The sequence below is a fragment of the Acidovorax sp. GW821-FHT10E03 genome (genome assembly GCF_059415205.1).
This window is the reverse complement of the sequence record NZ_JBWKMU010000021.1, coordinates 1-47,032: the sequence shown is the minus strand read 5'-3', so window position 1 is coordinate 47,032 and position 47,032 is coordinate 1. Positions and strand designations below refer to the sequence as shown.

At 66.3% G+C, this 47,032-nt stretch carries 47 protein-coding genes; 35 read left to right on the top strand and 12 right to left on the bottom strand.

What is annotated here, in order from left to right:
• From AC07OD_RS27810 to AC07OD_RS27750, 13 genes are all read left to right on the top strand, one after another.
• Positions 1-77, top strand: a 77-nt coding sequence (locus AC07OD_RS27810; protein WP_198556962.1) for an EF-Tu C-terminal domain-related protein, incomplete at its 5' end; no start/stop codon positions are given.
• A gap of 26 nt (positions 78-103) precedes the next feature.
• Positions 104-415, top strand: a complete 312-nt coding sequence (gene rpsJ / locus AC07OD_RS27805) for a 30S ribosomal protein S10 (RefSeq protein WP_005796953.1) — start codon at positions 104-106, stop codon at positions 413-415.
• 225 nt (positions 416-640) lie between these two features.
• Positions 641-1,315 carry a 50S ribosomal protein L3 gene (gene rplC / locus AC07OD_RS27800; RefSeq protein ID WP_218298005.1) on the top strand — a complete coding sequence of 225 codons (675 nt, stop codon included), beginning with the start codon at positions 641-643 and terminating at the stop codon, positions 1,313-1,315.
• Positions 1,315-1,935: a 50S ribosomal protein L4 gene (rplD, locus tag AC07OD_RS27795; RefSeq protein WP_008906425.1), complete on the top strand. Its 621-nt coding sequence runs from the start codon at positions 1,315-1,317 to the stop codon at positions 1,933-1,935. The genes rplC and rplD overlap by 1 nt, the downstream gene beginning before the upstream one ends.
• A complete protein-coding gene (gene rplW / locus AC07OD_RS27790; protein ID WP_007847815.1) occupies positions 1,932-2,246 on the top strand; it encodes a 50S ribosomal protein L23 in 315 nt (104 codons plus the stop codon). Before rplD ends, rplW begins: the two co-directional genes overlap by 4 nt.
• Positions 2,247-2,248: 2 nt before the next feature.
• The gene (gene rplB / locus AC07OD_RS27785) at positions 2,249-3,073 is read left to right on the top strand and encodes a 50S ribosomal protein L2 (protein ID WP_010467175.1); all 825 of its coding nucleotides are present in this window, start codon (positions 2,249-2,251) and stop codon (positions 3,071-3,073) included.
• A gap of 10 nt (positions 3,074-3,083) precedes the next feature.
• Entirely contained in the window at positions 3,084-3,359 is a 276-nt protein-coding gene (rpsS, locus tag AC07OD_RS27780; RefSeq protein ID WP_010467177.1) for a 30S ribosomal protein S19, read from the top strand.
• A gap of 9 nt (positions 3,360-3,368) precedes the next feature.
• Positions 3,369-3,701, top strand: coding sequence for a 50S ribosomal protein L22 (gene rplV / locus AC07OD_RS27775; RefSeq protein WP_007847806.1), 333 nt, complete (start codon positions 3,369-3,371; stop codon positions 3,699-3,701).
• Between the two features lie 15 nt (positions 3,702-3,716).
• Positions 3,717-4,598, top strand: coding sequence for a 30S ribosomal protein S3 (gene rpsC / locus AC07OD_RS27770; RefSeq protein WP_142149114.1), 882 nt, complete (start codon positions 3,717-3,719; stop codon positions 4,596-4,598).
• 2 nt (positions 4,599-4,600) lie between these two features.
• A complete protein-coding gene (gene rplP, locus AC07OD_RS27765) occupies positions 4,601-5,017 on the top strand; it encodes a 50S ribosomal protein L16 (protein ID WP_218298006.1) in 417 nt (138 codons plus the stop codon).
• 16 nt (positions 5,018-5,033) lie between these two features.
• Complete coding sequence (gene rpmC, locus AC07OD_RS27760) at positions 5,034-5,228, top strand: 50S ribosomal protein L29 (RefSeq protein WP_008906429.1); 195 nt, start codon at positions 5,034-5,036, stop codon at positions 5,226-5,228.
• A gap of 9 nt (positions 5,229-5,237) precedes the next feature.
• Complete coding sequence (rpsQ, locus tag AC07OD_RS27755) at positions 5,238-5,507, top strand: 30S ribosomal protein S17 (RefSeq protein ID WP_218298007.1); 270 nt, start codon at positions 5,238-5,240, stop codon at positions 5,505-5,507.
• A 134-nt stretch (positions 5,508-5,641) separates the two neighbouring features.
• Positions 5,642-6,148 (top strand): peroxiredoxin, encoded by a 507-nt coding sequence (locus AC07OD_RS27750; RefSeq protein ID WP_218341849.1) that lies wholly within the window; start codon positions 5,642-5,644, stop codon positions 6,146-6,148.
• Positions 6,149-6,215: 67 nt separating this feature from the next.
• Here AC07OD_RS27750 and AC07OD_RS27745 read toward each other — a convergent pair whose 3' ends face one another.
• A complete protein-coding gene (locus AC07OD_RS27745; RefSeq protein ID WP_218298009.1) occupies positions 6,216-6,707 on the bottom strand; it encodes a GNAT family N-acetyltransferase in 492 nt (163 codons plus the stop codon).
• Positions 6,708-6,756: 49 nt separating this feature from the next.
• Positions 6,757-7,440, bottom strand: a complete 684-nt coding sequence (locus AC07OD_RS27740; protein ID WP_218341848.1) for a cytochrome b/b6 domain-containing protein — start codon at positions 7,438-7,440, stop codon at positions 6,757-6,759.
• A 167-nt stretch (positions 7,441-7,607) separates the two neighbouring features.
• Here AC07OD_RS27740 and AC07OD_RS27735 point away from each other — a divergent pair, with 167 nt between their 5' ends.
• Entirely contained in the window at positions 7,608-8,063 is a 456-nt protein-coding gene (locus AC07OD_RS27735) for a c-type cytochrome (RefSeq protein WP_494598535.1), read from the top strand.
• Between the two features lie 230 nt (positions 8,064-8,293).
• Here AC07OD_RS27735 and AC07OD_RS27730 read toward each other — a convergent pair whose 3' ends face one another.
• Positions 8,294-8,797: a TlpA disulfide reductase family protein gene (locus AC07OD_RS27730; RefSeq protein ID WP_218298012.1), complete on the bottom strand. Its 504-nt coding sequence runs from the start codon at positions 8,795-8,797 to the stop codon at positions 8,294-8,296.
• Between the two features lie 160 nt (positions 8,798-8,957).
• Between AC07OD_RS27730 and AC07OD_RS27725 the strand changes: the two genes are divergently transcribed.
• From AC07OD_RS27725 to AC07OD_RS27700, 6 genes are all read left to right on the top strand, one after another.
• A complete protein-coding gene (locus AC07OD_RS27725; RefSeq protein ID WP_494598534.1) occupies positions 8,958-9,512 on the top strand; it encodes a hypothetical protein in 555 nt (184 codons plus the stop codon).
• On the top strand, positions 9,509-10,780 hold the full coding sequence (locus AC07OD_RS27720) for an MFS transporter (RefSeq protein ID WP_494598533.1): 1,272 nt from the start codon (positions 9,509-9,511) through the stop codon (positions 10,778-10,780). The genes AC07OD_RS27725 and AC07OD_RS27720 overlap by 4 nt, the downstream gene beginning before the upstream one ends.
• Entirely contained in the window at positions 10,777-11,229 is a 453-nt protein-coding gene (locus tag AC07OD_RS27715) for a PTS sugar transporter subunit IIA (RefSeq protein WP_218298015.1), read from the top strand. Before AC07OD_RS27720 ends, AC07OD_RS27715 begins: the two co-directional genes overlap by 4 nt.
• The gene (locus AC07OD_RS27710; RefSeq protein WP_218298016.1) at positions 11,198-11,467 is read left to right on the top strand and encodes an HPr family phosphocarrier protein; all 270 of its coding nucleotides are present in this window, start codon (positions 11,198-11,200) and stop codon (positions 11,465-11,467) included. Before AC07OD_RS27715 ends, AC07OD_RS27710 begins: the two co-directional genes overlap by 32 nt.
• Positions 11,464-13,221 carry a phosphoenolpyruvate--protein phosphotransferase gene (gene ptsP / locus AC07OD_RS27705; protein WP_218298017.1) on the top strand — a complete coding sequence of 586 codons (1,758 nt, stop codon included), beginning with the start codon at positions 11,464-11,466 and terminating at the stop codon, positions 13,219-13,221. The genes AC07OD_RS27710 and ptsP overlap by 4 nt, the downstream gene beginning before the upstream one ends.
• Before the next feature lie 186 nt (positions 13,222-13,407).
• Positions 13,408-14,652, top strand: coding sequence for an MFS transporter (locus AC07OD_RS27700; protein WP_369641151.1), 1,245 nt, complete (start codon positions 13,408-13,410; stop codon positions 14,650-14,652).
• Between the two features lie 66 nt (positions 14,653-14,718).
• On the opposite strand, the gene AC07OD_RS27695 is transcribed toward AC07OD_RS27700, so the two are convergent.
• The 3 genes from AC07OD_RS27695 to AC07OD_RS27685 form a co-directional block, all read right to left on the bottom strand.
• A complete protein-coding gene (locus tag AC07OD_RS27695) occupies positions 14,719-15,324 on the bottom strand; it encodes a class I SAM-dependent methyltransferase (RefSeq protein WP_494598532.1) in 606 nt (201 codons plus the stop codon).
• Positions 15,325-15,399: 75 nt separating this feature from the next.
• The gene (locus AC07OD_RS27690) at positions 15,400-16,233 is read right to left on the bottom strand and encodes a DMT family transporter (protein ID WP_218298020.1); all 834 of its coding nucleotides are present in this window, start codon (positions 16,231-16,233) and stop codon (positions 15,400-15,402) included.
• Between the two features lie 146 nt (positions 16,234-16,379).
• Positions 16,380-17,126: an AraC family transcriptional regulator gene (locus tag AC07OD_RS27685; protein WP_218341843.1), complete on the bottom strand. Its 747-nt coding sequence runs from the start codon at positions 17,124-17,126 to the stop codon at positions 16,380-16,382.
• A gap of 136 nt (positions 17,127-17,262) precedes the next feature.
• On the opposite strand from AC07OD_RS27685, the gene AC07OD_RS27680 reads away from it, so the two are divergent.
• The 5 genes from AC07OD_RS27680 (at position 17,263) to AC07OD_RS27660 (ending at position 31,720) form a co-directional block, all read left to right on the top strand.
• Complete coding sequence (locus tag AC07OD_RS27680) at positions 17,263-19,425, top strand: type I secretion system permease/ATPase (RefSeq protein WP_492808077.1); 2,163 nt, start codon at positions 17,263-17,265, stop codon at positions 19,423-19,425.
• Position 19,426: 1 nt separating this feature from the next.
• Positions 19,427-20,842: an HlyD family type I secretion periplasmic adaptor subunit gene (locus AC07OD_RS27675; protein ID WP_492254419.1), complete on the top strand. Its 1,416-nt coding sequence runs from the start codon at positions 19,427-19,429 to the stop codon at positions 20,840-20,842.
• A gap of 5 nt (positions 20,843-20,847) precedes the next feature.
• Positions 20,848-21,513, top strand: a complete 666-nt coding sequence (locus AC07OD_RS27670; protein WP_218298024.1) for a response regulator transcription factor — start codon at positions 20,848-20,850, stop codon at positions 21,511-21,513.
• On the top strand, positions 21,506-21,736 hold the full coding sequence (locus tag AC07OD_RS27665) for a hypothetical protein (RefSeq protein ID WP_255591960.1): 231 nt from the start codon (positions 21,506-21,508) through the stop codon (positions 21,734-21,736). Before AC07OD_RS27670 ends, AC07OD_RS27665 begins: the two co-directional genes overlap by 8 nt.
• A gap of 141 nt (positions 21,737-21,877) precedes the next feature.
• Positions 21,878-31,720, top strand: a complete 9,843-nt coding sequence (locus AC07OD_RS27660) for a retention module-containing protein (protein WP_494598531.1) — start codon at positions 21,878-21,880, stop codon at positions 31,718-31,720.
• Positions 31,721-31,990: 270 nt separating this feature from the next.
• Here the strand turns inward: AC07OD_RS27660 and AC07OD_RS27655 are convergent, their stop codons facing one another.
• Both AC07OD_RS27655 and AC07OD_RS27650 read right to left on the bottom strand, forming a co-directional pair.
• Complete coding sequence (locus AC07OD_RS27655) at positions 31,991-33,904, bottom strand: EAL domain-containing protein (protein WP_218298026.1); 1,914 nt, start codon at positions 33,902-33,904, stop codon at positions 31,991-31,993.
• A gap of 30 nt (positions 33,905-33,934) precedes the next feature.
• On the bottom strand, positions 33,935-34,633 hold the full coding sequence (locus tag AC07OD_RS27650; RefSeq protein ID WP_218298027.1) for a transglutaminase-like cysteine peptidase: 699 nt from the start codon (positions 34,631-34,633) through the stop codon (positions 33,935-33,937).
• Between the two features lie 138 nt (positions 34,634-34,771).
• On the opposite strand from AC07OD_RS27650, the gene AC07OD_RS27645 reads away from it, so the two are divergent.
• The gene (locus AC07OD_RS27645) at positions 34,772-36,253 is read left to right on the top strand and encodes a TolC family outer membrane protein (protein WP_492244700.1); all 1,482 of its coding nucleotides are present in this window, start codon (positions 34,772-34,774) and stop codon (positions 36,251-36,253) included.
• 47 nt (positions 36,254-36,300) lie between these two features.
• Here the strand turns inward: AC07OD_RS27645 and lipA are convergent, their stop codons facing one another.
• The 3 genes from lipA to AC07OD_RS27630 are packed head-to-tail and all read right to left on the bottom strand — an operon-like array spanning position 36,301 to position 38,368.
• The gene (lipA, locus tag AC07OD_RS27640) at positions 36,301-37,290 is read right to left on the bottom strand and encodes a lipoyl synthase (RefSeq protein WP_494598530.1); all 990 of its coding nucleotides are present in this window, start codon (positions 37,288-37,290) and stop codon (positions 36,301-36,303) included.
• Between the two features lie 14 nt (positions 37,291-37,304).
• Positions 37,305-38,003: a lipoyl(octanoyl) transferase LipB gene (lipB, locus tag AC07OD_RS27635; RefSeq protein ID WP_369641159.1), complete on the bottom strand. Its 699-nt coding sequence runs from the start codon at positions 38,001-38,003 to the stop codon at positions 37,305-37,307.
• A gap of 47 nt (positions 38,004-38,050) precedes the next feature.
• Entirely contained in the window at positions 38,051-38,368 is a 318-nt protein-coding gene (locus tag AC07OD_RS27630) for a YbeD family protein (RefSeq protein ID WP_218298031.1), read from the bottom strand.
• A gap of 275 nt (positions 38,369-38,643) precedes the next feature.
• On the opposite strand from AC07OD_RS27630, the gene AC07OD_RS27625 reads away from it, so the two are divergent.
• From AC07OD_RS27625 to AC07OD_RS27585, 9 genes are all read left to right on the top strand, one after another.
• Complete coding sequence (locus tag AC07OD_RS27625; RefSeq protein ID WP_218298032.1) at positions 38,644-39,117, top strand: ATP synthase subunit I; 474 nt, start codon at positions 38,644-38,646, stop codon at positions 39,115-39,117.
• Between the two features lie 19 nt (positions 39,118-39,136).
• Positions 39,137-40,015, top strand: coding sequence for a F0F1 ATP synthase subunit A (gene atpB, locus AC07OD_RS27620; protein WP_218298033.1), 879 nt, complete (start codon positions 39,137-39,139; stop codon positions 40,013-40,015).
• A 59-nt stretch (positions 40,016-40,074) separates the two neighbouring features.
• Positions 40,075-40,344 (top strand): F0F1 ATP synthase subunit C, encoded by a 270-nt coding sequence (atpE, locus tag AC07OD_RS27615; RefSeq protein ID WP_099657604.1) that lies wholly within the window; start codon positions 40,075-40,077, stop codon positions 40,342-40,344.
• Between the two features lie 34 nt (positions 40,345-40,378).
• Positions 40,379-40,849: a F0F1 ATP synthase subunit B gene (locus tag AC07OD_RS27610; RefSeq protein WP_007847746.1), complete on the top strand. Its 471-nt coding sequence runs from the start codon at positions 40,379-40,381 to the stop codon at positions 40,847-40,849.
• 10 nt (positions 40,850-40,859) lie between these two features.
• The gene (locus tag AC07OD_RS27605) at positions 40,860-41,402 is read left to right on the top strand and encodes a F0F1 ATP synthase subunit delta (protein WP_218341840.1); all 543 of its coding nucleotides are present in this window, start codon (positions 40,860-40,862) and stop codon (positions 41,400-41,402) included.
• A gap of 42 nt (positions 41,403-41,444) precedes the next feature.
• Positions 41,445-42,998, top strand: a complete 1,554-nt coding sequence (gene atpA / locus AC07OD_RS27600) for a F0F1 ATP synthase subunit alpha (protein WP_055396240.1) — start codon at positions 41,445-41,447, stop codon at positions 42,996-42,998.
• A gap of 18 nt (positions 42,999-43,016) precedes the next feature.
• On the top strand, positions 43,017-43,883 hold the full coding sequence (gene atpG / locus AC07OD_RS27595) for a F0F1 ATP synthase subunit gamma (protein ID WP_218298035.1): 867 nt from the start codon (positions 43,017-43,019) through the stop codon (positions 43,881-43,883).
• A gap of 33 nt (positions 43,884-43,916) precedes the next feature.
• A complete protein-coding gene (gene atpD / locus AC07OD_RS27590) occupies positions 43,917-45,323 on the top strand; it encodes a F0F1 ATP synthase subunit beta (RefSeq protein ID WP_055396243.1) in 1,407 nt (468 codons plus the stop codon).
• A 75-nt stretch (positions 45,324-45,398) separates the two neighbouring features.
• A complete protein-coding gene (locus AC07OD_RS27585) occupies positions 45,399-45,815 on the top strand; it encodes a F0F1 ATP synthase subunit epsilon (RefSeq protein WP_218298036.1) in 417 nt (138 codons plus the stop codon).
• Positions 45,816-45,946: 131 nt separating this feature from the next.
• Here AC07OD_RS27585 and AC07OD_RS27580 read toward each other — a convergent pair whose 3' ends face one another.
• The gene (locus tag AC07OD_RS27580; protein WP_494598529.1) at positions 45,947-46,810 is read right to left on the bottom strand and encodes a hypothetical protein; all 864 of its coding nucleotides are present in this window, start codon (positions 46,808-46,810) and stop codon (positions 45,947-45,949) included.
• Positions 46,811-47,032 lie beyond the last annotated feature (222 nt).

Below are 47,032 nucleotides of genomic sequence, written 5' to 3'. Positions count from 1 at the left end.
AAGAAGGCCTGCGCTTCGCCATCCGCGAAGGCGGCCGTACGGTCGGCGCTGGCGTCGTGGCCAAGATCATTGCTTAATTCATAAGCAGAACAAGGAACTTGCCATGTCCAAGCAAAAAATCCGCATCCGCCTGAAGGCGTTTGACTACAAGCTGATCGACCAGTCCGCTGCCGAGATCGTTGACACCGCCAAGCGCACCGGCGCCATCGTCAAGGGCCCTGTGCCCCTGCCGACGCGCATGAAGCGTTTCGACATCCTGCGCTCGCCGCACGTCAACAAGACCAGCCGCGACCAGCTCGAAATCCGCACGCACCAGCGCCTGATGGACATCGTGGACCCTACGGACAAGACCGTGGACGCCCTGATGAAGCTCGACCTGCCCGCGGGCGTGGACGTCGAAATCAAGCTGCAGTAATGGCTTTTGCGGGGTGGGTTCGCCCACCCCGCAAGGTCCGAAATAACGCGAACTTGCTTGCGAAAGCAGTTCGCGTTATACTTTAGGGCTTCGCTCGATTTGCGCCTTTGAAAAGGTGCCGGCCGTGCGGAGTTTTATTAACCTTCTTTCATGCACGCAGGCGAGAGCTTGCGGAAACGCCGTAGCCAATTGAAGTTGCGGCGGTGAGAGTTTTGGAGAAAACCAATGAGTCTGAGCAACTCCCTCGGGTTGCTGGGTCGCAAAGTGGGCATGATGCGTCTGTTCACCGATGATGGGGACGCAGTGCCTGTCACGGTGGTGGATGTGTCCAACAACCGCGTTACCCAGATCAAAACCCAAGAGAACGATGGCTACGTGGCCCTGCAGGTCACGTTCGGTTCGCGCAAAGCATCGCGCGTGACCAAGCCAGAAGCCGGCCACCTTGCCAAGGCAGGTGTGGAAGCCGGTGAAATCATCCAGGAATTCCGCGTGACCGCCGATACCGCAGCCCAGTACCAAGCTGGCGCCTCGGTGGCTGTGACGTCCGTGTTCTCCGTGGGTCAGAAGGTCGACGTGCAAGGCACCTCGATCGGTAAAGGCTACGCCGGTACCATCAAGCGCCACAACATGAGCTCGCAGCGCGCGTCGCACGGTAACAGCCGTTCGCACAACGTGCCTGGCTCGATCGGTATGGCACAAGACCCAGGTCGCGTGTTCCCCGGCAAGCGCATGACGGGCCACCTCGGCGATGTCACCAAGACCACGCAAAACCTCGATGTGATCCGCATCGACGAAGCGCGTCAACTGCTCTTGATCAAGGGCGCTATTCCGGGCTCCAAGGGTGGGTTCGTGACGGTGCGTCCAGCTGTCAAGGCCAAAGCCTCCAAAGGAGCGAACTAATGCAGCTCGAACTCCTGAATGACCAAGGCCAGGGCGCATCCAAGCTGGATGTTCCTGAAACCGTGTTCGGTCGTGAATACAACGAAGATCTGGTGCACCAGATCGTGGTGGCCTATCAGGCCAACGCCCGCCAAGGCACTCGCGCCCAGAAGGACCGCGAGCAAGTCCGTCACTCGACCAAGAAGCCTTTCAAGCAAAAGGGTACGGGTAACGCACGTGCAGGTATGACCTCGTCGCCACTGTGGCGCGGGGGCGGTCGGATTTTCCCGAACATGCCTGACGAAAACTTCACGCAGAAGATCAACAAGAAGATGTACCGCGCCGGTATGTCTGCCATCTTGTCGCAGCTGGCCCGCGAAGGCCGTCTGGCTGTGGTCGACTCCCTGAAGCTTGATTCGCCCAAGACCAAGGTCCTGGCTGACAAGTTCAAGGCGATGAACCTGCAATCGGTGATGGTGATCGCCGATGAAGTGGACGAAAACCTGTACCTGGCTTCGCGCAATCTGGTGAACGTGCTCGTCGTCGAGCCCCGTTACGCAGATCCCGTGTCGCTGGTCCGTTTCAAGAAAGTGCTCGTCACCAAGGGTGCAATCGACAAACTCAAGGAGATGTTCGCATGAGCACACTCAAGTTTGACGAAGGTCGTCTGATGCAAGTGCTGGTCGCTCCCATCGTGTCCGAAAAGGCCACCATGGTTGCCGAGAAGTCCAATGCTGTGACGTTCAAGGTGCTGCAGAACGCTACCAAGCCAGAAATCAAGGCCGCTGTGGAATTGATGTTCAAGGTCGAGGTCAAGGGCGTTTCTGTGGTGAACACCAAAGGCAAGACCAAGCGCTTCGGCAAGACCGTCGGCCGCCGCGACAACGTTCGCAAGGCATACGTCACGCTGCAGCCAGGTCAAGAGCTGAACCTCTCCGGGGAGGCCGCGTAATCATGGCTGTCATCAAGATGAAACCCACTTCGCCCGGCCAACGTGCCGTGGTGAAGGTCACGCGTGACCACCTGTACAAGGGTGAAGCGTACGCCCCCCTGCTGGAACCACAATTCCAGAAGGCCGGCCGTAACAACAACGGTCACATCACCACCCGCCACAAGGGCGGTGGCCACAAGCACCACTACCGCGTGGTGGACTTCAAGCGCAACAAGGACGGCATTCCGGCCAAGGTTGAGCGCATCGAGTACGACCCCAACCGTACGGCCCACATCGCTCTGGTGTGCTATGCCGATGGCGAGCGCCGCTACATCATCGCTCCCCGCAACCTGGAAGTGGGCGCAACCCTGCTGTCCGGTTCGGAAGCCCCGATCCGCGCTGGCAACACGCTGCCGATCCGCAACATCCCCGTGGGTTCGACCATCCACTGCATCGAGCTCAAGCCCGGTGCCGGTGCGCAGATCGCCCGCTCGGCAGGTGCTTCGGCAACGCTGCTGGCCCGCGAAGGCGTTTACGCCCAGGTGCGCATGCGCTCGGGTGAAGTTCGCAAGATCCACATCGAATGCCGCGCCACCATTGGCGAAGTGGCCAACGAAGAACACAGCCTGCGCCAACTGGGCAAGGCCGGTGTGAAGCGCTGGATGGGTATTCGTCCCACGGTTCGCGGCGTTGCCATGAACCCGGTGGATCACCCTCACGGTGGTGGCGAAGGCCGCACCGGCGAAGGCCGCCATGCAGTCGATCCTTGGGGCAATCTGACCAAGGGTTATCGCACCCGTAACAACAAGCGCACACAGATCATGATCGTGTCGCGTCGCAAGAAGTAAGGGGTAACAGATGACTCGCTCTCTTAAAAAGGGTCCATTTGTTGACCATCACTTGCTGGCCAAGGTCGAAAAGGCCGTTGCCACCAAGGACAAGAAACCAGTCAAGACCTGGTCGCGTCGCTCCATGGTTCTGCCCGAGTTCATCGGTCTGACCATTGCCGTGCACAACGGCAAGCAGCACGTACCTGTCTATGTCACCGACCAGATGGTGGGCCACAAGCTGGGCGAATTCGCCCTGACGCGCACCTTCAAGGGTCACCCCGCTGACAAAAAAGCGAAGAAGTAAGGAACGACCATGTCTGAAACACGTGCAGTCCTCCGGGGCGTCCGTCTGTCGGTCGACAAGGGCCGTCTGGTCGCCGATCTGATCCGCGGCAAGAAGGTGGACCAGGCTCTGAACATCCTGAACTTCACGCAGAAAAAAGCTGCGGGAATCGTCAAGAAGGTTCTGGAGTCGGCCATCGCCAACGCCGAACACAACGATGGCGCCGACATCGACGAACTGAAGGTCAAGACCATCTACGTCGAACAAGGCACCACGCTCAAGCGCTTCACCGCGCGCGCCAAAGGCCGCGGCAATCGCATCAGCAAGCCCACGTGCCATGTGTACGTGACGGTTGGCAACTAAAGGCTCGGGAAGACTATGGGACAGAAAATCCATCCTACCGGCTTCCGCCTTGCGGTCAGCCGCAACTGGTCCAGCCGTTGGTACGCCAGCAACCGCGATTTCGCGGGCATGCTGGCCGAAGACATCAAGGTGCGTGAGTACCTGAAGGCCAAGTTGAAGAACGCCGCCGTGTCGCGCATCCTGATCGAGCGTCCTGCCAAGAACGCCCGCATCACCATTTACTCGGCTCGTCCTGGTGTGGTGATCGGCAAGAAGGGTGAAGACATCGAGAACCTGAAGAAGGAACTCGCTGCTCGCCTGGGCGTGCCCGTCGCAGTGAACATCGAAGAAGTGCGCAAGCCTGAAATCGATGCCAAGCTGATCGCCGACAGCATCACGCAACAGCTCGAAAAGCGGATCATGTTCCGCCGCGCCATGAAGCGCGCCATGCAGAACGCCATGCGTCTGGGTGCCCAGGGCATCAAGATCATGTCGTCCGGCCGTCTGAACGGTATCGAAATCGCTCGCTGCGAGTGGTACCGCGAAGGCCGCGTGCCACTTCACACGCTGCGTGCGGACATCGACTACGGTACCTCTGAAGCCAAGACCACCTACGGTGTGATCGGCGTCAAGGTCTGGGTCTACAAGGGTGACACGCTGGGCCGCAATGACCTGCCCGCCGTGGAAACGCCTCGTCCAGACGAAGAGCGCCGCCCACGCGGTCCACGCCGTGATGGCCGCCCAGGTGGCGACCGTCCAGGCGCAGGCCGTGGCCCACGTCGTCCTGTCGGTGGCAACACCGCTCCGGCCGACGGCAGCGACAAGCCAGCGGAAGCTGGTGGCGCTGATAACACCGCCGTTAAGCGCGTACGCAAAGTCGCCGCGCCCGCTACAGCAGCGGACGGTAAAGGAGAATAACTATGCTGCAACCTGCTCGCCGCAAATACCGCAAGGAGCAAAAGGGCCGTAACACTGGTGTCGCAACGCGGGGTTCCTCCGTTGCGTTCGGTGATTTCGGTCTGAAGTGCACCGACCGTGGCCGTCTGACGGCCCGTCAGATCGAGGCTGCACGCCGTGCAATCTCCCGTCACGTCAAGCGTGGCGGCCGTATCTGGATCCGCGTGTTCCCGGACAAGCCAATCTCTACCAAGCCCGCAGAAGTGCGTATGGGTAACGGTAAGGGCAACCCCGAGTACTACGTGGCCGAAATCCAGCCCGGCAAGATCGTTTTCGAGATCGTCGGTGTGCCCGAAGAACTGGCCCGTGAAGCGTTCCGCCTGGCTGCCGCCAAGCTGCCGCTGCGCACCACGTTCGTCAGCCGCCTGATCGGCGCGTAATTCAGGAGAACAAGCAATGAAGACTACTGAACTGCGCCAAAAAGACGTCGCCGGCATCGAAGCCGAAATCAAGGCGCTGCAGAAGGCCCATTTCGGCCTGCGCATGCAAAAGGCCACGCAGCAACTGGGTAACACCAACACGCTGCGCACCACCCGCCGCGATATCGCCCGTGCCAAGACCATTCTTGCTGAAAAGCAAGCCGCCAAGTAAGGAGCCCACATGACGGAACCTAAAAAATCCCTCAAGCGCACCTTGGTTGGCAAGGTGGTCAGCGACAAGCGTCAAAAGACCGTGACCGTGCTGGTCGAGCGCCGTGTGAAGCACGAGCTCTACGGCAAGATCGTTGCGAAGTCGAGCAAGTACCACGCCCATGACGAAAAGGGCGAGTACAAGCTGGGCGACGTGATCGAAATCACCGAGAGCCGTCCGCTCTCCAAGACCAAGAACTGGGTTGCCACCCGCTTGGTGCAAAAGGCCGGCCTGCTCTAAGCCCTCCCGGCTTACAGGCAGCACAGCCCCTCAAAACGACCCACAATGTGGGTCGTTTTGTTTTGTGGGCCGCGTTTTTTTGCAGGCCTGCAGGCGAATGTGTTCAATACCCCCAGCAACCCAAGGAGAGATCAATGATCAAAGTCGGTGACACCCTGCCAGCCAGCACCCTGATGGAATACTCGGAAGTCGAGGGCGAAGGCTGCTCCATCGGTCCGAATCCCGTGCCGGTGGACAAGGCCACGGCAGGCAAGACGATTGCCCTGTTCGCGCTGCCTGGCGCCTTCACGCCCACCTGCTCGGCCAAGCACGTGCCTGGCTACGTGGAAAAGGCAGCCGAATTCAAGGCCGCCGGCGTGGATGAGATCTGGTGCGTGAGCGTGAACGATGCCTTCGTGATGGGTGCCTGGGCGCGCGACCAGAAGACCGACGGCAAGGTGCGCATGCTGGGCGACGGTGATGCCACCTTCGCCAAGGCGACCGGCCTGACGCTGGACCTGAACGGCAAGGGCCTGGGCCTGCGCAGCAACCGCTATTCGATGCTGGTGCGCGATGGCAAGGTGGTCACGCTCAACGTGGAGGCCCCTGGCAAGTTCGAGGTGAGCGACGCCGACACCCTGCTGGCCCAGGCCAGGGCGTGATGCCCTGATTTGCTATTCAATTGGTAGCTTCTGGCGCTTGTGAACCAGGCGCCAGAGCCCAAAAACCTCAGAAGATATCGACCTTGAGGTAGTGGGCCCCCGCAATGGGGTTGTGGTAGTAGGGCGGAATCTCCTCGAAGCCCAGGTCGGTGTACAGCGCGCGCGCCGACTCCATGTCGTCGAGGGTATCGAGCAGCACACAGGCATAGCCTGCCTGCCGCGCGAGGTCGAGCATGGCTTCGGCCAGCTCGCGGCCCAGGCCGAATCCACGGAACGCCTTGCGCACGTACAGGCGTTTCATCTCGCTCGCATTGGGGTAGTCGGCCGCATCCAGCGGCCGCAGGGCGCAGCAGCCCGCTATCGCACCCTCCACCTCGGCCAGCAGCAGGGCACCGCGCGGCGCGGCATAGTCGCCGGGCAGGTGGGCCAGCTCGCTCTCGAAGTCCTGAAAGCACAGATCGACGCCCAGGGTGTCGGCGTATTCGCGGAAGATGTCGCGGACCGCCTGAAGCTCGGCAGGCGAGGAGGGGATCCGCAGGGTGACGGCAGGCTTGTCCAAGGCACAAAGTGGTGTGAAACGACGGAAGCCGCAGTGTAGCCAGTTCGGTTCAGAACCCGGGCGCCGCCGCCAGTGTCGACACCCACCAGGCCAGCCCGAAGCTCAGTCCCAGCACCACCAGCGCGACCACCCGGGTGGCCAGATCGTCGCGCGATGCAGGCGCGGGCGCCGCCAGCAGCTTGTCGCCGTGCAGCATGGGCTTGACCAGGCGCTGCTTGCGCACCAGCACGTAGAACACGATGGCCAGCAGGTGCAAGGCCACCAGCGCCAGCACCAGGTACTGCCCGATTTCCTTGTGGTAGCCCGTGGCCTGGCCCACCACCGCATTGGGAACGAACCGGGTGAGCGGGCCGGCAAAGGCGATCTCGTCATCGCTGAGCAGGCCGGTTGCCACCTGCGCGGCCAGCACGGCCAGCAGCGCGAACACGGACAGCGCCCCCAGGGGGCTGTGGCCGATGCTGTCCTCGGCGTGCGCCGCGCCGCGCACATAGCGCAGCAGCCGGGCGGGGGAGTACAGGAAGCTCGCGAAACGCGACCAGCGCCCGCCGATCAGTCCCCAGACGGCGCGGAACACCAGCAGCGCCAGCACCACGTGGCCCAGCCGGAAATGCCACTCCATGGCGTTGCCGCCCACCTTGGCCGTGACCACCAGGGCCACGACGCAGGCGGCCAGGGTCCAGTGGAAGATGCGGGTGGGAAGGTCCCAGATGCGTACGGTGTGCTGCTGCGTCATGGTGGCGGTGGGCTGGGTGTTGAGGAGGAGGGGAATGGCCGCATTGTGAAGGAGGCGGGGTAAACCCGGAAGGAGGGCGCCGCTGCGAAACCCGTGGTAAACCGGCATACTCCCTGCGGGTCAAAAGGTTTTTGCATTTACCCCCCACGAAAAAAGGAAATACCCCCATGAAAGCACTTGCCGCGTTCGCCCTTGCCGCTGCCACGCTGACCGTGTCGGCACCGGCCTCCGCCCAGTTCGCCAAGGCCGAGGACGCCATCAAATACCGCCAGAGCGCACTCTTCGTGATGGGCCAGCACTTTGGCCGGCTCGGTGCCATGGTCAACGGGCGCATTCCATTCGACGCCAAGGCGGCGCAGGAGAACGCGGATGTGGTGGCCAACATGGCCAAGCTGCCCTGGGCGGGCTTCGGGGCGGGCACGGACAAGGGCGCTCCCACCAAGGCGCTGCCCGAGATCTGGACCGAGCAGGCCAAGTTCAAGGAACACTCCGAGAAGCTCGAGGCCGAATCCGTCAAGCTGGCCGCCGCGGCCAAGACCGGCAGCCTGGACAACCTGAAGACGGCCTTTGGCGCTGCCGCGGGCACCTGCAAGGCCTGCCACGACAACTACCGCGCCAAGTAAAGTGCGTCGCCCTGAGCGGCGTTGCCGCTTCTCCCTTCTCTCTGCGCGCTCCGGGAGAGGGGGGCGACGCCAGCGCGGCGGGGCAGCCCTTGTGCGGCGTCCGCTGGCCGGGGCCGCGTGCGCTCAATGCGTATGCTATTAAAATGGTAGCTGTTTGCGCTGAACCCATAAGCGACAAAGGCCGATTTCGCATGAAATCGGCCTTTTGCCTTTGAAGGTGCCGTAGCGGCTCAGGTCTCGGCCAGCAGCTTTTCGATGAGCTGGTGCAGCTCGGGGAAGTTGGGTGCGCCCACGTAGGTCTTCACGATCTCGCCGCGCTTGTTCACGATGAAGGTCGAGGGCGTGAGCCGCACATCGCCCCAGGCCTGGGCCACCTTGCCGGTGTTGTCGATGGCGACCTGGAAGGGCAGCTTGCGGGTTTCGGCAAAGTTCACCACGTAGCTGGGCGGGTCGTAGCTCATGGCCACGGCCAGGGTGTCGAAGCCCTTGGCGTGGTACTTGTTGTAGGTCGCCACGATCTCGGGCATCTCGGCCACGCAGGTGGTGCAGCTCGTGGCCCAGAAATTCACCAGCGTGACTTTGCCGCGCAGATCGGCGGTGGACTTGCTGGAGCCGTCCAGCAGCACGAAGTTCGACTCCGGCGCCACGGAGCGGCCCGTATCCAGGTACACATAGGCGCCCACGGCCGCGAACGCCGCCACCGCCACACCTGCTGCCCAATGCTTGATCGCCATGACTTCCTATCCATCCAGAACTGTGGGCCGGGCCCGCGCCGAAACCCGGCCGCAGCCGGTGCCCCGATTGTCGCAGCTTGGGTGGAGTCGTGTGCTGCGCAAAAGTTCGCGCAAAACGGCGCACGCGGCCCGCGCTGCGTGCTGTGCCGATAATCGGCCCATGAACCGAACACCAACCCGCGCGGCCGCCTTGCCGCCCATGCTCCTGCTGGCGTGGCTGGCAGGCTGCAGCCCCGCGCTCAACTGGCGCAGCGTGCCGCTGCCCGAGGCGGCCATCACCATCACGCTGCCCTGCAAGCCCGACCGGGCCGTGCGCCCGGTGGAGCTGGCGGGCTCGCCCGTCGAGCTGGCCATGGCGGGCTGCGATGCGGATGGCGCGACCTTTGCGGTGTCGCATGCCGCGCTGGCCGACCCCGCGCAGGTGGGCGCGGCGCTCACGCACTGGCGGGCGGCCGCGATCGCCAACCTGGGCAACGGCGCGGCCGCCCGCGCGGTCGACACGCCGTACGCGCCGCCGGGCGTGCTGCCCCTGCCCCAGTCGGTGCGCACCGTGGTTCAGGGCCAGCGCCCGGATGGCAGCGCCGTCACGGCCCAGGCCGTGTGGTTCGCGCGCGCCGTGGGCCCGCAGGTGCGGCTGTACCACGCGGTGGTCTACACCCCCAAGCCCCGCCCCGAGGTGGCCGACCAGTTCTTTGCCGGGCTCACGCTCCAATGACGGCCCCCGGCGTGCTGCCGCGGCGGGCCGCGGTGATTGTCTTCCTGGCGTTTGCCTTCGCGTATTTCCTGTCGGCCCTGGTGCGGGCGGTGACGGCCACCCTGGCGCCCACGCTGTCGCAGGAGTTCTCGCTGCACGCCAGCGACCTGGGGCTGCTGGCCGGGGGGTACTTCCTGGGGTTCGCGGCCACGCAGCTGCCGCTGGGCACCTGGCTGGACCGGCACGGGCCCAAGAAGGTCGCCCTCGGCTTCCTGGGCGTGGCCGTGGTGGGCAGCCTGGTGTTCTCGGTGGCGACGGGGTTCTCGGGCCTGCTGGCCGGCCGCGTGCTGTGCGGCGCCGGCGTCAGTGCCTGCCTGATGGCGCCCCTCACCGGCTACCGGCGCTGGTTCGAGCCCACCCTGCAGATGCGGGCGAACTCGTGGATGCTGATGACCGGCTCGCTGGGCATGGTGGCGTCCACGCTGCCGGTGCAGTGGGCGCTGCCGCTGGTGGGATGGCGGCCCCTGTTCTGGGTCCTGGCCGCGCTGATCGCGGTATCGATGGTGGTGATTGCCGTCTGGGTGCCGGCCTGGGGCGCCACCACCCCGCGGGCAGACGGACCGGTGCCTCCTGCCGGGGCCACCGAGGGCGCGGAACATGGCTACGCCATGGTGTGGCGCCATCCCTACTTCCAGCGCCTGGCGCCCCTGGGGTTCTTCGTGTACGGCGGCATGGTGGCGATGCAGACCCTGTGGGCCGGGCCCTGGATGCAGCGCGTGGCGGGCTACACGCCGCTGGAGGCCGCCACGGGCCTCTTCTGGATCAATGTCTCCATGCTGTGCACGTTCTGGACCTGGGGCATGCTCAACCCCTGGCTGCTGCGAAAAGGGCTGGGGGCCGACCGCCTGATGGCGGCGGGCCTCCCGCTGTGCCTGGTGGTGCTGCTGGGCACCATCGTGGCGGGGCCCCGGGCCGGGGGCGGGGCGTGGGCGCTGTTCTGCATGTCGTGCACGTTCGTATCGCTGTCGCAGCCCGCGGTGGCCATGGCGTTCCCGCAGGCGCTCGCGGGGCGGGCCTTGTCGGCCTACAACCTCGTGATTTTTGCGGGGGTGTTCGTGGTGCAGTGGGGCATCGGCCTGGCGGTGGACGCCTTCGCCGCCGCGGGCCTGTCCGCGGTGCAGTCCTTCCAGGCCGCGATGGCGGTGTACCTCGCGTGCAACGCGGGCGCCTACGCGTGGTTCCTGCTGCGGGGGCGGCGCCATAATGTGCTGCAAACCACCGCGCCATGAGCACCACCAGCATCCTCATCATCGCCCACGCCCCGCTGGCCCATGCGCTGCGCGAATGCGCGCTGCATGTGTTCCCCGACTGCGGGGGCAGCGTGTCCGCGCTCGACGTGCAGCCCAACCAGCCGCCCGAGGAGTCGCTGGCGCAGGCCCGCATCATGCTCGATCAACTGGGCGCGGATTCGACGCTGGTGCTCACCGACGTGTTCGGCGCCACGCCCTGCAACATTGCGCAGCGCCTCATCGGCAACGTGCGCTCGCGCCTGGTGACGGGCGCCAACCTGCCCATGCTGCTGCGGGCCGTGAGCTACCGCCACGAGCCCCTTGATTCGGTGGTCACCCGCGCCGTGGTGGGAGGCACCCAGGGCGTCATGCAGGTGGCCATCTCCGCACCGCAGAACCAGAATACCCGCAACCGACATGATCAAGACCCGTACGACCATCAACAATAAACTGGGCCTGCATGCCCGCGCGTCGGCCAAGCTCACCAAGCTGGCCGGCAGCTTTCCCTGCGATGTCTTCATGAGCCGTGGCGACCGGCGCATCAACGCCAAGAGCATCATGGGCGTGATGATGCTGGCCGCCGGCATGGGCACCGAGGTGGAGATCGAAACCAGCGGCGAGCGCGAACAGGAGGCCATGGACGGGCTCCTGGCACTGATTGCCGACAAGTTTGGCGAGGGTGAATGACCTTCTCCGTCCACGGTCTCGCAGTCGCCCGCGGCATCGCCATCGGCCGTGCGGTGCTGGTGGCGTCCAGCCGGGTGGACGTGGCGCACTATTTCGTCAAACCCGAGCAGATCGAGGGCGAGATCGAGCGGGTGCGCAACGGGCGCAATGCCGTGGTCGAGGAACTGCAGCGCCTGCAGGTGGAGATGCCCGCCGATGCGCCGCATGAACTGACCGCGCTGCTCGACGTGCACCTGATGCTGCTGCAGGACGAGGCCCTCACGGGCGGGGTCAAGCACTGGATCACCGAGCGCCTGTACAACGCCGAGTGGGCGCTCACCACGCAGCTCGAAGTCATCGCGCGCCAGTTCGACGAGATGGAGGACGAATACCTGCGCGAGCGCAAGGCCGACCTGGAACAGGTGGTCGAGCGCATCCTGCGCTACATGAAGGGCGTGGCCAGCCCCGTGGCGCCCCCCGCCAGCAGCCCGCGCCGCAAGACCCAGCAGGACCTGCTGCTCGACGACACGGTGGACGTGCCCCTGGTGCTGGTCGCGCACGACCTCTCGCCCGCCGACATGCTGCAGTTCAAGCAGAGCGTGTTCGCGGGCTTCGTGACCGACGTGGGCGGCAAGACCAGCCACACCGCCATCGTGGCGCGCAGCATGGACATTCCGGCCGTGGTGGGCGCGCGCGCGGCCAGCCAGCTGGTGCGCCAGGACGACTGGGTCATCATCGACGGCGATGCGGGCGTGGTCATCGTGGACCCGTCGCCCATCATCCTGGCCGAGTATGGCTTTCGCCAGCGCCAGGTGGAGCTGGAACGCGAGCGCCTGGCCCGGCTGCGCCACACCCCGGCCATCACGCTCGACGGCCACAAGATCGAGCTTCTGGCCAACATCGAGCAACCGGGCGACGCCGCCGCCGCCGTGCGCGCCGGCGCCGTGGGCGTGGGCCTGTTCCGCAGCGAGTTCCTGTTCATGGGCAAGAGCGGCAACCTGCCCGGCGAGGACGAGCAGTACCGCGCCTACTGCGAAGCCATCGACGGCATGCAGGGCCTGCCCGTCACCATCCGCACCATCGACGTGGGCGCCGACAAGCCGCTGGACCACAAGAGCCACAAGGACAGCTACCTGAACCCGGCCCTGGGCCTGCGCGCCATCCGCTGGAGCCTGGCCGACCCGGCCATGTTCCGCACCCAGCTGCGCGCCGTGCTGCGCGCGGCGGCGCATGGCAAGGTCAACCTGCTGTTCCCGATGCTGGCGCACACGCACGAGATCCAGCAGACCATCGCGCAGGTGGACCTGGCCCGCGCCGAGCTGGATGCGCGCGGCGTGCCCTACGGCCCGGTGCAGCTGGGCGCGATGATCGAGGTGCCCGCGGCGGCGCTCATGGTGCGCACCTTCCTGCGGTATTTCGATTTCCTCTCCATCGGCACCAACGACCTGATCCAGTACACGCTGGCCATCGACCGCGCGGACGAGGCGGTGGCGCACCTGTACGACCCGCTGCACCCCGCCGTGCTGCGCCTGGTGGGCGATGTGATCGCCGAGGGCGAACGCCAGGGCAAGAGCGTCTGCGTGTGTGGCGAAACGGCCGGCGACGTGACCATGACGCGCCTGCTGCTGGGCCTGGGCCTGCGCAGCTTTTCCATGCACCCCGCGCAGATCCTGGCCATCAAGCAGGAGGTGCTGCGCGCCGACACGCGCAAGCTCGCGCCGTGGGCGCGCCAGGTGCTGGAGGGGGATGAACCCGCGGCCGCGCTGGCGCCGTAGGGTGGTGCTGAAATGCTCCTCAATTGATAGCTTTCTGCGCTTGATGGACCGGCGCCAGGGGCCGGTTTTGCCAGATTTTTTTTGAAAAGTGAAGCGCGGCGTCCGCCAGCCTGCAAGGCCGGCGGATGCACTTCTCCCCGCCCGTTCTGATGGCCTGCGCTGCATCCAGAAAAACCCATGCCTCCCATGCAGCTTGCCCACGCAGACCCGTCCCTCATCGACTCGCCCCAGGCCCTGCGGCGGCTTCTTGCGACCCTGGGCCTCGTCGTGCTGGGGAACAGCAGCATGTACGTGGTGTCGGTGGTGCTTCCGGCGGTGCAGAGCGAGTTCGGAATCGGCCGCGCCAGCGCCTCGCTGCCCTATACCCTGATGATGGTCTGCCTGGGCCTGGGCGGGCTATGGACAGGGCGGCTGGCGGACCGCCACGGCCTGATGCCCGTGCTCTGGCTGGGTGCCCTGGCGGTGTTTGGCGGCTTCATGGGGGCGAGCCTGTCGGGCAGCATCTGGGCTTTCGGTCTGGCGCACGCGGTGATGGGGTTCATTGGCGGCTCCGCGACGTTCGCGCCCTTGCTGGCCGATACGGCGCTCTGGTGGAATCGCCGGCGGGGCATCGCGGTGGCGGTGTGCGCCAGCGGCAACTATGTGGCGGGCGCGGTCTGGCCGCCCATCGTGCAATACGGCGTCGACTCCATCGGCTGGCGGCCTACCTACATGGTGCTGGGCAGCATCTGCGGCGTGGGTATGCTCGCGCTGTCCCTGCGCATGCGCCAGCGCCCTCCCGCGATTCCGGCGTCTGCGGCAGCGGGCGCGAACCGGGCGGCGCCGGACCGTGCCCGCCCTTTCGGCCTGGCTCCGAACCACGCGATGGCGCTGCTGTGCCTGGCAGGCATCGCGTGCTGCGTCGCCATGGCCATGCCGCAGGTCCACATCGTGGCCTACTGCACGGACCTGGGCTTCGGCGCCGCCCAGGGCGCCCAGATGCTGTCGCTCATGCTGGCCTGCGGCATCGTGAGCCGCCTGGTCTTCGGGCTGATCTGCGACCGCATCGGCGGCATCCGCACCCTGTTGCTGGGGTCGGCGCTGCAGGGCATCGCCCTCGTGCTTTTCCTTCCCTACGACGGCCTGGTGCCGCTGTACGTCATCTCGGGGCTATTCGGGCTGTTCCAGGGCGGCATCGTGCCCACCTACGCCATCATCGTGCGCGAGTACTTCCCGCCCGGCCAGGCGAGCGTGAGGGTGGGGGGCGTCATCATGGCCACGCTCGTCGGCATGGCGCTGGGCGGCTGGCTTTCCGGCTGGATATTCGACGCCACGGGAAGCTACCACGCCGCCTTTCTCAACGGCATCGGCTGGAACCTGCTGAACCTCTCCATCACCGGCTGGCTCTACCTGCGCGTGCGCCGGGAGCGCGCGGACCCGCGCATGCCGTGAATTGCTCCTGAATAGATAGCTTTTCGCGCTTTCCGGACAAGCACGGGAGGCCCGCTGGATGCAGATTCACACGGGCCGCCGCAGGGCCAGCACGCTCCAGCGCACGTCCGGCCGCCCCTGGGCGTCGTCCCGCGTGCCGCTGTGCGCGGTGGCCAGCCCGTGCCGTGCGCCCAGCGCCGCCGTTTCCTGCATCGACACGTCGAACATGCGCCGCCCCCGGGGCACGGGGCCATGGCGCAGAGACATCACCACCAGCGCGCCCGGCGCGAGCAGGTCCGCCACGGCCCGCATGGCGGCGGTGCGTTCCGCGGCGTCCAGATGCATCCACACGGCGGTCAGCAGCACCAGGTCGAACTGGCGGCCCCGCAGGCCGGTGAGCGCGGGCAGGTGGTCGTCCACCCACTCGATGGGCAGCCCCGCGTGGATGCGCTGCCCCTCCTGCCGCAAGGCCGCCGTGGGCTCGGCGGCCACCACATGGTGGCCCGCGCGCACCAGCGCGGCTGCGTCCCGTCCCGAGCCCGCGCCGATGTCGAGCACCCGGCTGGGCGTGCGCGGGAACAGGTGCAGCGTGCTGCGGTGCACATCGGCGAACGCAATGCTTTCATACTGCGCCGCCAGCGCGGCGGCGTGCGTGCCATAGCCCGCCGTGCCGGGGATGGGGAGGGTGTCCATGCGAAGATCGGGTTTGCTATCGGATAGATAGCTATCAGCGCTTGATGGGCAAGCGTCTGGGCCATTTTGATTGAATCAGCGCGCTCGCATGCCCATCACGGCCGCGCCGATGATCATCACCGTGGCCAGCGCGATGCTCCAGGTGAACGGGCGGCCGCTCACCGCGATCAGCAGCGCGGTGGACGCCAGCGGCGTGATGTAGCTCAGGATGCCGATGTGCCGCGCGTCGCCCAGCTTGAGTGCCTTGTCCCACAGAAAGAACGAGGCGCCCAGCGGGCCCAGGCCCAGCACGGCCAGCAGCGCCCAGTCGCGCGGCTGCAGCGCCACGGCGGGCTCCAGCAGCGCGTGGCACAGCAGCGACAGCACGCCCGACACCAGCCCGAACAGGCCGATGGCGGTGGTGGGGAACGCCGCCACCCGCTTGGTCATGAGCGAATAGGTGGCCCAGATGAAGGCCGCCGCCAGCGCCGGCAGGTAGCCCCAGGCGAGGGTGCCGCTCAGCGCGCGCCCGCCCGCGATGGCGATGGCGGCCCCGCCAAAGCCCAGCAGTGCCGCCAGCACATGCGGCGTGCGCAGCGACACGCCGGGCAGCACCACGGGCGAGAGCACGACGATGAACAGCGGCCACAGGTAGTTGACCAGGTTGGCCTCGACCGGCGGCGCGTGGCGCAGCGCGATGAACAGCAGGAAGTGGTAGGCGAACAGGCCGTACACCCCCAGCGCCAGCGTGCGCGCCGGAATGCGCCACTGCGACGGATCGCGCAGCACGAAGGGCCAGGCCGGCACGCTGCCGATGATGAGCGCGATGCCCGTGAGCAGGAACGGCGGAATGTGGGTGAGCGACACGCCCAGCGAGGCGAGCGAGGCCCACAGGGCGATGGCGCCGAGGGCATAGAGATTGGCTTGCATGGGCTTGACTGTATGCGCGAGCGGCGGCCCGCATCGTCGCGCAACGGCGGCCGCTCGTCGCGCAGCGGCGGTGCGGCGGCGCCGCACCGGTCATCCCCTCACCGATCCATGCATCCATTCATTTGCTCACTCACCCATTCGCCGGTTCATTCACCGGGGCCCGGGCTCCCCGCCGCGCCCGCCTGGCGCCGCAGCGCCGCGGTCAGCGCCGAGGGTGAACGGTAGCCCGTGCGCTGCGCCACTTCGGCCACGGCCATCCCGCCGCCGCGCAGCAGCCGGGCCTGTGCCAGCCGCTGGCCGCGCAGCCAGGCCATGGGCCCCAGGCCCTGCTCGTCGCGGCAGCGGGCCGCGAACTGGCTGGGGCTCAGGTGCACGCGCGCGGCCAGGTCGGCGACCGAGAGCGCCCCGTCCCACTGCTGGGCGGCCCACTGCCGCAGCGCGGCCCAGTCGATCGGCCGCTGGCGCGAGGGTGCCAGGCCGGGGGGCCAGGCGCGGGGGCCGGAGCCTGCCAGCCACGCCTCCAGCAACAGCGCCGGGCCGTGGGCCTGCGCCAGGGGGCGGCCTTGCTGCAGTGCGCCCGCCAGGTAGTGCGCCAGCGGCAGGGCCTCGGCGGGGGGCGCGCTGGCGCCCTGGCCGTGCGGCCGCAGGCAGCGCGCCCATCCGGGCTGCGCACTGTCGAGCACCAGGCACAGGCTGCCGCGCGCCGACTCGAAGTCATGGCGGTCGCCCGGGGCGATCACGCACCCCCCGCCGGGGCTGACGCGCACGCCGCGCCCCTCGACTTCGAGGTCGAGGGCGCCGGACAGCCCCAGCAGGACCTGGAAGTGGTCATGGCTGTGGCTGCCGGGAGAGGCACCGTAGCGGCGCAGCGAAAGCTGTTCGGAGGAGGGCATGTGCACCGTGGATTTTGCTGCAACCGCACACGGACCACCAGCCGGGCGGGCGCGCGCCGGGGTGGCGATTTTTTCCTTCGCGCTTTGAATTTATGTTGCTAGAGTGAATTTCAACAAGTGGCAACAAGGAATTCATATGGTTTCAAGTGCGGGCTTGGCGCAGCCTGCAGAACTTTCAGGCAGCGGTTCCGACGAGCTGTTGGCGTGCCTGCTCATTGTTGCCAAGGCCCACGGCCTGCCTTCGACGCCCGAGGCGGTGATGGCCGGGTTGCCTGCTGAAAACCACCGGCTGACCCCCGGCCTCTTTGCCCGTGCGGCCCAGCGCGCGCACATGAGCAGCCGTCTCGTTCGGGAGCCGCTGACCCGCGTCAAGGACGCCTTGCTCCCGGCGGTCCTGCTGCTGCAGGGCGAGCGCGCGTGCGTGCTCCTGGGCTGGAGCGACGGCCACAGCGAAGCGCGTGTCGTGCTGCCCGAACTGGGGGACGCGCCCATCCAGGTGTCGCGCGCGGCGCTGGAGGCGGACTACCTGGGCACCACGGTGTATGTGCGCCCTTCCCAGCGTTTCGATGCGCGCGCCCCGCAGGTCAGGGCGGGCCGCCATGGGCACTGGTTCTGGACCGTGCTGGCCGAAAACCACGGGCTGTACCGCGACGTGCTCATGGCCGCCTTCCTGGCCAACCTGTTCGCCCTGGGCATGCCCATCTTCACGATGAATGTCTATGACCGGGTGGTGCCCAACAACGCCATCGACACCCTGTGGGTGCTGGCGCTGGGGCTGTCCATCATGCTCGTGGGCGACCTGGTGCTGCGCACGCTGCGCGGGCGCTTCGTGGACCTGGCCAGCAGCCGTGCCGACGTGAAGCTGTCGGCCTACATCATGGAAAAGGTGCTGGGCACGCGCATGGAGCAGCGGCCGGCCTCGGCGGGCTCGTTCGCGTCGAACCTGCGCTCGTTCGAGTCGGTGCGGGACTTCATCAGCTCGGCGTCCGTCGTGGCGTTCATCGACCTGCCGTTCGGCCTGATCTTCATCGTGGTGATCGGCTGGATCTCGTGGCCGATGCTGATCCCGCTGCTGTGCGGCGCGGCGGTGATGCTGCTCTACGCCCTGGCCGTGCAGGGGCGCATGCACGCGCTGTCCGAAACCACCTACCGCGCGGGCGCGCAGCGCAATGCCACGCTGGTGGAGGCGCTGGTGGGCTTCGAGACCGTGAAGGCGCTGGGCGCGGAGGCGCCCCTGCAGCGCAAGTGGGAGCGCAGCACGGCGCTGCTGGCCCGCGTGGGCGTGCAGCTGCGCCTTCTGTCGGCCACGGCCAGCAACACCTCGGCCTTCCTGCAGCAGCTCATCAACCTGGTGATCGTGATCGTGGGCGTGCACATGATCGGCGAGCGCCAGCTCACCATGGGGGGGCTGATCGCATGCACCATGCTCGCGTCGCGGGCCATGGCGCCGGTGGGGCAGGTGGCGGGCCTGCTCGTGCAGTACCACACGGCATCGACGGCCCTGACCTCGCTCAACGAGATGATGAAGCGCGAGGTGGACCGCCCCGAGGGCGCCAGCTTCATCAGCCGGGGGCGGCTGCAGGGCGCGATCGAGTTCAGGGATGTCGGCTTCACCTACCCGGGCCAGCAGACGGCCTCGCTGCGCAACGTGACGCTGTCCATCAAGCCCGGCGAGCGGGTGGCCATCCTCGGGCGCATCGGCTCGGGCAAGACCACGCTGCAAAAGCTGATGCTGGGGCTGTACCGGCCGACCTTGGGCGCGGTGCTCATCGACGGCATCGACCAGCGCCAGCTGGACCCCGCCGAGCTGCGCCGCCAGGTGGGATACGTGCAGCAGGACGTGGTGCTTTTCTATGGCTCGCTGCGCGAGAACATCACGCTGGGCGCCCCGCTGGCCGACGACGCGGCCGTGGTGCGGGCGGCCGAGATCGGCGGCATCCTGCCGCTCGTGAATGCGCACCCGCAGGGCTTCGACATGCTGGTGGGGGAGCGGGGCGAGTCGCTGTCGGGCGGGCAGCGGCAGGGCGTGTCCATCGCGCGCGCCGTCATCAACGATCCCGTGGTGCTGCTGCTGGACGAACCCACCTCGTCCATGGACCATTCCAGCGAGGAGGACATCAAGCGCAGGCTGGCCGATTTCTCGAAGGGGCGCACGCTGGTGCTCATCAGCCACAGGACCTCGCTGCTGGCCCTGGTGGATCGCATCATCGTGATGGACGCGGGCCGCATCGTGGCCGATGGCCCCAAGGAGCAGGTGGTGCAGGCCCTGCGCCAGGGCCGCATCGGAAAGGCGGTGTGAGATGGCCGAACTCAACGAGAAAGCCTTCGAGCAGATCGGCCGTGCCGTCAGGACGGGCGGGGCGGCCAGCGAATCCGTCTTCGGGCGCATGGTCCGGCGCCTGACGCCCACGGGCGCGGCCGACACGCTGGACTGGGCGGACGATGCCGACTGGGCGCGGCTGCAGCAGGAGCCCCTGCGCGCCCGGGTCCTTCTGCGCCTGGCGGTGCTCTTTCTGCTGCTGCTGGTGCTCTGGGCCGCGTATGCGGAGCTCGACGAAGTCACGCGGGGCGACGGCAAGGTGGTGCCCACGAGCCAGGTGCAGGTCATCCAGAGCGTGGATGGCGGCGTCGTGGAAGTGCTGCCGGTGCGGGAGGGGCAGATCGTCGAAGCGGGCCAGTTGCTGCTGCGCGTGGACTCCACCCGGTTCATGTCGAACATGCTGGAAAGCCGGGCGAGCCTGCTCGCGCTGCAGGCCAAGGCCCTGCGCCTGCAGGCACTGACGCAGGGCGGCACATTCATTCCTCCGCCGGACCTCCTGCGGGACGCGCCGGACATCGTTGCGCAGGAGATGCGCCTGTACCGCTCGCGGCGCGAGGAGATCAGCGCGCAGGTGTCCATCTCGCAGAACCAGCTCCTGCAGCGCCAGCAGGAGCTCAATGAGGTGCGTGCCCGCAAGGAGCAGGCCGAGCGTGGCCTGGAGTTGATGCTCAAGGAGCTGAACGCCACGCGGCCCATGGTGGCCACGGGCGCGGTGTCCGAGGTGGAGGTGCTGCGGCTGGACCGCGAGGTGGCGCGCCTGCGCGGCGACCGCGAGCAGGCGGATGCGCAGATATCCCGCGTGCAGGCCGCGATCCAGGAGGCCTCGCGGCGCATCGAGGAGGTGCAGCTCACGGCCCGCAACCAGATGAGCGCCGAGCTGTCGGAGACCATGAGCAAGCTCTCCAGCCTGTCCGAGGGCGGCCGGGCGCTGGCCGACAAGGTCAAGCACGCGGACATCCGCTCGCCGGTGCGGGGCACCGTCAAGCGCCTGCTGGTCAACACCGTGGGCGGCGTGGTGCAGCCTGGCAAGGAGGTGGTGGAGATCGTGCCGCTGGACGACGCGCTCATCCTGGAGGCGCAGGTCAGTCCGCGCGACATCGCGTTCCTGCACCCGGGCCAGGAGGCCATGGTCAAGTTCACGGCCTACGACTTTTCGATCTACGGCGGCCTGGCGGCCGAGGTGGTGAACATCAGCGCGGACTCGGTCGTCGATGACAAGGGCAATGCCAACTACCTGGTGCGCGTGCGCACGCGCAAGGCTAGCCTGGGGGCGAACCTGCCCATCATCCCCGGCATGGTGGCGCAGGTGGACATCCTCACGGGCAAGAAGACCGTGCTGGCCTACCTGCTCAAGCCGGTGCTGCGCGCCAAGGCGAACGCCTTGTCCGAGAGGTGAATGCGATGAACCACTACCTGGCCAGCGATGTGCCGCAGTCCCTGGACCGCTGGGGGGCCGCATTCCCGCAGGGCACGCGCATCGACAAGGCGCAGTGGCCCGCCATGGTGGCCGCGCTGCGCGGCGGCGGCGGGGGGCGCTCGGCCATCGTGTGGCTGAGCACCGAGTACCCCGAGTGGCCGGCGCTGCTGGGCGAACTGGTCCAGTCGGACAAGCGCGCGCGCGTGGTGGTGGCCACCGGCGTACCGGACGACCGCGAAGGCCTGAAGGCCATCAACGAAGGCGCTCGCGCCTATTGCCACCTGTTTGCCGTGCCCGAGATGCTGCAGGAAGTGGCGCTGGTGGTGCAGCACGGCGGCCTGTGGGTGGGCCGGGCACTGGTGTCGCGCCTGGCCGCCGCCACCGCGGGCCTGACGGCGCCGCACGCCGTGCCACAGGCGCACCAGGACCTGCAGCTGCGGCTGTCCTCGCGGGAGCTGGAGGTCGCGCGCGCGGTGGCCCAGGGGTTGTCCAACAAGGAGATCGCGGACCGGCTGTTCATCTCGGAGCGCACCGTCAAGGCGCACCTGGGGGCCACCTTCGAGAAGCTCGGCGTGCGCGACCGGGTGCAGCTCGTGCTGCGCATGAACCAGGGCCCGCAGGTTGCACAGGGGCCCGCATCCCATGCCTGACAAGAGCCTGCCGCCCCACGGCAATCCGCTGAGCTCCTCCGACGCCGGGCTGGCCCGGGTGACCGAGGACCTGATAGATCTGCTCATCGTGCGCGGCGTGATCCGCTTCACCGACCTGCCGCTGGCCGCGCAGAACAAGCTCCTGGAGCGCAAGGAGACCCGGGCCCGCCTGAGCAATAGCCTGGATCTATTGGGTGACGATTCGGGCAACGAAACTATTTGAGTTTCCGGGGCCGGCGGACCCAAAAGTGGACCTAAGTCCAATAGTGGATACGGGGCGGCGTCAGTAGCCTTCACTGACATCAGTCACATGCCGTTACTTCCTGCCGCTGCGCAGGGCGTAGGGGTTTACCGGAGCCAGCCCATGTCCCAAATCGCCACCGTGGTTGCCGTCACCGGCACCGCTTTCGCGGTCGATGCCGATGGCCATCGCCGTCCCCTCAAGGCCGGAGACGCCTTGCAAAAGGGTGAAATCGTCCAGACCACGGCAGGAGGCCGGGTGGAGCTGCTGCTGGACGACGGCCAGACGCTGGCCGTGGCGCCCGCGCAAAGCGTCAAGATCGATGACAGCGTCACGCAGACCGCTGAACGCCCCACCGCCCAGGAGGCCAGCGTCGGGCAGGGCACCATCGACACGGTCATCCAGGCGCTGCAGCGTGGGGGCGACCTCAACGAGCAGCTGGACGCCACGGCCGCCGGCCTGGGCGGCGGTGCCGGGGGCGAAGGCGAGGGCAGCAGCTTCGTGCAGCTGCTGCGCATCTTCGAGGGGGTGGACCCGCTGGCCTACCAATACAGCTTCACACCGCAATCGGCGCCCGACATCGACTTCAATCCATTGGCGGTGCTCACCGTCGACGCGGCCCCCACGCCGGCGCCGCCCCCGCCCGTGGCTCCGCCGCCCCCGCCGGTGCCAGCGCCTCCTCCCCCTGCGCCACCCACTCCCCCGGTGCCCGCACCTCCTCCTCCGCCGGCTCCCCCCCCACCCGGCCCTCCCCCTGCTTCGCCACCGCCACCTCCGCCTGCGCCGGAACCGGTGCGCCTGAACGTGAGCACGACGCTGGAAGAAGAATCCGCCCCGTCCGGGGGACCCAGTGGGATACTGGGCAACAACGAGGAGGACGATGGCCTCCTCAGCTTCCACAAAGGTACCCTGGATTTGGAGGGCGGGACGGTTTTCTCCATCGGGTTGCCTGGGTTCGCGAATGTGCCGGTTCCCCCAGAGGGGGTGACCATCTATTTCGACGCACTGGGTCAGCCGATTCCAGAAGGTGATTCCACGCCGCCCGCAGTGCGTCTGTTCATCGCGCCCAACGGGAATTACAGCCTGTCCGTCATCGGACCTTTGCAGCATGCGCCGGGTGACGGCGAGAACTTCCTCGGGCTGCCCGTGGTGACTTTCAGTGGTGTCACGGGGGAAGGTGGGGAGTTCACTGCGGAGCTCAACATGTCGGTCCAGGACGACATCCCCGTGATCACGACCAGCACCGAGGACGCGCCCACGCTGACGACGTCGGACCGCGGCGTCAACCAGGCCACCAACACGGGGTACGAGGGCACGGAGAACAACCCGGACGCCGTGGACTCGGACACGGACAGCAACACCTTCAACGGCACGGCCTTTGTGGTGTCCTTCGGGGCGGACGGCCCCAAGCTGCTGCCTGGCGGCAGCGAGGGAGAAGGCCCTGCCGTGCGCGACGGCTATGCCTTCGCATTCCAGATCGGCAATGGCGGGGCCACGGGGCTCTACGCCACCGGCACCAACACCGAGATCGTGCTCAGCACGACCGGGGACCCCTCCGTGGTGGTGGGACGCGACGGCAGCGGCAACGTGATCCTGACGCTGCAGATCGACCCGCAGACCGGTGCCGTGGTGATGACGCAGACCGGGGCCATCCGGCATGCCGCGCCCGATGGCGTGGATGGCGGCGGCGACGAGCTGCAGGCGCTGGGAACCGGGGTTCTCAGCGTGGTGCTGGAGGCCACCGACAACGACGACGATACCGTGGCGGCCGAGCTGGACCTGGGCGGGCGCCTGCTGTTTGGCGACGACGTGCCGGTCCACCGCTATGACGAGGCCCCCGGGCAGGGCGAGGGCCCCGGGGAACCCGTGGAGCGCGTCCTCTCGCTGCAGGCCGAAGAAGAGTCCGCCATGGAGGGCGGACACACGATAGGCAACGACGAGAACGACCTTCCGCTCACATCCGTCGACAGTGGAGGCCTGACCCAGATCAATGGCGCGATCAACTGGGGAGCCGATGGCTTTGGCAAGCTCACGGGCGTGCGCGTGGGCAGCGGTGAAGGCGCGACCAACGTTCCTGTTGGCCAGGCGGTCTGGTTCAATGCCAACGGCGAAGTAATTCCCTCGGGCCCCGGTGGAGCGCAGCCCGACGGGGCCGCCGCCAGCCTGGTGGTCGAGGCCACGGGCAGCTACACGCTCACGGTGCTTGCCACCATGAACCACGCCGCGGGCGGCACCGTGGTGCAGGGCGAGGACTGGCTCAACCTCGAAACCGTGCGCCTCGTCGGCGAAGATGGCGACGGCGATGCCATCACCGTCGCGCTGGAAACGCGGGTGCAGGACGACATCCCCGTGCACGTCAAGCTGCTGGGCATCCCGGTGCCATTGGTCGCGCTGCTGGAGGAGGAATCCGCGTCCAACGGCGACGGCGGCGTGATCGGCAATGACGAGTCGCTCGACTGGCTGGCCATCATCCCCGTGGGCTCGCTGAGCGCGTCGACGGGTGCCCAGTCCATGACGGGGGTGGTGCGCTGGGGCGCAGACCAGTTCGGCGGCGTGGCCGCCGTCCAGGTCGGCGCCCAGGAATATGCCGTGGGCAACACCATTGCCACCGTGTACCTGGACCGCGAGGGCCAGCCCATTGCAGATGGGGACACCACAACCCCCCGGTCGGTCGAACTGCGCATCGACGGCGCCACGGGCGGCTACCGCTTGACGGTCATCGGGCCGCTGGACCACGATCCGGGCCAGGGCGAGAACCTGATGCTGCGCACCTTCACCTTCGTGGGCATTGATGGCGACGGCGACCGGATCGGCGTGGATCTCTACGCCAAGATCCAGGATGATGTGCCCGAGCACGCCAGGGAGAATGGCAGTGTCGTCAAGCTCAGCCTGAAAGTCGAGGAAGAGTCGGTGCCCCACAGCGGCGGCACGCTGGGCAACAACGAAACGGCGGATGGACTGAGCCACGCCCACACCGACGCCACGGGCTTCCAGGGCGCCGTGAAGTGGGGCGCCGATGACTTCGGCGGCATCACGGGCGTCAAGGTGCAGACGGGCATCTTCACCGAGAACAGCTACAGCCCGGTGGCCGGCGTGGTGACCGTGTACTTCGACCAGAACGGCAAGGCCCTGCCCCCCGGGGCCACCAGCGGCGCGGCGGTGCTGACGGTGGAGGCGGACGGCGCCTACCGGTTCGAGGTGCTGGACAACCTCATCCACAAAGGCGCGGGCGAAGACTGGCTGAACCTGCCCAGGATCACCTTCGTGGGCGAGGATGGCGATGGCGACAGGATCGGCGTGGAGTTGAACGCCTCCATCCAGGACGACGTGCCCATCGTGACGGTGTCCGACGCCGTGCCGGTCGCCGAGCACAGCTTCACGGTGGAGTACAAGGGCGGCGAGGCCGGCTACAACAACAGCTTCGGCTATTACTTCAAGAACCCGGATGGTTCCATCGACACCTCCAGGGGCGGGTTCGTGCTGTGGGACAACGTCAAGACCGAAGGCGGCATGACCGTGTCGCTGCCCACGGGCGTGACGGCCGACCAGATCGGTTTCTTCATCATCCCCAACGGCGACAGCCAGAACGGCGCGCTGGGCGACGCCCAGGCGGTGTCGTTCCAGCTCGTGGGCGGGAAGTGGACGGCGTTCGCCGGCGGATCGCCGCTCGCGGGCGAGGGGGCACCCATCTACTTCTCCGACCAGGCGCTCAACAGCGACGGGCAGTCCCACCTGCAGCAAACCCCGTCGGGCACGGCGGCCGGCCAGGACAGCAGGGGCAACTTCAACTGGGAAGATCTCAAGATCACCTCCGGCAGCTCGGACAAGGACTACGACGACGTCAACCTGGACCTGAACTGGAACGTGCCGCTGCTGGTCAAGGATGCGCAAGCCGATCTGGGAACGAGTTCGGACAACGACGGCAAGGCGCTGGCGGGCAGCTTCCAGTTCCACTTCGGCGCGGATGGCGCTGCGGCCAGCGGCAGCAAGACCTTCGGCCTGAGCGTCGGCGCGCAGGGCCAGGCGTCGGCGCTGAAGGACACCGCGACCGGCTCTGCCGTTCTGGTGAAGATGGAGGGCGGCGCGGCCGTTGGCTACATCCTCATCGGCGGTGTGCAGACCAATGTGTTCAAGGTCTCGGTGGCGGGCGACGCGGCCAACAACGGCCAGGTGACGGTGGAGCAGTACCGCGCGGTGGTGCACCCCACCAACGATCCGCACGAGATCGTCAACATCGGCGGCGGCGTGATCCAGCTCACCGCGCAGGCCAAGGATGGCGATGGCGACAAGTCCAATACCGCCACCTACGACATCGGCCGGCAGATCAACTTCCAGGACACGGGCCCGGTGGCTGCGGACGATGCCGCCAATCTCACGGCCTCGGCGGGGACCATGGGCACCACGGAGCATGCCGTGGGCAATGTGCTGGGCAACGACATGTACGAGGCCAAGGCGGATGGCGCCCATGCCGAAGTGGTGTTCAACCGCGCCGGTGGCGACAGGTCGGGCAACACGACCGACCTGGACGGCCCGTCGTTCGATGCCAACGGCACCCTGGGCACGCTCAGGATCGCGGCCAATGGCGATGCCACCTATGCGCTGAATGACCTCAAGGCGATGGCGCTGGGCGAAGGCGCCTCGGTCACCGACAGCTTCAACTACCAGATGAAGGATGCGGATGGCGACACCGACGTGGCCAATGTGCGCGTGACGGTGCAGGGCGTGAACGACGCGCCCGAATTCGTGACCGGCAACGACCAGACGACCGAGATCTGGGTGGACAAGGATGGTGATGGCAACAAGGACGGCGACGAGGTCTCGCGCTATTCCGGGCCGAATGCCGACCAGATCGCGGTGAGCGTGCAGGAAGACGCGCTGGAGCCGGGCAACCGCGAGAGCCCGGACCAGACCACCACGGATGCGGCCAGCTTCGGTGTGGCCGACCCCGACATCGGCGACACCGTGGGCGTGCGCTTCGATACGACGGGCAGCCTGCTGCCAGCGCTGACCTCGGGCGGTGCGCCCATCGTCTGGACCCCCAACGCGTCGGGCACGGAACTCATCGGCAAGGTGGGCGGCACCGAGATCATCAAGGTGACCATCGGGGGCACCTATGAAAGCGGCTACACCAGCAGCGTGGTGCTGCTGGGCCCCGTGGACCATGCACCGCCCCCCGCGGGCACGGCCACCGATGGCGATGTGAAGGAACTGAACTTCACGGTCATCGCGAACGACCGCCCGCTCAACCCGTCCACCGGCCTCACGGACACCATGGCGCTCAAGGTGACGGTGGAGGACGACGCCCCCACCGCCAGGCTCGTGGATGGCGCCGCCATGGTGCTGAGCGCCACGCTCGAGGAAGAGTCCGCACTGCGTGGCGGCGCGAAGATCGGCAATGACGAACGGGATGCGAGCGACCTGGTCCATGGCGCGCAGCTGGAGGCATCGACCGGCGTGCAGGTGATGACCGGCGCCGTGAAGTGGGGCGCCGACGGTTTCGGCAAGGTCACCGGCCTGCAGTTCGGCGGCACCACCGTGAACGTGGATCTGGGCACGGGGGGCAAGGTGTACTTCAATGCCGACGGGCAGCCGCAAGGCAGTTCCACGGGGGCGGCCGCCGTGCTGGAGGTCCAGGCCAATGGCGAATACACGCTCACGGTGACGGGGGCGCTCATGCACTCGGCGCAAGGCGAGGACACGCTGAACCTGGGCCGCGTGCAGATCGTGGGCGAGGACCGTGACGGCGACGCCATCGGCGTGGAGCTGGCCGCCAGCGTGAAGGACGACATCCCCGTCATCACCACGGTGGAGCCCGCGCCCGTGCCGGGCATCACCGTGCAACTGGTGGGCAGCGACGCGGGCTACAACAACACCTGGGGCTACTACATCAAGGACGCCAGCGGCATGCCCACCACGGGCACGGTGGTGTGGGACAACGTGAAGAACCAGCCGGTGACCAGCGTCACCCTGCCGCCGGGCGTGCTGCCCGGCCAGGTCGGCTTCTTCATGATCCCCAATGGCGACAGCCTCAATGGTTCGCTGGGCAACAACACGGCGGTCACCTTCTCGCAAGACAGCGGCGGCCAGTGGGTCGCGCACGCGGGTGGCGCTCCGCTCGCCGGGCAGGGCGCGGCCGCACTGTTCGACAACAGCGCGCTCAATCTCGACGGCCTGTCCCATGTGAACACCCTCGCGGTGGGCCCTGTCTCGGGCAACCAGAACTGGGAGGACATCGCGGGCGGCGGCGACCTGGACTACAACGACGTGCTGCTCAACGTCACCATGCCGCTGCTGGTGGACGACAGCTTCCTGAACATCGACGCGGAGTCCGATGTGGGCTCCACGCGCTTCACCGTGAGCTACGGCGCCGACGGTGCGGCCGCGCTGCAGGGCAAGGCCTATGGGCTGGTCCTGACCGGTGGTGAAGGCACGCCCTCGGGCTTCAAGGACACCGCGCAGTACTCGAACGGCCAGCCCGCCGATGTGCTGCTCAAGAGCGGGCCCGGCGGCACGCTCATCGGCTACGTGACGGTGGACGGCGTGGAAAAGACGGTCTTCCAGCTGTCGGTCGATGCCGCCACCGGCGAGGTCACGTTCGACCAGCAGCGCACGGTGGTGCATTCGACGCCGGGCGACTCCAACGAGGTGCAGTCGGCGCTGGCGGGCAAGATCGGCCTGCAGCTCACGGCCACCGATGGCGATGGCGACCATGTCAACGCGAGCATCGACCTGGGCCGCATGCTGTTCATCGCGGACGACGGCCCCGTGGCGAAGGACGACACGGATGGCACGCAGTGGGTGGTGGACCACTGGGTCGCCACCGGCAACGTGCTCACGGGGGCGGGCACCACCTCGGGCGATGCCGGCAAGGACCAGCACGAGGGCATGCAGGACGGCGCCAAGGCCGAGGTCGTGCAGGTGCGCGCGGGTGCAGAGGGCGCCGTGTGGACGCCTGGCACGGCCGTGGCCAGCGGTGGCAGCGCCACGGTGGCGGGCCAGTACGGCTCGCTCACCATCGAGTCCGATGGCGACTACACCTACACCGGGCACCAGACCACCGTGCAGCTCGGAGGGGGCGCGGGCGTGCCGGCCGGCACCGATGCCTTCGACTACGGCAAGCCCTACACCACGAACCTGGGCGAACAGCTGATCACCAGCCCCACGCCCGCGCAGACCGGCGGCGCCGTGGTCACCAGCCAGGGCAATGGCGCGGGCGTGGACGACCCCACCGAGCCCGTGCCGGGCGACGTGGGCGCCAGCACACCCGAGCAGGTGGGCTACTCGCCCAGCCAGGGCACGGAGGCCCTGTCGGTGGACCTGGGCACGATGGCCGTGCGGGCCGTGGTGGAAATTTCCAACCTGTTCCAGAACGAATCGGGCCAGACGGGCAACCAGGGCGAGACCGGGCGCTGGGAGGCGTTCGACGCCGCCGGCAACAAGGTGGGCGAGGGCATGATCGGCGGCGCGCTGTTCCACAACGGCGCGAACGGCAGCGACCCCGTGCACCAGGGCCAGGTGGAGATCGAGGTGCTGGGCGCCGACGGCAACCCCATCGCCTTCCAGAACGTGGTGTTCTCGGGCGTGGACTATCTCGCCGGTGACAAGGGCAGCGACAGCTCGGACTACTTCGTCAAGGCGGTCAGCTTCGAGGAAGCCGTGGCGCCCGAGACGACGGACACGTTCAGCTACCAGATGAAGGACGGCGATGGCGACACCGACAGCGCCACGCTGACCATCGAAACCGGCCACCAGCAGAGCACGCAGGGCCTGGGCATGGTGTACGAGGACGGCCTGGCCACGGGCAACGTGGACAGCAGCCCGCACACCACCGATACGGCTGGCACGCTGGGCATGGGGGGCGCCACCTACGCGCTGGTGGCCCCGGTGCAGAAGATCACCTCGGCGGGGGAAGAGGTGCGCTGGAGCACGTCGGCCGATGGCAAGACCCTGACCGGCACGGCCGGCGCGGGCGCCGATGTGCGCACGGTGGCCGTGGCCACCATCGACGACAGCGGCCAGTACAAGGTGGAACTCAAGGGCCAGGTGGACCACGCCTACACCGAGAGCGGCGAGGAGAACCTGTACCTGCAGCTGGTGGCGCAGAAGACGGTGGACGGCGAGACCGAGGTCCAGGGCTTCAACATCAAGATCCAGGACGACGCGCCGGTCTACGTGGGCGGTACGCAGGACACCCTGGTCGCCAACAGCGGCGTGGGCGAGGTCACGGCGGACCTGGGCGCACGCGTGGGTGCCGACGTGGTGGGGGCGGACGTGAACCTCACGGCGACCTCGGCCACCACCGTGGGCACGTCCCCCGTGCGGTATGTCTCCATGTCGTACCTGCAGGGCGGCGATGTGCATTCCACCGTGATGACGGTGGACGGCAACAAGGTGTTCTACCAGGCCACGAGCGACGGCAGCATCAAGGCGGTGTACGACGACGGCGGTGTGCTGAAGACCGCGTTCACCGTGAACGGCGTGGTGAATGCCGACGGCACGACCAGCTACGTCACCAACATGGTGGCGGTGGCCGACAAGGTGCAGGTGGGCGAGACGGTCACACCCGGCAGCACGACGACCGTGGAGAAGACCGTGGTCTTCGGCGACAGCAAGAACGACGATGTGTTCAAGCCCAGCAGCTATACCCACTCGTCGGCTGGCGGCAGCGAAATGGGCGCGCGGTACGTGGACTCCGCCACGGGCATCTACATGCAGATCTCGGCCGACAAGGACGAGACCAAGGCCAACACCGTGCAGTGGAAGAACGGGAAGTGGGAGGTCACCCAGGACGACACCTCGCTGCAGACCGACGGCAACCAGGCCAACGACCCCGAGGTCAACTGGTCGTCCACGGGCAACGGCAATGGCGGCGGGGGCTTTGGCGTCGGCGACAACTTCATCGGCAACGACAGCTCGGTGGGCGAGCGCGATTCCGACAGGAGCGATGCCGTGAAGGCCGGCGACGGCGCGGGCGAGCGCCTGGTGGTCGAGTTCTTCAAGGCCGATGGCACGCGCCTGAACGTGACCTCCGCCGACTTCAAGCTCGACCACCTGGGCAAGGAGGAAGCCGCCGTGGTCACGGCCGTGAACACCGGCAGCGGCGGCGCCACGACCGTGGTGGGATCGCCCATCGTTCAGGAGGGCACGGCCAGCGGCGGCAACACCAATGGTGGTACCGCCAGCGTGGAGACGCCCGTCAGGGTGGATCCGGCGGGCTCGGCCACATTCAACACCGTCCAGTTCACCGCCGAGGATTGCACGGACTACCGGGTGACCGATGCGGCCACCCTGACCTACACCGAGACGGTGACGACACCTCCGGTCACGACGCCTGTCTATGCCGACCAGATGTGGATCGACCTGCAGGCCGTGATCGTCGATGGCGACGGCGACACGCTGGCGGACCCGATCGACGTCAAGATCGTCATCGACACCGGCAACACGCTCGATGGCGACGAGGTGGAGCTGTCCGATGCGGCGGCGGGCGGGCTGGCCATCAAGGGTGGCGATGCGCCGGAAACCATCGTGGGCAGCGCGGGCGACGATACCGTGCAGGCTGGCGAGGGCAATGACACCGTGCAGGGAGGTGACGGCGACGATGTGCTGGATGGGGGCCCTGGCAGCGACATCCTGGCCGGCGGCGATGGCGACGACACCATCGAGATCAACCTCGCGGACAGCAGCCCCGGCGGCACCGACAAGGATGTCGTCAAGGACCTGGAGGCGGGCGACAAGATCGAGGTGGCGGACCTGCTGACGGACGACGGTGGCGACCTGCTCGCAAGCCTGCCTCTGGCGGCGGATGCCTCGGGCGACACGAACATCGCGGTGGACAGCAACGGACCGGCGGCGGGCGGAGCGTCCCAGACCGTGGTGGTGGAAGACACCACGCCGGAGGCCCTGGCCGTGGACCTGGCCCTGGGGACCCCCGATGTGGCGACGGTGACCAAGCCAAACGACGACTGAGCCACGCACCCCAGGCGCAAGGGGCCTGGGGTGCGTGGGTTGTGGATGGGCAAGAAAAAGGCTGCCACCGCTTGTGGATCAAGCGGTGGCAGCTATCTGTCTTGATGACAGGCAAGAGGCCGGCGGCAGAGTGCCTTCGCCCTCGCTGGCACCGGACCCTTCATGTCGCGCGGAGCCACCGCGGCGCATGACGCCGCGCCAGAGCGGCATCCCTTGCGTGCGGCAGCGCGCGAGGATGGCAAGGAAGATGCCAGGCGCCGCCGGAACGCCTCAACGGATGCCCGGCCCCGTAGCGCCATCAAAGCCCAGCGAGGCCAGCAGGGGCAGGTCGTCCCGCGATTCGACCCCCAGCGCGATGACCTGGATACCAATGGCATGAGCGATGCTGCACAGCCCCTTGAGAAACTCCTGGTTGCCCAGATTGCCCGCGATGCCGCGCACGTAGCTGGGATGCACCTTGATGTAGTCCAGCCCCAGGTCGGCGAGCTTGTTGCCTTCGGTGAACCGCTGGCCGAAGTATTCGATGCCCACGCGGCATCCGAGTTGCTGCAGGGTGTGGGCAAGCTCCTTGAACGCATCGAAGGCGCGAAACACCCCGTACTCCGGCACCTCGAAAAGCAGGCGTGGACAGATGTCGGGGTAGGCGCGCAGCAACTGCATCAGCTCGTTGCGGAAGTGGAAGTCCGCGATGGTCTCGGACGACAGGTTGATCGCGATGTCGCCGGCCGTGCCGCGCAGGTGCTCGATGGCCAGGCGCACCACGCGCAGGTCGATGGGGGCCGTGAGGTTCAGGTGCGCTGCCATCGGCATGAAGTCGCCCGCGGACAGCAGGGCGCCCGAGGCGTCGGACGCCAGGCGGATCACGCCTTCCTGGTGGATGGCGCCTTCGCCGCGTCCGTCGACAACGGGGTAGAAGGCCAGCTGCAGCCTGCCACCGGTGACGGCTTCGGTCAGCAGCGTGCGCCATTGTTCGGCGGGCCGGGCCTCGGCGGGGTGCTCGCCTTCGTCGGCGAACATGCTGTTGGGGCCCAGGGATTGCGCCCGCGCCAGCGCCTCGTCCGCCCTGCTGAAAAGCGCGCCCAGGGTTTCCTGGCGCCGGTAGCCCACGGCGCAGATGTGGAACAGGTCGGGGGCCGTGGCAGACCAGTGGGGCAGCCATTGCGATGACAGGCGCGCGAAGATATCCTGCGCGGCCTCGGACGGGGACGGCGTGGAGGGGCACAGGACGCCGAACTCACCGCCGTTGAGTCGCCCCGCGCGCTGGCCGGGCTTGCCCTCGCCGCTCTTGTAGAGCACGGAGCCCAGGTGCTTGAGCAGGGCATCCACCCGCTGATGGCCCAGTTGCGCGTTCAGCCTCTCCAGATTGGCCAGGCGGACAATCACCAGGCTGCCCGATGAGAGGAATTGCTCGCCTTCCAGGGCTTCGCGCAGGTGCGACAGGAAGTACTCGCGGCTGGAGAGCCCGGTGACTGCATCGCGGTTGACCTTCTTGCGCAGCCCTTCCAGGCGGGCCGCCTCCTCCCCGAACATGGACCGCAGGCGCGCGACCATGTCGTTCATGCCCCGTGCCACGCTGCGCAGTTCGGGTGTCCGCGGCTCCGTGATCTTGATGAAACGCCGCTCCGCGATGGCCTCGGCCTGCGCGACCACATCGCGCAAGGGGCGCGTGATGCGGCGCACCGCGATGGTTCCCGCGCCGCCCGCGACAAGGCTGCCCAGAACGAACCAGGCCAGCAGCTCCAGCGTGCCGCTCCAGAGGCTGCGGTAGGCGTACTGGTCGTGGCTTGCGAGGGTCAGCGTTCCATATTGTTTCCATCCATCCTGGATCAGCGCCCTGCCAGGCTCCGCGCTGATCGGAATCAGCCGGGCGAACCAGCCGGGCGCGCCTTCCAGCTGCCCGTCGAAGGTGCGCTGCACGAGCGTCTGGCCCGTGGGCGAGGCGATGCGGATGAAGCGGTAGTGGCCAGCGTCAAACTGCGCGGCGACCTGCAGCTCCACCGTGACCGGGTCCTTGTCGAGCTGCGAAAGCGCCAGCGCCAGCGACGTGGCGTTGTCGAAGTTCTTGATCTGCAGCTGCTGCTGCAGGTAGTGCCGCGCGGACAGGACGCTGACGAGCATGCTGCCTCCAAAGGCCAGCGCCATGACCAGTCCGATGGCAAGCCAGAGTTGTTTGGTGAGTGACATGGTCGCTATCTCCGGTGATTGGTGCAGGGGTCAGAAACCCTCTTGCCGCATGCGTTCGAGTACGTCGCGCCAGCGTGACAGCCGCGTCGTCGGGTCTGCCGACGATGTGGATGCGCCGGACACCCACAGCCCTTCGTTGTTGAAGCTGAACACGGGGGACAGGTCCGGCCGGGACGAGGCCGGGCGGATGGCCGTGATCAGGTTGTCCAGCACCACCGGCTCTTCGGCCGGATGGGCGTAGTAGCCCAGGACCATGTGGGCTTCGCTCTTGCTGCTGCCGGGGCCGCCGATGCGGGCCCTCACGTAGATCATCCGCAGCCTGTCGTTGGGCACGCCCATGTGCAGCAGCGTGATGTATTTGGCGATGGAGAAGTCTTCGCAGTCGCCCGCGCCGCGCCCCATGAACTCCAGCGGCGTGGCCCAGTAGTCGTTTTGCTGCCAGACCACCGCATCGCTTTCAAACAGCATGCGGCGGTTGAAGAAGCTGTTGACGTGGGCGAGCTTGTCCACCTCGCTCAGGTGCTGGCCCTCGTTGAGCATGGCGCGCCAGGCGCTGATCTGCTCGGCCCCCTTGGGGCCGTGGCGCTGGAGGGCGAGGGCTTGAATCCTGTCCAGGTCAGGGGCGCTGAATACGGCCCCCAGCAGGGTTGCGACGGCCAATGCCAGCACCACCCGGAAGTGCGCGGTGGCCCGGGGCGCGTGCTGGAAAAGTGGCTGCAGGAAATGCATGGAACACGCGAAACGCGGCTACCTTGCGCGGAAGTAACTGGATTCAACCAGTGGTTGCAGAGTTGTAAAAAAAAACTGTGCGAGTTTCAATCGAAATGCTACGTTTCAATTCTGCATCACAAATGATTCGGAGTTGTCATGAAACTTCCTCTTACCCTGATCGCCGCGGCCGTCGTGGTCAGCACTAGTGCATCCGCACAAGCTCTCCCGGAAGGCCTTGTGGACGCAGCCCGAAAGGCGGTGGTGAGCAACCCGGACGTCCAGGCGCGATGGTTCGGTTTCCGGGCAGCCGATTCAGAGCGAAGCGTTGCGCGCGCCGGCTTCCTTCCCCAGCTGGACGCGGTGGCCAGCACCGGCCGCGAGAACCGTGTGCGGCCTTCCGGCAGCACGGGCTCGTACCACCATACCGGCGCGGCGCTCACGCTGAACCAGATGCTGTTCGATGGCTTCTTCACCAGCAGCGAAGTGCGGCGGCTCGGCCACGCCAAGCTCACGCGGTACTACGAACTGGTGGAGGCCTCCGAGACAGCGGCGCTGGAAGCGGTGCGCGCCTATGCCGATGTGGCGCGGTACCGCGAACTGGTGGAGCAGGCCAAGCAGAACTATGTGGAGCACAAGCTGACCACCAACCAGATTGACGAGCGCACTTCCGCGGGTGTGGGGCGCCGCGTCGATCTCGAACAGGCGACGGGCCGCCTCGCGCTGGCGGAGTCGAATCTGCTGACGGAAATCTCCAACCTGCACGATGTCAGCGCCCGCTACCAGCGGTTGGTGGGCGAGCTGCCGCCGCCCGCGCTGCCGCCCTTGCCCGAAGGCTTTCGGCTTACCCAGCTGCCGCAAAAGACCGACGAGGTGGTGGCCCTTGCGCTCAACAACAGTCCCACGATCAACGCTGCCATCGAGAACATGCTGGCCAGCGAGGCAGGCATTGCATCGCAGAAGGCCGGCTTCATGCCCCGGGTCGACTTCAGGGCCCGCCAGTCGTGGGACCGCAACCTCATCGGGGAGCAGGGGCGCTCGCGCGACAGCACCGTGGAGCTGGTGCTGACCTACAACTTCTTCAGGGGCGGTGCCGACAAGGCGCGGGAGCAGCAGGCGGTGGAGAACAAGTTCCAGGCCCGGGAGTTGAAGGAAAAGGCCTGCAGGGACGTGCGCCAGACCACGGCGATCGCGTTCAATGATGCGCGGAGGCTGGTGGAGCAGATGACCTATCTGGACCAGCACCGCCTGTCGACGGAAAAGGCCCGGGAAGCCTACCGCCAGCAATTCGATCTCGGGCAGCGCACCCTGCTGGATTTGCTGGACACGCAGAACGAGGCATTCCAGGCGAGCCGGGCCTATGTCAACGCGCGCTACGACCAGGTGGTGGCGCAGGCGCGGACCCTGGGCGCGATGGGGCAGCTGCTGGCCGCGTTGAATGTGAGCCGGACCGACATGCCCTCGCCCGCAGACGCGGGCCAGCAGCGCAGTGGCATCGACCCCGCCGATCTGTGTCCCGCCGAAGTCCCGGTATCGATCGCCGTGGACAAGGCGAGGGCGGTTGCCGATACGCCGGCACGCCCGCGTGCCACGCTGCCCGCGCAGCCCACGGGTGCGCCCCGGCCCGCCGCTGCCCGCTAGGGGGCGGGGCGAAGGCCCCGGCCGCCTGGCTTCGCGAGGCGTTCGGACTAGGCGGCGACGACGCCTGCGGCGTGCGCCTGCTGATCCGCGTGGTAGCTGCTGCGCACCATGGCGCCCACCGCAGCGTGGCTGAAGCCCATCTTGTAGGCCTCCTGCTCGAACATCTTGAAGGTGTCGGGATGCACGTAGCGGCGCACCGGCAGATGGCTGTTACTGGGCGACAGGTACTGGCCGATGGTCAGCATGTCGATGTCGTGCGCGCGCATGTCGCGCATCACCTGCAGGATCTCTTCGTCTGTCTCGCCCAGGCCCACCATGATGCCGCTCTTGGTCGGTACCTTGGGGTGCAGCGCCTTGAACTTCTTGAGCAGGTTCAGGCTGAACTGGTAGTCGGAGCCGGGGCGCGCTTCCTTGTACAGGCGGGGCGCGGTCTCCAGGTTGTGGTTCATCACGTCGGGCGGCGCGGCCTTGAGGATCTCGAGCGCGCGGTCGTCGCGGCCCCGGAAGTCGGGCACCAGGATCTCGATCTGCGTGGCGGGCGACAGTTCGCGGATGTTCTGGATGCATTCCACGAAGTGGCCGCTGCCGCCGTCGCGCAGGTCGTCGCGGTCCACGCTGGTGATCACCACGTACTTGAGCTTGAGGGCGGCGATGGTCTTGGCCAGGTTCAGCGGCTCGTCCTTGTCCAGCGGATCGGGGCGGCCGTGGCCCACGTCGCAGAACGGGCAGCGTCGCGTGCACTTGTCGCCCATGATCATGAAGGTGGCCGTGCCCTTGCCGAAGCATTCGCCGATGTTGGGGCAGGAGGCTTCCTCACAGACCGTGTGCAGCTTGTGCTCGCGCAGGATCTCCTTGATTTCATAGAAGCGCGTTGTCGGGCTGCCGGCTTTCACCCGGATCCACTCAGGCTTCTTGAGCACCTCGCCCTGCTCCACCTTGATGGGGATGCGCGACAGCTTGGCCGCGGCCTTCTGCTTGGCCAGCGGGTTGTAGGCTTCTGTGGATTGCGCTTCGCGGACGACTTCAGGGGTGCTCATGGCGTGTAGGCGGTTCAGGGCGCGAGCCGGATGCTGAGCTGCTGGCCCAGCACCTGTGCGGCTTCCTCCCAGGTGGTGTGGACCCCGATTGTAGAAAGGTCCACCGTTCGCAATCCTGCGTAACCGCAAGGGTTGATGCGCTCAAAGGGTTCCAGGTCCATCGCCACGTTGAGCGCCACGCCGTGGTAGGTGCAGTGCCGGCTGACCTTGATGCCCAGGGCCGCGATCTTGCCCAGGCCCGTGAAGTCCGGCGCGGCGATGGCGCCGTTCTCCGGGCGCTTCTGGGGGCGCTGCGGCAGCAGTGCATGGCTGTGCGGGTCGTCCAGGCGCACGTAGATGCCGGGGGCCCCGGCGACGCGATGGCCCGTGACGCCAAAGTGCGCCAGCGTGCGGATCGCGGCTTCCTCCACGCGGTACACATACTCCTTGACGAAGTAGCCCGCGCGCTGAAGGTCGATCAGGGGATAGGCCACGACCTGGCCGGGGCCATGGAAAGTGACCTGGCCCCCCCGGTTGGTGGCAACGACAGGAATATCTCCGGGGTGCAGGAGGTGGTCGCTTTTGCCGGCCAGCCCTTGGGTGTACAGCGGCGCGTGCTCGCATATCCATAGCGCATCCACGGTCTCGGCTGCGCGGGTGGCCGTGTAGTCCTGCATGGCCTGCACCGTGGCGGCATAGTCCACGCGGCCAAGCACGCGAAGGTCGATGGCCATGAGTGCTATCTCTATCTATCTCTGTCTGGCTGATGCGGGCGCGGGCCTTACAGCACCACCTTCACCATGGGGTGCGACGACAGCGCGCGGTACAGATTGTCGAGCTGCTCCCGGCTGGTCGCGGTGATGGTGATGGTAACTCCGAGGTAATTGCCGGCCCGGCTGTCGCGCAGTTCAATGGTGCCAGCGTCGAAGGTCGGGTCGAACTGGCGGGCCAGTTCCGTCACGGCATGCACGAAGCCATCCACCTTCGCACCCATGACCTTGATCGGGAACCTGGAGGGGTATTCGATCAGAGAGTCCTTGCGGGGATCGTTAGGCTGTGTGTCGGGGCCGTTTTCAGGCGGCAGGCTGGAGGATGTCATGGCGGAAAGTGCTTCGGTTTCAGGAGCTGGCAGGGCTTTGCCATTGTGCTTCAACGGCGTGTCCGTTGTGAAAACCCTGGCCGGGCGGCGTGCGCCAGATCGGTGCGCGGGGGCGCAGGGAAAGGGAAAAAGCCGTTGGCCCGTCACCACAACGGCGCAGGCTTGCGCACCGGTTTTGGACCGGGGTTGCGGGTCTTTGTCGAGCGCCACGGGTTTTTACTTATAATTAGAGGCTTTGTGAAAGTTGCAGTCTGTAACGCGGGCGTCATTCAACAATGAAAACAATCGCGCCTGAGACTGAAACTGAGGCTGAAGAATCTGACTTCAAGCCCCTGACGGCCCAAGAGGCCGAACAGTGGCGCAGTCGCAATCCTCCCATCTCCGTATGGAAGGTGGTGGCGGGTCAGGCGCTGGTCGGGATGCTGGTGGCCCTGGTGGCCTGGCTTCTGACGGGCAGGGCGTCGGTAGGCTGGTCTGCGGCTTATGGCGCTCTGGCGGTGGTGGTTCCGGCTGGCTTGTTTGCACGGGGGGTGTTGCGCCACAAGGCGTCTTCCAATCCGCGTGCCGCCATGGTGGGGTTCTTTGGTTGGGAAATCGCCAAGATCGTGTTGACGGTGGCGCTGCTCGCAGCGGCACCCCGGCTGGTGGCGGGCCTGAACTGGATTGCCCTGCTGGTAGGCATGGTGATCACAATGAAAACGTACTGGGTGGCACTGTTGGTGCGGCCCGGTGTCCGAAAAACCGATTGATAGAGAGAAGAGTTGTCCGATGGCCGCAGAAGCGCACGCTCCGACTGCAAGTGAATACATCGTTCACCACCTGCAGCATCTTCAAAACATCAACCAGACCAAGATTGTTGACTTCACGGTCATCAACTATGACTCGATCATCGTGGGTTTGGTTCTGGGTGCCCTCACTCTTTTGATCCTGTGGTCAGCTGCCCGTAAGGCAACCTCCGGCGTGCCGGGCCGCTTCCAGGCGGCTGTGGAGATGCTGGTCGAGATGGTGGACAACCAGGCCAAGGCCAACATCCACAACGCCGAAAGCCGCAAGTTCATCGCCCCCCTGGGCCTCACGGTGTTCGTCTGGATCTTCCTGATGAACTTCATGGACATGCTGCCCGTGGACCTGCTGCCCGCGATCTGGGCCCAGATCTATGGCGCCGCCGGCCACGACCCGCACCACGCCTACCTGCGCGTCGTGCCCACGGCCGACCTGTCCACCACCCTGGGCCTGGCGTTCGCCATCCTGGTGCTGCGCTTCTGGTACAGCGTCAAGATCAAGGGCGCTGGCGGCTGGGCGCACGAACTCGTGTCGGCCCCGTTCGGCACCAGCAAGAATCCCATCTTCGCCCTGATCCTGGGCGTGGTGAACCTGCTCATGCAGGTCATTGAATATGTCGCCAACACCGTGTCGCATGGCATGCGGTTGTTCGGCAACATGTACGCTGGCGAACTGGTGTTCATGCTGATCGCCCTGATGGGTGGCGCGGCTGCACTGTCGCTGTCGGGTGTGCTGCTGCCTGTGGGCCACGTCATCGCTGGCACCATCTGGACGCTGTTCCACATTCTGGTGATCTCGCTGCAAGCCTTCATCTTCATGATGCTTGCGCTGATCTACCTCGGTCAGGCGCACAACGCGCACTAACGGTTCCCTTTCGTTTCTCTTTCCTTTTCAACCTTTCTTTTTTTAACTCAGGAGTCATCATGGAAAACATTCTCGGTCTCGTCGCTCTGGCTTGTGGTCTGATCGTTGGTCTGGGCGCTATCGGCGCTTCCATCGGTATCGCACTGATGGGTGGCAAGTTCCTCGAATCGTCGGCACGTCAGCCTGAGCTGATCAACGAACTGCAAACCAAGATGTTCATCTTGGCCGGTCTGATCGACGCTGCTTTCCTGATCGGCGTGGCCATCGCCCTGCTGTTCGCATTCGCCAACCCCTTCGTCTCCACGTTCTTGGTCAACCTGCCCAAGTAATTCCCACTCAACGCCACTCTAGAAAGGTGTTGCCGTGAGTATCAACGCGACCCTGTTCATTCAGGCCATCGTCTTCCTGATCCTGGTGTGGTTCACGATGAAATTCGTGTGGCCCCCGATCGCGAAGGCGTTGGATGAACGAGCCCAGAAAATCGCCGAAGGCCTCGCTGCTGCCGACCGTGCCAAGTCCGAACTGACCGCTGCGAACCAGCGCGTCGAGAAGGAACTGTCACAGGCACGCAACGAAACGGCCTCGCGTCTTGCGGACGCCGACCGACGTGCCCAGGCCATCATCGAAGAAGCCAAGGCACGCGCCACGGAAGAAGGCAACAAGATCGTTGCTTCCGCCCGTGCCGAAGCCGAACAGCAAACGGTGCAAGCCCGCGAAGCCCTGCGCGAGCAGGTGGCTGCGCTGGCCGTCAAGGGTGCTGAGCAGATTCTCCGCAAGGAAGTCAATGCCGGCGTTCACGCCGACCTGCTCAACCGCCTGAAGACCGAGCTGTAAGGGGACACACATGGCTGAACTCGCCACCATTGCCCGCCCCTACGCCGATGCCCTGTTCAAGGCCGCTACCGCGGGTGCGGGCATGGACCTGGCCAGCACCGCTGCCTGGGTCGATGAACTGGCGGCCATTGCCGCCAACCCCCAGTTGCGTCAGCTGGCGGACAACCCCAAGGTGACGGCAGACCAGGTGTTTGCCGTTGTCACGGGGGTTGCGCGTTCGGCGCTGTCCGACACGGCCAAGAATTTCCTGCGCACGGTCATCGACAACGGGCGCCTCAACGCGCTGCCGGAAGTCGCCGCGCAGTTCCGTGCCCTCGTGAATCGCCGCAGCGGCTCTTCGGATGCCGTGGTGCACAGCGCCTTTCCGATGGACGCAGCAGCATTGGCCGAGGTCAGCGCTGCGCTGGAAAAGCGCTTTGGCCGCAAGCTCAATCTCACCGTTCAGCTGGATGAATCCCTGATCGGTGGCATTCGCGTAGTGGTGGGTGACGAGGTGCTGGACACTTCGGTCAAGGCCCGTCTTGAACAAATGAAAGCGGCCCTCACCGCGTAACGCGCGGCGAGGACAGCGAACCAAAGAAAGAAGGAAAGAGTCATGCAACTCAATCCCGCAGAAATTTCTGAACTCATCAAGAGCCGCATCGAAGGTCTGGCCGCCAGCAGCGATATCCGCAACCAGGGTACCGTGGTGTCCGTGTCCGACGGTATCGTGCGCGTTCACGGCCTGTCGGACGTGATGCAGGGCGAAATGCTTGAGTTCCCCGCCACCAAGGACGGCCAGCCCTCCTACGGCCTGGCCCTGAACCTCGAGCGCGACTCTGTCGGCGCCGTGATTCTGGGTGAGTACGAACACATCTCCGAAGGCGACACCGTCAAGTGCACGGGCCGCATTCTGGAAGTGCCGGTCGGCCCCGAGCTGATCGGCCGCGTGGTGAACGCCCTGGGCCAGCCTATCGACGGCAAGGGTCCCATCAACGCCAAGCTCACCGACGTGATCGAAAAGGTCGCGCCGGGCGTGATCGCCCGTAAATCGGTGGACCAGCCCCTGCAGACCGGCCTGAAGTCCATCGACTCGATGGTGCCCGTGGGCCGTGGCCAGCGCGAGCTGATCATCGGCGACCGCCAGACCGGCAAGACCGCCGTGGCCATCGACGCCATCATCGCCCAGAAGGGCCAGGGCGTGACCTGCATCTACGTCGCCATCGGCCAGAAGGCTTCGTCGATCAAGAACGTGGTGCGCGCGCTGGAACAAGCCGGCGCCATGGAATACACGATCGTCGTGGCCGCATCGGCCTCCGAATCGGCCGCCATGCAGTACGTGTCGGCCTACTCGGGCTGCACGATGGGCGAGTACTTCCGCGACCGTGGCGAAGACGCCCTGATCGTGTATGACGACCTGTCCAAGCAGGCTGTTGCCTACCGCCAGGTGTCGCTGCTGCTGCGCCGCCCACCAGGCCGCGAAGCCTACCCTGGCGACGTGTTCTATCTCCACAGCCGTTTGCTCGAGCGCGCAGCCCGCGTGAACGCCGACTACGTCGAAGCCTTCACCAAGGGTGAAGTCAAGGGCAAGACCGGTTCGCTGACCGCACTGCCGATCATCGAAACGCAAGCCGGCGACGTGTCCGCTTTCGTGCCTACCAACGTGATCTCGATCACGGACGGCCAGATCTTCCTGGAAACCAGCCTGTTCAACGCCGGTATCCGCCCCGCCATCAACGCCGGTATCTCGGTGTCGCGCGTCGGTGGTGCTGCCCAGACCAAGCTGGTGAAGAACCTGTCCGGCGGTATCCGTACCGACCTGGCCCAGTACCGTGAACTGGCTGCGTTCGCACAGTTCGCTTCCGACCTGGACGAAGCCACCCGCAAGCAGCTGGACCGCGGTGCCCGCGTGACCGAACTGCTCAAGCAGGCACAGTACAGCCCGCTGTCCATCTCGCTGATGGCTTCCACGCTGTTCGCTGTGAACAAGGGCTTCATGGACGACATCGACGTCAAGAAGGTTCTCGACTTCGAACACGGCCTGCACCAGTTCCTGAAGACCAGCCACGCCGCACTGCTGGCCAAGCTGGAACAGGCCAAGGCCATGGACAAGGACGCAGAAGCCGAATTGACCGCTGCCATCGCCGCGTTCAAGAAGTCGTTCGCTTAAACCGGACGAGGATCCATCATGGCAGCAGGCAAGGAAATACGCGGCAAGATCAAATCGGTGGAAAACACCAAGAAGATCACCAAAGCCATGGAAATGGTGGCTGCATCCAAAATGCGCAAGGCGCAGGAACGGATGCGGGCTGCCCGCCCTTACAGCGAGAAGATCCGCAACATTGCAGCCAACCTCGGCCACGCCAATCCGGAATATGTGCATCCGTTCATGAAAGTGAACGATGCCAAGACGGCCGGCGTGATCGTGGTGACGACCGACAAGGGCCTGTGCGGTGGCATGAACACCAACGTGCTGCGCGTCGTGACGTCCAAGCTGCGTGAGCTGCAGGGCGCTGGCGTGTCCACCGAGGCGGTTGCCATCGGCAACAAGGGCCTGGGTTTCCTGAACCGTGTCGGTGCCAAGGTGGTTTCGCACGTGACGGGCCTGGGCGACACGCCCCATCTGGACAAGCTGATCGGCCCGGTCAAGGTGCTGCTCGACGCCTATGCAGAAGGCAAGATCAACGCGGTGTACCTCTCGTACACCAAGTTCATCAACACCATGAAGCAGGAATCGGTGGTGGAGCAGCTGCTCCCCCTGTCGTCCGCGCAGATGCAGGCCGAGAAGACCGAGCATGGCTGGGACTACATCTACGAGCCCGATGCACAGACCGTGATCGACGATCTGCTGGTCCGCTATGTCGAGTCCCTGATCTACCAGGCGGTTGCGGAAAACATGGCGTCCGAGCAGTCGGCACGCATGGTGGCCATGAAGGCCGCCACCGACAACGCCGGCAGCGTCATTGGCGAGTTGAAGCTGGTCTACAACAAGACGCGCCAGGCAGCGATCACGAAAGAACTTTCGGAAATCGTGGCTGGCGCCGCTGCTGTGTAAGCAGCTCAACCAACATCTTTATTGGAGCGAAAAATGGCTCAAGTGCAAGGCAAGATTGTTCAATGTATCGGCGCTGTGGTGGACGTTGAGTTCCCACGCGACCAGATGCCCAAGATTTACGACGCTCTGAAGCTCGACGGTTCGACCCTGACGCTGGAAGTGCAGCAGCAGCTGGGCGACGGCGTGGTGCGTACCATTGCGCTGGGTTCGTCCGACGGCCTGCGCCGCGGCATCATGGTGACCAACACCGGCAACTCCATCACCGTGCCCGTGGGCAAGGCGACGCTGGGCCGCATCATGGACGTGCTGGGCGCGCCCATCGACGAACGTGGTCCCGTGAGCCAGGAACTGACGGCATCCATCCACCGCAAGGCCCCTGCGTACGACGAACTGTCGCCTTCGCAAGAGCTGCTGGAAACCGGCATCAAGGTGATCGACCTGGTGTGCCCGTTCGCCAAGGGCGGCAAGGTGGGTCTGTTCGGTGGTGCCGGCGTGGGCAAGACCGTGAACATGATGGAGCTCATCAACAACATCGCCAAGGCCCACAGCGGTCTGTCGGTGTTCGCTGGTGTGGGCGAGCGTACCCGCGAAGGGAACGACTTCTACCATGAAATGGCCGATTCCGGCGTGGTGAACCTGGAGAAGCTCGAAGAGTCCAAGGTCGCCATGGTGTACGGCCAGATGAACGAGCCCCCAGGCAACCGTCTGCGCGTGGCGCTGACCGGCCTGACCATCGCTGAGTCCTTCCGTGACGAAGGCCGTGACGTGCTGTTCTTCGTGGACAACATCTACCGCTACACGCTGGCCGGTACCGAAGTGTCCGCCCTGCTGGGCCGCATGCCTTCCGCCGTGGGCTACCAGCCTACGCTGGCCGAGGAAATGGGCCGCCTGCAAGAGCGTATTACGTCCACCAAGGTGGGTTCGATCACTTCCATCCAGGCCGTGTACGTGCCAGCCGATGACTTGACCGACCCCTCGCCTGCCACGACGTTCGCCCACTTGGACTCGACCGTGGTGCTGTCGCGTGACATCGCCTCGCTGGGTATCTACCCTGCCGTGGACCCCCTGGACTCCACCAGCCGCCAGCTGGACCCGAACGTCGTGGGCGAAGACCACTACGCCACGGCCCGTGCGGTGCAAGGCACGCTGCAGCGCTACAAGGAACTGCGCGACATCATCGCCATTCTGGGCATGGACGAACTGGCTCCTGAAGACAAGCTGGCCGTGGCCCGCGCGCGCAAGATCCAGCGTTTCCTGTCGCAGCCTTTCCACGTGGCCGAAGTGTTCACGGGCTCGCCAGGCAAGTACGTTCCCCTGTCGGAAACCATCCGTGGTTTCAAGATGATCGTGAACGGCGAATGCGATCACCTGCCGGAACAGGCGTTCTACATGGTGGGCACCATCGACGAAGCCTTCGAAAAGGCCAAGAAGGTGGCCTGATTGCCCGGCGGCTGAGCAGCCTACCGCCGCTCGGCCTTCAGCAATCAAGCAACCCACCTTTTCCTAGGAGCAATGATGAACACCATCCACGTTGATGTGGTCAGTGCCGAAGAGTCCATCTTCTCCGGTGAAGCACGCTTTGTCGCGCTGCCTGGCGAAGCTGGCGAACTGGGCATCTTTCCCCGCCACACCCCGCTGATCACGCGCATCAAGCCGGGCTCGGTGCGCATCGAAATGGCCGACGGCAGCGAAGAGTTCGTTTTCGTGGCCGGTGGCATTCTGGAAGTGCAGCCCAACTGTGTGACCGTGCTGTCCGACACCGCCATCCGCGGCAAGGACCTGGACGACGAGAAGGCCAATGCTGCCAAGGCCTCTGCCGAGGAAGCACTGAAGAATGCCAAGAGCGAGATCGATCTGGCCAAGGCGCAGTCCGAACTGGCGGTGATGGCTGCGCAGATCGCGGCACTGCGCAAGTTCCGCCAGAAGAAGTAAGCAATTCAGGCCCTCGCGGATCTGCCCAGAGAAAACCCGGCTTTGCCGGGTTTTTTTATGCCGCAATGCAATGAAGGAGCCTCCACACCCCGCGCCATCCGGGCTGCAGCGCCTGGGCGGGCGCAGGTGTTTCATGGACTGCCGCAGCCGCAGCCGCAGCCGCGGACGCCGGGCGGAGCCGGTGCCTCCACCAGATGGATGTGCAGGCCTTCGCAGGCCACGCCAAGCTGATCATCCTCCGTGCCGGCCCCCAGCAGTTGGTGGTGGGCCAGAAAGGTGCGTGCCACGGCCAGCGAACGGACCCTGAAGGACAGCGATTCAATCCGCAGGTGCTCGCCCGGCACCAGTTCCAGCGAGACCTCCGGGGTGAGCGCGATGGAGTGGCCGCCGGGGGAAGAACCGCTCAGCGCCTGCCATTGGCGCCGATGGGTCGCCAGATCCGGCGTGCCCATGCGGACCGCGTGCAGTCCGAGCAACCCCAGGGGGCCGCCACCGCTTGCCTCCAGCACCTGCCTGTGCCGCATTCGGCGTTCCACGGGTGTGGTGGCATCGTCCCAGGGGTAGATGGGGGCGCCCGGTGCCCATTCGCAGAAGAACACGCAACAGCTGGGGGCTGACAGATCCAGCAGGACAGAGTTGGTGAAGTTCGTGACCACTTCGCCTCGGTGGCCTGCAGATTGGAAGGGGCGGGCAGGTTTGCAGGCGATGCCCAGCGAGGTGGCGTGGGCCATGGCGCCGGGCAAGGGCCCGGAGGGCTCCAATGCGAAACCATGGACCAGCGGCGGCCGCGCGCAGGCCGGCAGGTCGCCATTGTCGGCTGCCGCCCAGAACTCCAGGTCCGTGTTGCCCACGTGCACCCAGCCATAGGTGGCGAAGCCGGTGCGCTGCAGGGGCCACGCCACGGGCAGGCCGAAGGTCCGGCTGAACAGTTCGAACAGAGGCTCTGCCGCAGGGAGCCGCAGCATGACGTGGTCGATGGATCGGAAGGGGGGCATGGCGGCGGTGTGGTGGGAACCATCAGCCCGGCCATTGTGACCGACCGGCCCATGCGAAAAAGGCCGGGGCCCTTCGCGGGGCCCCAGCCTTTTTGGCTTGCATCTGCACCTTCCGTCCCGCATGCGCCGCATGCGGGATCTAGGCATTACATGGCGTTGCCGATTTCGCCCGCCGAGATCTGGCCGGTGCGCACGGCTTCAGCAGCCTGGGCACGCACGGCG

What these genes read in the sequence shown, in the direction of transcription:
- AC07OD_RS27700 (WP_369641151.1), top strand. Translation starts at nt 13,408, where the DNA reads ATGCAGCTTGCCCACGCAGACCCGTCCCTCATCGACTCGCCCCAGGCC.
- rplC (WP_218298005.1), top strand. Translation starts at nt 641, where the DNA reads ATGAGTCTGAGCAACTCCCTCGGGTTGCTGGGTCGCAAAGTGGGCATG.
- AC07OD_RS27585 (WP_218298036.1), top strand. Translation starts at nt 45,399, where the DNA reads ATGAACACCATCCACGTTGATGTGGTCAGTGCCGAAGAGTCCATCTTC.
- AC07OD_RS27725 (WP_494598534.1), top strand. Translation starts at nt 8,958, where the DNA reads ATGAACCGAACACCAACCCGCGCGGCCGCCTTGCCGCCCATGCTCCTG.
- rpsJ (WP_005796953.1), top strand. Translation starts at nt 104, where the DNA reads ATGTCCAAGCAAAAAATCCGCATCCGCCTGAAGGCGTTTGACTACAAG.
- atpE (WP_099657604.1), top strand. Translation starts at nt 40,075, where the DNA reads ATGGAAAACATTCTCGGTCTCGTCGCTCTGGCTTGTGGTCTGATCGTT.
- AC07OD_RS27675 (WP_492254419.1), top strand. Translation starts at nt 19,427, where the DNA reads ATGGCCGAACTCAACGAGAAAGCCTTCGAGCAGATCGGCCGTGCCGTC.
- AC07OD_RS27650 (WP_218298027.1), bottom strand. Translation starts at nt 34,633, where the DNA reads ATGCATTTCCTGCAGCCACTTTTCCAGCACGCGCCCCGGGCCACCGCG.
- ptsP (WP_218298017.1), top strand. Translation starts at nt 11,464, where the DNA reads ATGACCTTCTCCGTCCACGGTCTCGCAGTCGCCCGCGGCATCGCCATC.
- AC07OD_RS27685 (WP_218341843.1), bottom strand. Translation starts at nt 17,126, where the DNA reads ATGCCCTCCTCCGAACAGCTTTCGCTGCGCCGCTACGGTGCCTCTCCC.
- AC07OD_RS27730 (WP_218298012.1), bottom strand. Translation starts at nt 8,797, where the DNA reads ATGGCGATCAAGCATTGGGCAGCAGGTGTGGCGGTGGCGGCGTTCGCG.
- AC07OD_RS27680 (WP_492808077.1), top strand. Translation starts at nt 17,263, where the DNA reads ATGGTTTCAAGTGCGGGCTTGGCGCAGCCTGCAGAACTTTCAGGCAGC.
- atpB (WP_218298033.1), top strand. Translation starts at nt 39,137, where the DNA reads ATGGCCGCAGAAGCGCACGCTCCGACTGCAAGTGAATACATCGTTCAC.
- lipA (WP_494598530.1), bottom strand. Translation starts at nt 37,290, where the DNA reads ATGAGCACCCCTGAAGTCGTCCGCGAAGCGCAATCCACAGAAGCCTAC.
- AC07OD_RS27630 (WP_218298031.1), bottom strand. Translation starts at nt 38,368, where the DNA reads ATGACATCCTCCAGCCTGCCGCCTGAAAACGGCCCCGACACACAGCCT.
- AC07OD_RS27670 (WP_218298024.1), top strand. Translation starts at nt 20,848, where the DNA reads ATGAACCACTACCTGGCCAGCGATGTGCCGCAGTCCCTGGACCGCTGG.
- rplW (WP_007847815.1), top strand. Translation starts at nt 1,932, where the DNA reads ATGAGCACACTCAAGTTTGACGAAGGTCGTCTGATGCAAGTGCTGGTC.
- AC07OD_RS27710 (WP_218298016.1), top strand. Translation starts at nt 11,198, where the DNA reads ATGATCAAGACCCGTACGACCATCAACAATAAACTGGGCCTGCATGCC.
- AC07OD_RS27655 (WP_218298026.1), bottom strand. Translation starts at nt 33,904, where the DNA reads ATGTCACTCACCAAACAACTCTGGCTTGCCATCGGACTGGTCATGGCG.
- AC07OD_RS27740 (WP_218341848.1), bottom strand. Translation starts at nt 7,440, where the DNA reads ATGACGCAGCAGCACACCGTACGCATCTGGGACCTTCCCACCCGCATC.
- AC07OD_RS27720 (WP_494598533.1), top strand. Translation starts at nt 9,509, where the DNA reads ATGACGGCCCCCGGCGTGCTGCCGCGGCGGGCCGCGGTGATTGTCTTC.
- AC07OD_RS27690 (WP_218298020.1), bottom strand. Translation starts at nt 16,233, where the DNA reads ATGCAAGCCAATCTCTATGCCCTCGGCGCCATCGCCCTGTGGGCCTCG.
- rplV (WP_007847806.1), top strand. Translation starts at nt 3,369, where the DNA reads ATGTCTGAAACACGTGCAGTCCTCCGGGGCGTCCGTCTGTCGGTCGAC.
- atpG (WP_218298035.1), top strand. Translation starts at nt 43,017, where the DNA reads ATGGCAGCAGGCAAGGAAATACGCGGCAAGATCAAATCGGTGGAAAAC.
- rpsQ (WP_218298007.1), top strand. Translation starts at nt 5,238, where the DNA reads ATGACGGAACCTAAAAAATCCCTCAAGCGCACCTTGGTTGGCAAGGTG.
- rplP (WP_218298006.1), top strand. Translation starts at nt 4,601, where the DNA reads ATGCTGCAACCTGCTCGCCGCAAATACCGCAAGGAGCAAAAGGGCCGT.
- AC07OD_RS27715 (WP_218298015.1), top strand. Translation starts at nt 10,777, where the DNA reads ATGAGCACCACCAGCATCCTCATCATCGCCCACGCCCCGCTGGCCCAT.
- atpA (WP_055396240.1), top strand. Translation starts at nt 41,445, where the DNA reads ATGCAACTCAATCCCGCAGAAATTTCTGAACTCATCAAGAGCCGCATC.
- rplB (WP_010467175.1), top strand. Translation starts at nt 2,249, where the DNA reads ATGGCTGTCATCAAGATGAAACCCACTTCGCCCGGCCAACGTGCCGTG.
- lipB (WP_369641159.1), bottom strand. Translation starts at nt 38,003, where the DNA reads ATGGCCATCGACCTTCGCGTGCTTGGCCGCGTGGACTATGCCGCCACG.
- rplD (WP_008906425.1), top strand. Translation starts at nt 1,315, where the DNA reads ATGCAGCTCGAACTCCTGAATGACCAAGGCCAGGGCGCATCCAAGCTG.
- rpsS (WP_010467177.1), top strand. Translation starts at nt 3,084, where the DNA reads ATGACTCGCTCTCTTAAAAAGGGTCCATTTGTTGACCATCACTTGCTG.
- AC07OD_RS27605 (WP_218341840.1), top strand. Translation starts at nt 40,860, where the DNA reads ATGGCTGAACTCGCCACCATTGCCCGCCCCTACGCCGATGCCCTGTTC.
- AC07OD_RS27625 (WP_218298032.1), top strand. Translation starts at nt 38,644, where the DNA reads ATGAAAACAATCGCGCCTGAGACTGAAACTGAGGCTGAAGAATCTGAC.
- AC07OD_RS27665 (WP_255591960.1), top strand. Translation starts at nt 21,506, where the DNA reads ATGCCTGACAAGAGCCTGCCGCCCCACGGCAATCCGCTGAGCTCCTCC.
- AC07OD_RS27750 (WP_218341849.1), top strand. Translation starts at nt 5,642, where the DNA reads ATGATCAAAGTCGGTGACACCCTGCCAGCCAGCACCCTGATGGAATAC.
- AC07OD_RS27695 (WP_494598532.1), bottom strand. Translation starts at nt 15,324, where the DNA reads ATGGACACCCTCCCCATCCCCGGCACGGCGGGCTATGGCACGCACGCC.
- AC07OD_RS27660 (WP_494598531.1), top strand. Translation starts at nt 21,878, where the DNA reads ATGTCCCAAATCGCCACCGTGGTTGCCGTCACCGGCACCGCTTTCGCG.
- atpD (WP_055396243.1), top strand. Translation starts at nt 43,917, where the DNA reads ATGGCTCAAGTGCAAGGCAAGATTGTTCAATGTATCGGCGCTGTGGTG.
- rpsC (WP_142149114.1), top strand. Translation starts at nt 3,717, where the DNA reads ATGGGACAGAAAATCCATCCTACCGGCTTCCGCCTTGCGGTCAGCCGC.
- AC07OD_RS27645 (WP_492244700.1), top strand. Translation starts at nt 34,772, where the DNA reads ATGAAACTTCCTCTTACCCTGATCGCCGCGGCCGTCGTGGTCAGCACT.
- AC07OD_RS27580 (WP_494598529.1), bottom strand. Translation starts at nt 46,810, where the DNA reads ATGCCCCCCTTCCGATCCATCGACCACGTCATGCTGCGGCTCCCTGCG.
- AC07OD_RS27735 (WP_494598535.1), top strand. Translation starts at nt 7,608, where the DNA reads ATGAAAGCACTTGCCGCGTTCGCCCTTGCCGCTGCCACGCTGACCGTG.
- rpmC (WP_008906429.1), top strand. Translation starts at nt 5,034, where the DNA reads ATGAAGACTACTGAACTGCGCCAAAAAGACGTCGCCGGCATCGAAGCC.